This window comes from Pacificimonas aurantium, assembly GCF_020092905.1.
Taxonomy (GTDB): domain Bacteria; phylum Pseudomonadota; class Alphaproteobacteria; order Sphingomonadales; family Sphingomonadaceae; genus Pacificimonas; species Pacificimonas aurantium.
This window is the reverse complement of record NZ_JAGSGB010000001.1, coordinates 1,021,749-1,077,103: the sequence shown is the minus strand read 5'-3', so window position 1 is coordinate 1,077,103 and position 55,355 is coordinate 1,021,749. Positions and strand designations below refer to the sequence as shown.

The 55,355-nt window shown below is 66.4% G+C and carries 55 protein-coding genes and 1 tRNA gene (1 of these 56 only partly in view); 35 read left to right on the top strand and 21 right to left on the bottom strand.

All coding sequences use genetic code 11. From position 1 onward, the window contains the following. From KCN53_RS05225 to ruvA, 6 genes are all read left to right on the top strand, one after another. Positions 1-422, top strand: partial view of a M15 family metallopeptidase gene (locus KCN53_RS05225; protein ID WP_172406142.1) — the 3' portion only. Its footprint begins 325 nt before the window's first position; the window shows 422 of its 747 coding nt (coding positions 326-747); its start codon lies off the left edge, out of view; its stop codon occupies positions 420-422. A 69-nt stretch (positions 423-491) separates the two neighbouring features. After that, entirely contained in the window at positions 492-860 is a 369-nt protein-coding gene (locus tag KCN53_RS05220) for a heavy metal-binding domain-containing protein (RefSeq protein WP_088711126.1), read from the top strand. A 14-nt stretch (positions 861-874) separates the two neighbouring features. Continuing rightward, positions 875-1,609: a hypothetical protein gene (locus tag KCN53_RS05215; RefSeq protein WP_088711127.1), complete on the top strand. Its 735-nt coding sequence runs from the start codon at positions 875-877 to the stop codon at positions 1,607-1,609. 45 nt (positions 1,610-1,654) lie between these two features. Further along, the gene (locus KCN53_RS05210; RefSeq protein WP_088711128.1) at positions 1,655-2,401 is read left to right on the top strand and encodes a YebC/PmpR family DNA-binding transcriptional regulator; all 747 of its coding nucleotides are present in this window, start codon (positions 1,655-1,657) and stop codon (positions 2,399-2,401) included. Continuing rightward, positions 2,398-2,889, top strand: a complete 492-nt coding sequence (gene ruvC, locus KCN53_RS05205; RefSeq protein WP_088711129.1) for a crossover junction endodeoxyribonuclease RuvC — start codon at positions 2,398-2,400, stop codon at positions 2,887-2,889. Before KCN53_RS05210 ends, ruvC begins: the two co-directional genes overlap by 4 nt. Next, positions 2,886-3,488 carry a Holliday junction branch migration protein RuvA gene (gene ruvA, locus KCN53_RS05200; protein ID WP_088711130.1) on the top strand — a complete coding sequence of 201 codons (603 nt, stop codon included), beginning with the start codon at positions 2,886-2,888 and terminating at the stop codon, positions 3,486-3,488. The genes ruvC and ruvA overlap by 4 nt, the downstream gene beginning before the upstream one ends. Here ruvA and KCN53_RS05195 read toward each other — a convergent pair. Next, entirely contained in the window at positions 3,485-4,615 is a 1,131-nt protein-coding gene (locus tag KCN53_RS05195; RefSeq protein WP_088711131.1) for a dipeptidase, read from the bottom strand. The two genes, ruvA and KCN53_RS05195, sit on opposite strands and share 4 nt — an antisense overlap. Positions 4,616-4,659: 44 nt before the next feature. Next, positions 4,660-4,839: a hypothetical protein gene (locus KCN53_RS05190; RefSeq protein ID WP_088711132.1), complete on the bottom strand. Its 180-nt coding sequence runs from the start codon at positions 4,837-4,839 to the stop codon at positions 4,660-4,662. A 174-nt stretch (positions 4,840-5,013) separates the two neighbouring features. Between KCN53_RS05190 and glpX the strand changes: the two genes are divergently transcribed. Further along, a complete protein-coding gene (gene glpX / locus KCN53_RS05185) occupies positions 5,014-6,030 on the top strand; it encodes a class II fructose-bisphosphatase (RefSeq protein ID WP_088711133.1) in 1,017 nt (338 codons plus the stop codon). Positions 6,031-6,078: 48 nt separating this feature from the next. Here glpX and KCN53_RS05180 read toward each other — a convergent pair whose 3' ends face one another. Next, the gene (locus tag KCN53_RS05180) at positions 6,079-6,903 is read right to left on the bottom strand and encodes an enoyl-CoA hydratase/isomerase family protein (protein WP_088711134.1); all 825 of its coding nucleotides are present in this window, start codon (positions 6,901-6,903) and stop codon (positions 6,079-6,081) included. A gap of 161 nt (positions 6,904-7,064) precedes the next feature. On the opposite strand from KCN53_RS05180, the gene recJ reads away from it, so the two are divergent. The 3 genes from recJ to KCN53_RS05165 all read left to right on the top strand — a co-directional run bounded on the left by recJ (position 7,065) and on the right by KCN53_RS05165 (position 10,183). Beyond that, complete coding sequence (gene recJ / locus KCN53_RS05175) at positions 7,065-8,837, top strand: single-stranded-DNA-specific exonuclease RecJ (RefSeq protein WP_088711135.1); 1,773 nt, start codon at positions 7,065-7,067, stop codon at positions 8,835-8,837. A gap of 144 nt (positions 8,838-8,981) precedes the next feature. Next, positions 8,982-9,057: transfer RNA gene (locus KCN53_RS05170), tRNA-Glu, on the top strand. A gap of 151 nt (positions 9,058-9,208) precedes the next feature. Continuing rightward, on the top strand, positions 9,209-10,183 hold the full coding sequence (locus tag KCN53_RS05165; RefSeq protein ID WP_088711136.1) for an NAD(P)H-dependent flavin oxidoreductase: 975 nt from the start codon (positions 9,209-9,211) through the stop codon (positions 10,181-10,183). Between the two features lie 114 nt (positions 10,184-10,297). Here the strand turns inward: KCN53_RS05165 and KCN53_RS05160 are convergent, their stop codons facing one another. Continuing rightward, positions 10,298-11,188, bottom strand: a complete 891-nt coding sequence (locus KCN53_RS05160) for a hypothetical protein (RefSeq protein ID WP_088711137.1) — start codon at positions 11,186-11,188, stop codon at positions 10,298-10,300. Between the two features lie 162 nt (positions 11,189-11,350). Here KCN53_RS05160 and KCN53_RS05155 point away from each other — a divergent pair, with 162 nt between their 5' ends. Continuing rightward, positions 11,351-12,706: a caspase family protein gene (locus KCN53_RS05155; RefSeq protein ID WP_088711138.1), complete on the top strand. Its 1,356-nt coding sequence runs from the start codon at positions 11,351-11,353 to the stop codon at positions 12,704-12,706. Positions 12,707-12,718: 12 nt separating this feature from the next. Here the strand turns inward: KCN53_RS05155 and KCN53_RS05150 are convergent, their stop codons facing one another. After that, on the bottom strand, positions 12,719-13,420 hold the full coding sequence (locus KCN53_RS05150; RefSeq protein WP_088711139.1) for a hypothetical protein: 702 nt from the start codon (positions 13,418-13,420) through the stop codon (positions 12,719-12,721). 113 nt (positions 13,421-13,533) lie between these two features. Here KCN53_RS05150 and KCN53_RS05145 point away from each other — a divergent pair, with 113 nt between their 5' ends. The 5 genes from KCN53_RS05145 to KCN53_RS05125 all read left to right on the top strand — a co-directional run bounded on the left by KCN53_RS05145 (position 13,534) and on the right by KCN53_RS05125 (position 25,313). Beyond that, positions 13,534-14,313 carry a response regulator transcription factor gene (locus tag KCN53_RS05145; protein ID WP_088711140.1) on the top strand — a complete coding sequence of 260 codons (780 nt, stop codon included), beginning with the start codon at positions 13,534-13,536 and terminating at the stop codon, positions 14,311-14,313. Between the two features lie 50 nt (positions 14,314-14,363). Next, on the top strand, positions 14,364-15,653 hold the full coding sequence (locus KCN53_RS16130; protein ID WP_143712159.1) for a HAMP domain-containing sensor histidine kinase: 1,290 nt from the start codon (positions 14,364-14,366) through the stop codon (positions 15,651-15,653). 58 nt (positions 15,654-15,711) lie between these two features. Continuing rightward, positions 15,712-17,028, top strand: a complete 1,317-nt coding sequence (locus KCN53_RS05135; RefSeq protein ID WP_088711142.1) for a surface lipoprotein assembly modifier — start codon at positions 15,712-15,714, stop codon at positions 17,026-17,028. Positions 17,029-17,043: 15 nt separating this feature from the next. Continuing rightward, positions 17,044-22,323, top strand: a complete 5,280-nt coding sequence (locus KCN53_RS05130) for a hypothetical protein (protein WP_088711143.1) — start codon at positions 17,044-17,046, stop codon at positions 22,321-22,323. A gap of 131 nt (positions 22,324-22,454) precedes the next feature. Then, positions 22,455-25,313 (top strand): CHAT domain-containing tetratricopeptide repeat protein, encoded by a 2,859-nt coding sequence (locus KCN53_RS05125; protein WP_172406143.1) that lies wholly within the window; start codon positions 22,455-22,457, stop codon positions 25,311-25,313. Between the two features lie 45 nt (positions 25,314-25,358). On the opposite strand, the gene KCN53_RS05120 is transcribed toward KCN53_RS05125, so the two are convergent. Genes KCN53_RS05120 through KCN53_RS05100 form a run of 5 tightly spaced genes read right to left on the bottom strand, consistent with a single transcriptional unit; the run spans position 25,359 to position 29,202 of the window. Next, the gene (locus tag KCN53_RS05120; protein ID WP_088711145.1) at positions 25,359-26,534 is read right to left on the bottom strand and encodes a sensor histidine kinase; all 1,176 of its coding nucleotides are present in this window, start codon (positions 26,532-26,534) and stop codon (positions 25,359-25,361) included. A 4-nt stretch (positions 26,535-26,538) separates the two neighbouring features. Next, the gene (locus tag KCN53_RS05115) at positions 26,539-27,543 is read right to left on the bottom strand and encodes a SpoIIE family protein phosphatase (protein ID WP_143712160.1); all 1,005 of its coding nucleotides are present in this window, start codon (positions 27,541-27,543) and stop codon (positions 26,539-26,541) included. Further along, complete coding sequence (locus KCN53_RS05110) at positions 27,540-27,956, bottom strand: ATP-binding protein (protein WP_088711147.1); 417 nt, start codon at positions 27,954-27,956, stop codon at positions 27,540-27,542. The genes KCN53_RS05115 and KCN53_RS05110 overlap by 4 nt, the downstream gene beginning before the upstream one ends. After that, positions 27,953-28,312 (bottom strand): STAS domain-containing protein, encoded by a 360-nt coding sequence (locus KCN53_RS05105; protein ID WP_088711148.1) that lies wholly within the window; start codon positions 28,310-28,312, stop codon positions 27,953-27,955. Before KCN53_RS05105 ends, KCN53_RS05110 begins: the two co-directional genes overlap by 4 nt. Beyond that, complete coding sequence (locus KCN53_RS05100) at positions 28,312-29,202, bottom strand: STAS domain-containing protein (RefSeq protein WP_088711149.1); 891 nt, start codon at positions 29,200-29,202, stop codon at positions 28,312-28,314. The genes KCN53_RS05105 and KCN53_RS05100 overlap by 1 nt, the downstream gene beginning before the upstream one ends. A gap of 104 nt (positions 29,203-29,306) precedes the next feature. On the opposite strand from KCN53_RS05100, the gene KCN53_RS05095 reads away from it, so the two are divergent. From KCN53_RS05095 to KCN53_RS05080, 4 genes are all read left to right on the top strand, one after another. Continuing rightward, positions 29,307-29,729 (top strand): TIGR01244 family sulfur transferase, encoded by a 423-nt coding sequence (locus KCN53_RS05095; RefSeq protein ID WP_088711150.1) that lies wholly within the window; start codon positions 29,307-29,309, stop codon positions 29,727-29,729. A 12-nt stretch (positions 29,730-29,741) separates the two neighbouring features. Beyond that, on the top strand, positions 29,742-30,134 hold the full coding sequence (locus KCN53_RS05090) for a hypothetical protein (protein ID WP_088711151.1): 393 nt from the start codon (positions 29,742-29,744) through the stop codon (positions 30,132-30,134). Continuing rightward, on the top strand, positions 30,121-31,071 hold the full coding sequence (locus KCN53_RS05085) for a sterol desaturase family protein (protein ID WP_088711152.1): 951 nt from the start codon (positions 30,121-30,123) through the stop codon (positions 31,069-31,071). The genes KCN53_RS05090 and KCN53_RS05085 overlap by 14 nt, the downstream gene beginning before the upstream one ends. Before the next feature lie 81 nt (positions 31,072-31,152). Further along, a complete protein-coding gene (locus KCN53_RS05080) occupies positions 31,153-31,965 on the top strand; it encodes an SDR family NAD(P)-dependent oxidoreductase (RefSeq protein WP_088711153.1) in 813 nt (270 codons plus the stop codon). Between the two features lie 157 nt (positions 31,966-32,122). Here the strand turns inward: KCN53_RS05080 and KCN53_RS05075 are convergent, their stop codons facing one another. From KCN53_RS05075 to KCN53_RS05065, 3 genes are all read right to left on the bottom strand, one after another. Next, positions 32,123-33,445, bottom strand: coding sequence for an ammonium transporter family protein (locus KCN53_RS05075; protein WP_224199376.1), 1,323 nt, complete (start codon positions 33,443-33,445; stop codon positions 32,123-32,125). 14 nt (positions 33,446-33,459) lie between these two features. Next, entirely contained in the window at positions 33,460-33,798 is a 339-nt protein-coding gene (locus KCN53_RS05070) for a P-II family nitrogen regulator (protein ID WP_088711154.1), read from the bottom strand. Positions 33,799-33,957: 159 nt separating this feature from the next. Then, the gene (locus KCN53_RS05065; RefSeq protein WP_088711155.1) at positions 33,958-34,149 is read right to left on the bottom strand and encodes a putative signal transducing protein; all 192 of its coding nucleotides are present in this window, start codon (positions 34,147-34,149) and stop codon (positions 33,958-33,960) included. Between the two features lie 149 nt (positions 34,150-34,298). On the opposite strand from KCN53_RS05065, the gene KCN53_RS05060 reads away from it, so the two are divergent. Next, entirely contained in the window at positions 34,299-34,997 is a 699-nt protein-coding gene (locus KCN53_RS05060) for a hypothetical protein (RefSeq protein ID WP_088711156.1), read from the top strand. On the opposite strand, the gene KCN53_RS05055 is transcribed toward KCN53_RS05060, so the two are convergent. From KCN53_RS05055 to tldD, 3 genes are all read right to left on the bottom strand, one after another. Beyond that, complete coding sequence (locus KCN53_RS05055) at positions 34,994-35,575, bottom strand: pyridoxamine 5'-phosphate oxidase family protein (RefSeq protein ID WP_088711157.1); 582 nt, start codon at positions 35,573-35,575, stop codon at positions 34,994-34,996. The genes KCN53_RS05060 and KCN53_RS05055 overlap by 4 nt on opposite strands. A 10-nt stretch (positions 35,576-35,585) precedes the next feature. Then, complete coding sequence (locus tag KCN53_RS05050; RefSeq protein WP_088711158.1) at positions 35,586-36,275, bottom strand: CatB-related O-acetyltransferase; 690 nt, start codon at positions 36,273-36,275, stop codon at positions 35,586-35,588. 119 nt (positions 36,276-36,394) lie between these two features. After that, positions 36,395-37,840: a metalloprotease TldD gene (gene tldD / locus KCN53_RS05045; protein ID WP_088711159.1), complete on the bottom strand. Its 1,446-nt coding sequence runs from the start codon at positions 37,838-37,840 to the stop codon at positions 36,395-36,397. A gap of 88 nt (positions 37,841-37,928) precedes the next feature. Here tldD and KCN53_RS05040 point away from each other — a divergent pair, with 88 nt between their 5' ends. Then, on the top strand, positions 37,929-38,951 hold the full coding sequence (locus KCN53_RS05040; protein ID WP_088711160.1) for a glutathione S-transferase family protein: 1,023 nt from the start codon (positions 37,929-37,931) through the stop codon (positions 38,949-38,951). A gap of 24 nt (positions 38,952-38,975) precedes the next feature. Next, positions 38,976-40,061: a hypothetical protein gene (locus tag KCN53_RS05035; RefSeq protein WP_088711161.1), complete on the top strand. Its 1,086-nt coding sequence runs from the start codon at positions 38,976-38,978 to the stop codon at positions 40,059-40,061. Between the two features lie 174 nt (positions 40,062-40,235). Here the strand turns inward: KCN53_RS05035 and KCN53_RS05030 are convergent, their stop codons facing one another. Continuing rightward, a complete protein-coding gene (locus KCN53_RS05030) occupies positions 40,236-40,457 on the bottom strand; it encodes a hypothetical protein (RefSeq protein ID WP_088711162.1) in 222 nt (73 codons plus the stop codon). A gap of 90 nt (positions 40,458-40,547) precedes the next feature. Here KCN53_RS05030 and KCN53_RS05025 point away from each other — a divergent pair, with 90 nt between their 5' ends. Continuing rightward, the gene (locus KCN53_RS05025) at positions 40,548-41,075 is read left to right on the top strand and encodes a GNAT family N-acetyltransferase (protein ID WP_088711163.1); all 528 of its coding nucleotides are present in this window, start codon (positions 40,548-40,550) and stop codon (positions 41,073-41,075) included. A 61-nt stretch (positions 41,076-41,136) separates the two neighbouring features. Here the strand turns inward: KCN53_RS05025 and msrA are convergent, their stop codons facing one another. Then, positions 41,137-41,715 carry a peptide-methionine (S)-S-oxide reductase MsrA gene (msrA, locus tag KCN53_RS05020; protein WP_088711164.1) on the bottom strand — a complete coding sequence of 193 codons (579 nt, stop codon included), beginning with the start codon at positions 41,713-41,715 and terminating at the stop codon, positions 41,137-41,139. Positions 41,716-41,794: 79 nt separating this feature from the next. Between msrA and KCN53_RS05015 the strand changes: the two genes are divergently transcribed. The 7 genes from KCN53_RS05015 (at position 41,795) to KCN53_RS04985 (ending at position 50,006) form a co-directional block, all read left to right on the top strand. Next, complete coding sequence (locus tag KCN53_RS05015) at positions 41,795-42,826, top strand: glycerophosphodiester phosphodiesterase (RefSeq protein ID WP_172406144.1); 1,032 nt, start codon at positions 41,795-41,797, stop codon at positions 42,824-42,826. 74 nt (positions 42,827-42,900) lie between these two features. Further along, positions 42,901-44,493: a fatty acid--CoA ligase gene (locus KCN53_RS05010; RefSeq protein WP_088711165.1), complete on the top strand. Its 1,593-nt coding sequence runs from the start codon at positions 42,901-42,903 to the stop codon at positions 44,491-44,493. Positions 44,494-44,530: 37 nt separating this feature from the next. Further along, a complete protein-coding gene (locus KCN53_RS05005) occupies positions 44,531-45,712 on the top strand; it encodes an acyl-CoA dehydrogenase family protein (protein WP_088711166.1) in 1,182 nt (393 codons plus the stop codon). Between the two features lie 75 nt (positions 45,713-45,787). After that, positions 45,788-47,200, top strand: a complete 1,413-nt coding sequence (gene leuC / locus KCN53_RS05000) for a 3-isopropylmalate dehydratase large subunit (RefSeq protein ID WP_088713289.1) — start codon at positions 45,788-45,790, stop codon at positions 47,198-47,200. A gap of 154 nt (positions 47,201-47,354) precedes the next feature. Next, positions 47,355-47,945 (top strand): 3-isopropylmalate dehydratase small subunit, encoded by a 591-nt coding sequence (leuD, locus tag KCN53_RS04995; RefSeq protein ID WP_088711167.1) that lies wholly within the window; start codon positions 47,355-47,357, stop codon positions 47,943-47,945. Between the two features lie 217 nt (positions 47,946-48,162). Continuing rightward, a complete protein-coding gene (gene leuB / locus KCN53_RS04990) occupies positions 48,163-49,218 on the top strand; it encodes a 3-isopropylmalate dehydrogenase (protein WP_088711168.1) in 1,056 nt (351 codons plus the stop codon). After that, positions 49,218-50,006, top strand: coding sequence for a DUF502 domain-containing protein (locus tag KCN53_RS04985; RefSeq protein WP_088711169.1), 789 nt, complete (start codon positions 49,218-49,220; stop codon positions 50,004-50,006). Before leuB ends, KCN53_RS04985 begins: the two co-directional genes overlap by 1 nt. Before the next feature lie 41 nt (positions 50,007-50,047). Here KCN53_RS04985 and KCN53_RS04980 read toward each other — a convergent pair whose 3' ends face one another. After that, positions 50,048-50,632 (bottom strand): DUF4136 domain-containing protein, encoded by a 585-nt coding sequence (locus KCN53_RS04980; RefSeq protein ID WP_172406145.1) that lies wholly within the window; start codon positions 50,630-50,632, stop codon positions 50,048-50,050. Between the two features lie 108 nt (positions 50,633-50,740). On the opposite strand from KCN53_RS04980, the gene galE reads away from it, so the two are divergent. Further along, positions 50,741-51,754, top strand: a complete 1,014-nt coding sequence (gene galE / locus KCN53_RS04975) for a UDP-glucose 4-epimerase GalE (RefSeq protein ID WP_088711170.1) — start codon at positions 50,741-50,743, stop codon at positions 51,752-51,754. On the opposite strand, the gene KCN53_RS04970 is transcribed toward galE, so the two are convergent. Then, positions 51,751-52,506 (bottom strand): metallophosphoesterase family protein, encoded by a 756-nt coding sequence (locus tag KCN53_RS04970; RefSeq protein WP_088711171.1) that lies wholly within the window; start codon positions 52,504-52,506, stop codon positions 51,751-51,753. The two genes, galE and KCN53_RS04970, sit on opposite strands and share 4 nt — an antisense overlap. 159 nt (positions 52,507-52,665) lie before the next feature. Here KCN53_RS04970 and ykgO point away from each other — a divergent pair, with 159 nt between their 5' ends. Continuing rightward, on the top strand, positions 52,666-52,791 hold the full coding sequence (gene ykgO, locus KCN53_RS04965) for a type B 50S ribosomal protein L36 (RefSeq protein WP_011415100.1): 126 nt from the start codon (positions 52,666-52,668) through the stop codon (positions 52,789-52,791). 17 nt (positions 52,792-52,808) lie between these two features. Further along, positions 52,809-53,426: an HAD family hydrolase gene (locus tag KCN53_RS04960; protein WP_088711172.1), complete on the top strand. Its 618-nt coding sequence runs from the start codon at positions 52,809-52,811 to the stop codon at positions 53,424-53,426. A gap of 45 nt (positions 53,427-53,471) precedes the next feature. Here the strand turns inward: KCN53_RS04960 and pyk are convergent, their stop codons facing one another. Continuing rightward, entirely contained in the window at positions 53,472-54,923 is a 1,452-nt protein-coding gene (gene pyk, locus KCN53_RS04955) for a pyruvate kinase (protein WP_088711173.1), read from the bottom strand. A gap of 75 nt (positions 54,924-54,998) precedes the next feature. Between pyk and KCN53_RS04950 the strand changes: the two genes are divergently transcribed. Then, on the top strand, positions 54,999-55,310 hold the full coding sequence (locus KCN53_RS04950; protein WP_088711174.1) for a DUF1244 domain-containing protein: 312 nt from the start codon (positions 54,999-55,001) through the stop codon (positions 55,308-55,310). The last annotated feature ends 45 nt before the right edge of the window (positions 55,311-55,355 follow it).

Below are 55,355 nucleotides of genomic sequence, written 5' to 3'. Positions count from 1 at the left end.
GGTTGAAGGTCTTCGACTGCTACCGGCCCCAGCGCGCGGTCGACGCTTTCGCAGCTTGGGCGAAGGATCCCGCAGACACCCTGCGCAAGGCGGACTATTACCCGGACGTGCCAAAGTCGGAGTTGTTCGAGCGCGGCTATATCGCCCGGCGTTCCGGTCATTCGCGCGCCAGCACGGTCGACCTCACCCTGGTGGACCTCGAATCCGGAAAGGAGCTCGACATGGGGTCCGGCTACGACCTGTTCGACACGCTGTCCTGGCCTGCGGACCCCCGGCCGGACGCGCAGCAACGCGCGAACCGCCTGCTGCTGAGGCAGGCCATGCTCGGCGTCGGCTTTCGCCCCCTGAAGCAGGAATGGTGGCACTTCACCCTGGCGGACGAACCCTATCCGGACAGCTATTTCGACGTGCCGGTGCGCTAGGGCCTACACGCGTCCTGCCGGACGTCATAAGCGGGAAAAAGCTCGACCTGTCTGGAAGGAAACCTGCCGATGATCGTCACCACAACCCCCAGTGTCGAAGGACGTACCATCACCGAATATCACGGTGTCGTGGCAGGGGAGGCCATTATGGGTGCAAACATTTTCCGCGACCTGTTCGCGGGCATCACCGACATATTGGGCGGTCGTTCGGGCTCGTACGAAAAGGTCCTGCAGCAGGGGCGCAGCGAAGCCATCGAGGACATGAAATATGTCGCCGCCCAATATGGCGCCGATGCCATCGTCGGCGTCGACATCGACTATGAGGTGTTGGGCAAGGAAGGCTCCATGCTGATGGTCTCGGCGTCGGGTACCGCCGTGTCGCTGAGCGGTGGAGGCAGGAGCGGAAGGTCGGGAGAGCGCAGCGGCCCCTGGAGCTGAGGGGGCGCGCCCGCTTGTCGCTGCCCCCGTTCGACACCGCGCACGATCCGCGCTCTCCTCTCTCCTGGCTGGCAGCCGCAGCCCGGCTGATCGGACGTCTCGGCCCACGATACTGGCTGCTTTTGGTCCTCGTTCTCAGCGGCCGGGCCATGCTGCCTTTCGCGCCGCCGGGACTCGTCGGCGAACCCGCGGAGCTCCTGTTCCAGTTCCTCGTCCGCTTCTGGATGCCCTATCTGTTCATCCGCGCCATGGCGCGCGAAGCCCGTCCGGCGCTCCCCAATCTGGGCTTCGTTTTCTTCGCGGGGCTCGTTCTCCTATTCGGACTGATCGAGGGGGCACTGATCGCCGCCGCGCACGCGCTGGTGCTTCGGGGTGGCGCCAGTCCCGAGGACATGTACCGGCTGGTCTTCGCCGCCGAGATCGCCGCGACGGCGCTGACGCTGCGCCTGCTTCCTCTTTACGCCGGCACCGCCACGGGCCGCCTCAGTCCGCTTGAGCGCAACTGGTGGGCGGGGCTCAGGGGAGCGGCGTCGCTCGCCCTCTTCGCCGCCATAGTCATCGTTTCGGGCGGCGCATCGCTTCTCGAGCGGCTGCTGACGGCGCCGGTTTCGGCGTTCGAACTACAGGCGATCGCGCTCCTTCATTTGCAGCAGCTGGTCGTGGCCGCGGCCTTCCTGTTTTCCGGGGCTCTTGCCCTTGCGGCCTGCAACCGGTGCGCGAACTTGCCGCCGCCGGAGGCTTCGCGGTAAGGGACGCGGATATCTTTCCCAAATCACGAGCCGACGAAGCGACCCATGGCAGGCCATTCCAAATTCAAGAACATCATGCACCGCAAGGATGCGCAGGATAAGAAGCGCAGCGCCCTCTTCTCCAAGCTCAGCCGCGAAATCACCGTCGCGGCGAAAATGGGCATGCCCGACCCTGAGATGAACCCGCGCCTGCGCGCCGCGGTGCAGGCCGCCAAGGCGCAGTCGATGCCGAAGGACAACATCCAGCGCGCCATCGACAAGGCGACGGGCGGCGACGACGAGAATTACGAGGAAATCCGTTATGAGGGGTTCGGCCCCGGCGGCACCGCTCTCATCGTCGAAACGCTGACCGATAATCGCAACCGCACCAACACAAATGTGCGCACCATCTTCTCGAAGAATGGCGGCAATGTCGGTGGTCCCGGAACGGTCACCCATGGCTTCGAGCATGTCGGGCTCATCACCTACAAGGCCGACGCGCATGAGGCCGACAAGGTGTTCGAAGCGGCGCTCGAAGCCGGCGCGAACGATGTCGACTCCTCCGGTGAGGAGCATGAGATCTACACCGATGCCGACGCGCTGCACGAAGTCGCCAAGGGGCTCGAGGCCCAGCTCGGCGAGCCCGAGGGCGCGAAGCTGCACTGGAAGCCGATGGATATGGTGACGCTGGAGGAGGCGCAGGCACAGACTCTCTTCAAGCTGATCGACGCCCTCGACGACGATGACGACGTCCAGACCGTCTACGGCAATTACGACATCCCCGACAACGTAATGGAGAAGCTGGGCGCGTGATCATCGCCGGCCTCGACCCGTCGCTGACGGCGACGGGCTGGGGCGTCATTCGCGCCGAGGGTAGCCGCCTGTCATTCGTGGCGGCCGGTACGATCAAGCCGCCCTCCGCCCTTCCCATGCCCGCACGACTTGCGATCCTGTTCCGCCAGGCAAGCGAGATGCTCGCGGCCTACATGCCGCAAACCGGCGCGATGGAGGAAGTGTTCGCCAACCAGAACCCGCAGTCGACGCTGAAGCTGGGGCAGGCACGCGGCGCCGTCCTCGCTGCTATGGGCGCGGCGAATCTGCCATGCGCCGAATATGCCCCCCGCTTCGTCAAGAAGGCGCTGGTGGGAACGGGCGGTGCCGACAAGAGGCAGGTACGCGCGATGGTCGAGCGGCTGCTGCCGGGCGCGCAGATCGACAGCTATGATGCATCGGATGCGCTGGCCGTCGCCATTACCCATGCGGGCCTCGCCGGACAGGAAAAGCGGGTGATGCACGCATGATCGCCCGCCTGACCGGCCTCGTGGCACAGCTTGGATCGGACACCGCCATCATCGACGTGGGCGGTGTCGGCTATCTGGTCGGCTGCTCGACGCGAACGCTCGGCCAGCTTTCCGAGGGCGCGGACGTGCGCCTGCACATCGATACCGTAGTGCGCGAGGATGCCTTCCTCCTCTACGGCTTCGCCACCGAAGAAGAGCAGGCCTGGTTTCGTCTGCTGCAAGGCGTTCAGGGCGTGGGCGCGCGCGTCGCCCTCGCCATTCTCTCGACGCTCTCCGCCGCCGAACTGCAGTCGGCGATCGCCAATGGCGACAAAGCGATGGTCGCGCGCACGCCGGGGGTGGGGCCGAAGCTTGCCCAGCGTATCGTCACGGAGCTTGCGGATAAGACCGGACCCGCCCTTGGCAGCGGCGACACATCGGCGGCAGGCGCGCCGCCCCCCGCCGGCACCCTTGCCGCAGACGCGGCATCGGCGCTCGCCAATCTGGGCTTCAAGCCCGCGCAGGCGGCGAAGGTGATCAAGGCGGCAATGGATGAACTGGGCGAAAACGCCTCGGTGGAGGACATCGTCCGCTCGGCCCTCAAAAGGTCTGCGCGCTAGGCGCCCCAAGCGTCACCATAAACGCGCAGGAAATTCTGCCCGAGCAGCTTATCCAGCTGACGCTCGCTCCAGCCCCGCTTTGCCAGGTCCGATGCGAAGCGCTCATAGCGATCTACCGCGTAATACTCTTCCACCAGCGGATAGACGCCGACCTTTTCCCCCGGTGCGGCGATGCCCCGGTCGAGACGCTCCTGCTGGGACCGGTCCATGGCCGCCTTGGCCTCGGCATCGAACGGCGCCGACACCGGGCCATTGTCGGTGCCGACCCCGATATGGTCCTCACCCGCAATCCGTAGCAGGTGGTCCGCATGGGCCACGACGGTCTCGGAAGTGGCCTGCATGTCTGCTGCCAGATAGGGCATGAAATAGAGCCCTACGACGCCGCCCTTGTCGGCGACCGCGCGAATGGTCTCGTCGCTTGCGTTTCGCGGATGGTCGGCAAGCGCCCGCGCACCGGTATGGCTGATCACCAGCGGCCGGGTTGCCGCCTCCACTGCCTCGGTCATTGTGCGCGCGCCGCCATGGCTCAGGTCCAGCAGCAGCTTTTCCGATTCGATCCGCTCGATCGTCGCGCGGCCCAGCTTGGACAAGCCGGCATTGTCCGGCTCGATCGAACCGTCGCCCGCAAGGTTGCGATTATTGTAGGTCAGCTGGATCGTCATGACGCCGTCGGCCTTCATCGCCGCCAGCCGGTCGAGGTCCGGGCCGATCATGGAGCTATCCTGCGTTCCCAGGATAACGCCCACCTTGCCCGCCTTTCGGGCTGCGGCGATCCCTGCGGCATCGCGAATCTTCACCAGTCGGTCGGGATTGGCGGCGAACCAGCTGTCGAACTGGGCGATGCTTTCCTGATAGCGTGCCCAGCCGTCAGCGCGGTTGCCGACGGGATAGACCGTGATGCGCACGGCATCGACGCCTGTCTGCTGCAGTTCGGACCAGAAGCGGTCGCTTGTGCGGGTCACGCCCTCCTCGCGATAGGGGTCCCAGATGCCGCCCAGTCCGTCGATGACAAGCGTCCGCTCGAACCAGTCGTCGCCGACGCCGGCGGCGCGCAGCGCAAATGCCGGACCGGCGGTCATCGCGGCTGCTGCGGCCGCCCCTTTCAGAATATCCCGGCGCCCGATCATGTCCCGCCCTTCATCTGGTGTCGCCGCCAGCGCGCTGGTGCCGCTCAGCTGTCGGCCATCTTGCGCGACCGCTTCGCCGTTCGCTCGCTTTTCTTCTTCTCGTCGGGATCGCAGTCCGACTCCGCCAACTCGTCGAGCTGATCGGCGGTCTTGGACAGCTGCTTTTTCAGAATATGATTCTGCGCCTCGAGATTCTTCGCGTCATGCCGGTCCTGATCGGTCATCTTGCCCTTCCCTTCGCCGCTATAGAGTCGGCGCCCGCACCCCTGCCGTCAAGTCGGCGCGAGGACGGGGGCGGCTTGCTCCCCTGCAAGGGGCACAGTAGGGCAGCGTCAACTCATCTTCGGCCTTGGTACGAACCTGTGGCCGCATCAGCATTTCGCCCTTGGGGACAGGTCATGGCAGACGATTCGAAAAGCATTAAGAAGAAGGACAAGAATCCGCTCGACCGGGTACTTGTTCTGGAAATGGTTCGTGTGACCGAGTGCGCCGCCATGGCGGCCAGCCACCTGATCGGCCGCGGCGATGAAAAGGCTGCCGATGCGGCCGCCGTCGAGGGCATGCGCGACGCGCTGAACGGGCTGAAGATGAACGGCACCGTCGTCATCGGAGAGGGCGAGCGCGACGAAGCGCCCATGCTGTATATCGGCGAAAAGGTCGGCCGCCAGAAGAAGAAGGATCCGGCCATCGACATCGCGCTCGACCCGCTGGAAGGCACGACAATCACGGCAAAGGCCGGTCCGAATGCCCTGGCCGTCCTCGCCATCGCCGAAGAGGGCGGCCTTCTGAACGCGCCCGACACCTATATGGACAAGATCGCCATCGGCGGCGGCTACCCCGAGGGCATCGTCAGTCTGGAAAACAGCGTTACCGAGAATATCGAGGCGCTGGCCAAGGCGAAGGGCGTCAAGCCGAACGAGATCATCGCCTGCGTCCTCGACCGCCCGCGTCACGAGGCGATTATCGCGGAATTGCGCAGCCTGGGCTGCGGCATCAAGCTGATCCCCGACGGCGACGTGGCGGGCGTCATCGCCACCACCGATCCCGACACGACCATCGATATCTACATGGGTCAGGGCGGCGCCCCCGAGGGTGTCCTCGCGGCGGCCGCGCTGCGCTGCGTCGGCGGCCAGATGCAGGGCCGCCTGGTCTTCCGCAACGACGATGAGAAGCGCCGGGCCGCCAAATGGGGCATCGAGGATCTCGGGCGCGTCTACACCCTTACCGAAATGGCGAAGGGCGACGTGATCTTCGCCGCGACCGGCGTCACCGACGGCTCGCTTCTGGAAGGCGTCAAATTCCGCAAGGGCGGCCTCATCACCACCGAAAGCGTGGTCATGCGCGCCAGCTCGGGCACGGTCCGCTATGTGAAGTCAACGCATCGGCGCGAGCCCGGGCCGACCTGCAACAACTGACCGCCCAAGCAAGGCAGGGGCTGCGTGCCCCCACCCGGCCTTTGCCGCCTACTTGCCCGTGAAGACCGGCTGCCGCTTTTCCAGAAAGGCGGTCATGCCTTCGCGCGCGTCCTCGGACCGCATTAGCGGCAGCAGTTGCAGGAAGACATGGTGCACATGCTCGGTGAACGGCTCCGACATGCCCATGCGCATCATCCGCTTGGAGCCCTGGACCGCCATCGGCGCGTTCGCGCAGATCTCGTCGGCTAGCGCGCGCGCGGCGGTCATCAGCTCCTCATGCGGGACAACCTCACTGACGAGCCCATAGTCCAGGCATTCTTCTGCCGAGAGCGTGCGGCCGGTGAAGATCAGCTTTGCGGCCTTCTCCCAGCCCAGCATGCGCGGCAGGAACCAGGTTCCGCCCGACTCGGGCAGGACGCCGCGCTTGCAGAAGGCAGCCGCCATCTTCGCCCTGTCGGACATGATGCGCATATCGCAGCCGAGCGCGGTGTCCATGCCATAGCCGGCCGCCCCGCCGTTGATCGCGCAAATGACCGGCGTGTCCATGTTGAACAGCACCGTCGGCGGCGTATTGCGCAGGTCGAGATTGGAGGCGCTGATCGCGCCCGACGACATGCTGCCCTCTCCGCCCGTTGCCGCCTGCAGGTTGAGCCCCGCGCAGAAGGCGCGCCCCGCCCCGGTCAGGATCACGCAGCGCACCTCCGGGTCCGCATCCGCCCGCACCAGAAGCTCGCTCAGCCCGTCGAGCATCGGGCCGGAAATCGTGTTCATCCGGTCGGGCGCGTTGAGGGTGATCGTCGCGACATGGCCGTCCACCTCGTAGATCAGCTCTTCATGTACCGACTCGGTGTTTGCGGGCGCGCGTGCAGCCATGGCGTCTCTCCTCTTCCTTCGATGCATCTCTTCCTTCGACACATCGTCAGTTCGCACCGGCGACCATCCCGGACAATTCGTCAAAGTCTGAGCCCCTCGCGCGCGCCTTTGCCGTCCGGGCAGGCATTCCATCTCGGGGGCTTCCTCACTAGGTTGGCTGCATGTCGCAGAATGTGTTTCAGGTTTCCCGGTCGGTCAGCGGCAGGGCCTGGGTCTGGCGCGGCGGTGCCGCGGACGAAGGTCTCGGCCCCGACGCCATGATCCGGCGCCTGTTCCTCAGCCGGGGTGCGCGCGCCGAAGAGATCGACATGCTGCGCGCGCCCACCATTCGCGACATGCTGCCGGACCCCTCGATCTTCCGCGACATGGATGCGGCAGCCGCGCGCATTGCGGACGCGGTCGAGCGCGGAGAGCGCATCGTGCTGTTCGGCGACTATGACGTCGACGGCGCCACGAGCGCCAGCGTCCTCATCCGCGCGTTGGCGATGTTCGGCGCTAGGGCGGGCCATTATATTCCCGACCGCCTGCTGGAAGGGTACGGCCCCTCCGCCGACGCTTTGGTGAACCTGAAACAGGCCGGTGCCGATCTCGTCGTCTGCGTCGATTGCGGCACACAGGGGTTCGAGGCGCTGGAGGCGGCGCGCGCTGCGGGCCTCGACGTGATCGTGGTCGATCATCACAAGGCCTCGACAGAGCTTCCTCCCGCCGCGGCGATCGTCAATCCGAATCGCATTGACGAGGGCGTAGAGGCTCAGGGCTACGGGCATCTCGCGGCCGCCGGGATGAGTTTCCTCGTTACCGTTGCCGTCAGGCGAGAGCTGGCGCGCCGCGGCCGGTTGGGCGATCGGCCGCCCAATCTGATGCCGCTTCTCGACCTCGTCGCGCTTGGCACGGTCGCCGATGTCGTTCCGCTGACCGGGCTCAACCGCGCCTTCGTTGCTCAGGGACTGAAGATCATGGCGCGGCGTGGCAATCGCGGTCTGTCGGCGCTCGCCGACGCGGCCAGGTTGGAGCGCGCGCCGCTCGCCTCCGATCTCGGCTTTGCGCTCGGCCCCCGCATCAATGCGGGCGGGCGCGTGGGCCGCGCGGACCTCGGCGTCCGGCTCCTCTGCGGCGCGCATGATGAGGATTGTCAGGCGCTCGCCGAAGAACTCAGTCGCCTCAACGAAGAGCGGCGCGCCATCGAAGCCGACGTGACCGACGCGGCATTGGCGGCGGCCGAACGCGCGGGCAACATGCCGGTCGCCGTGGTTTCAGGGGAGGGCTGGCATCCGGGCGTGATCGGCATCGCCGCCAGCCGTCTCAAGGACAGGCTTGGCGCGCCCGCAATCGTCATCGGTACCGATGCAGGCATTGGAAAGGGATCAGGGCGCTCCATCTCCGGCGTCGATCTCGGCGCGGCCGTCCTCGCGGCAAAGGATGCCGGTCTGCTGTCCGCGGGCGGCGGTCACGCGATGGCGGCCGGCCTTACCGTCGTCGCCGACCGCATCGGCGAGCTGACCGACTTTCTCTGCGAGCGGCTGGAAGGGCAGGTCACCCGCGCCCAGTCGGAGCGCAGCCTGGCCTTCGACCTGGCGGTGGCACCGGGCGGCATTACGCCCGACCTCGCCGAGTCGCTCGATCTGGCGGCGCCCTACGGCGCTGGCTGGCCTACTCCGCGCGTCGCGGCGGGACCTGTCAGCATCGTCGAGGCCTCTGTGGTGGGAAACGGCCATGTGCGCACCCTCCTCGCCGGGGCCGACGGGAAGCGCGCGAAGGGCATCGCCTTTCGCGCCGAAGACACGCCGCTTGGCGCGGCGCTTCTGGGTGCGAACGGGCGGCGGCTGTTCGTGGCCGGCCGGGTGAAGCGCGACGACTGGCAGCAGGTGCCGCGAGCTGAGATTCACATTGAGGATGCCGCATGGGCGGACGGGGCTGCGGCGCGTGCCGCCTGACGTGCGCCGCCAGCAGAGGCCAGCCACGAAGACGGCGCTATGTCACACCTTGCCATATCGGACGTTGACCGGGACGGGCCGGGTCGCTACGTGAGCGCTTCTTCGCGCGGGACGGCGCGTAACCGCCCGCCGCGACAGCAGCGTGGCCCCTTCGTCTAGTGGTCTAGGACGCCGCCCTTTCACGGCGGAAACACGGGTTCGAGTCCCGTAGGGGTCACCATTTTCTTGCACGGCCAGCCTCGCGCGATCCCCGGAGCGGGGATCTCTTTCCTCGCGCAAAACTAACATCCCTGTCAGTTTCCCCGCAGGCGGTCGGCACCCAGTGTCTGCCGCACACGAAGACTGCGGCCCGTGCCGCCAGGGAGGGTTTCATGATCAAGACGCGCTTTACCGAGATGTTCGGCATCCAGCACCCGGTCGTCCAGGGCGGCATGCAATGGGTCGGCTATGCCGAGATGGCGGCGCCGGTTTCCAATGCGGGCGGACTGGGAATGCTGACCGCGCTGACGCAGCCGACGCCAGAAGACCTGGCAAAGGAAATCGCCCGCACGAAGGAGATGACGGACAAGCCCTTCGGCGTGAACCTCACCATCCTTCCGGCCATCAAGCCTCCCCCTTATGCCGAATACCGGCAGGCGATCATCGAGGGCGGGATCAAGATCGTCGAAACTGCCGGCTACAAGCCGCAGGAGCATGTCGATCACTTCAAGGAACACGGGATCAAGGTGATCCACAAATGCACCGCGGTGCGGCACGCGCTGTCGGCGGAACGTATGGGGGTCGACGCGATTTCGATCGACGGCTTCGAATGCGCCGGTCACCCGGGCGAGGACGACATTCCCGGGCTGATCCTTATTCCCGCCGCCGCCGACAAGGTGAAAATTCCGATGCTTGCCTCGGGCGGCTTCGGCGATGGCCGCGGTTTGGCCGCGGCGCTTGCGCTCGGCGCGGACGGCATCAACATGGGCACCCGCTTCTGCGTGACGAAGGAGGCGCCGATCCACGAGGCGTTCAAGAAGCAGATGGTCGAGAATGACGAACGCGACACGAAGCTGATCTTCCGCACGCTCCACAACACGGCGCGGGTCATGAAGAACGCCGTCAGTCAGGAAGTCGTCGAGATCGAGGGCAAGGGGGGCGCCAAGTTCGAGGACATCCAGCATCTGGTGGCCGGCGTGCGCGGGCAGAAGGCAATGGCCGAGGGCGATCCCGATGGCGGCATCTGGTCGGCCGGCATGATCCAGGGCCTGATCCATGACATTCCGACGGTGAAGGAACTGATCGATCGGATCGTCGCGGATGCCGAGGAAATCATGCGCGACCGCTTCGCCAAGATGGTGGTCTGAGCGGGCCGCCCCGCCGCACACGGCTCATGACAGCGGGTCGTGAAAGCGGCGCATAAAAAAGGCCGCGGGCGCCGGCAGGCGCACCGCGGCCAGTAGGCGTCCGACCTGCCGGGTCTATTGCAGGTCTTCGACCGAAACCCATCCCGTCGTGCCGTAATTGTCGGCCACTTCGACGAAGAGGCCCTGGCGGTTGCCCGTCGGCACCAGCTCCGTCCCGGCACGCAGGCTGCGAACCGGACTTGCCGCGGCGCTCGCCGCAGCGAGCAGGCTGCTGTCGATGGCGACCACATAGATTTCTTCTGCCGCCTGGGCTGCGCCCGCCTCCGGGGCGGCCGCCGTCTGGACCGGCGGCAATGCCGCCGCTTGGGCGACCAGGCTGTTATAGGCGGTCACGAATGCGCTCGAGACCATGCGCCCGTCCTTCGACGTCGTATAGCCGCCGGTCTCGTCTCCCAGCGCTTTCCACTCCGAGCCCTTCATGACTTTCATGACGCTCTTCGATTGCTCTCCGGTCGCGGCGGCGACGGTCAGGCCGTTCTGCGGGCTGATGAGCCGAAGCGCGGCGGAAATCGTCTTCTTCTTACCGCCGAAACCGCCGAGAAGGCCCGCAACGGCGCCCACACCGGGGACGCGCGACAGCGCGCCGGAGCGGATCAGCGCAGAGGTCGCGGCGCTCGAGGCAGCGCTGGCGGCCGCGTTCATGGCCTGGTCGATCTCTTCCTTGCTGCCGGCTTCCGCCGCCATCAGATAGTCCGCGGCTTCCCCCGTTGCCGGGTTCACCAGCGTGAAGCAGCCCGACTGGGCGATCAGTTGCTGAATCAATGGACGGGGACTGGACAGCTTATACTCGGTCCAGCCCTGCGTGGAGCCGTCGGTGATCGCGACGGCGCCATAGGAAGTTTCGCAGCGCACGAGCTGCGCCTCATCGTCTGCGGCGAGAGCCGGTGTCACCGATCCGGCGGCAAGCGCCGCAGCCGCTGCATATCCCAAAAGTGCCTGTTTCATGTCCCCAGTCCCTCATCTCTTACGGTAGGCCTGAAAGGTATCCGCGCGTCGCGCGGCGAGAAACTTACGAACCCTGAATTCACAGCGCCTGCGCCTTCCCTGCCCCTGCCGTGCGGGCTAGGCCGCTCGAACACGTTACGACGACTGGCCGCACCCGCTTCCATGACCCGCATCCGTTTCCCGCTTGCCTCTATCGCTGCCGCTCTGGTCGCGTTTCTGGCGATCGCCGGCAGCCCCGTCCGGGCGGCGGACCGTGCGCTGATCGTAGCCGCCGGCAGCTTCTCGCACCCTGCCCTCAAACCCTATGAGCTGATCGGGGCGGACGCCGACGTAGCGCTGATGCGCAGCGCATGGACGCGTATGACTGCGGACCGCCCCGCAGACGCCAGGGCGGCAACGCCCGAGCTCGTCATCCTGAGCGGCGCGGACGCGGCGACGGCAAGGGTGAACCGCGCCTTTGCCGAACTTGTCGGACAGGCCGAGCGCGGCGACCGCATTCTCCTCTACCTCTCCGCGCACGGCGCGCGCATTCCGGACAATGGCCGCCTCGACGAGGCGGACGGCCTCGACGAGGTGCTGCTGCTGGCCGACGCGGCGCCTTGGCAGCCGGACGCCCGGCGTCTTCCCGGCAGCCTCTCCGACGACGAGATCGGCGATGTCGTGGACCGCCTGCGCAGCCGAGGCGCCGATGTGTTCCTCGTCATCGACAGCTGTGCGTCCGGCGGCGCCGTTCGCAGCGGGGCCGCCCTGCAGCCGCGGACATTGCCGCCCGCCCTGCTCGGATTGCCGCAGACCGTTCGCCGCGGGGCGCGCGGGCTCGCCGACCCATGGGTGGAGGCGGACCGCCGCGCGGGTGCGGGGCGGCTGGTGACCTTTGCTGCCAGTCCGAGTGACCGCCCGGCCTTTGGCGGCCCGTCGGGGGGACTTTTCACACGCTCGCTTGCCGCTGCCATCGACGGGGACCCCGCGACCTTTGCCATGCTCGCGCGCAAGCAACTCGCCGCCGCACGCGGTACGCCAGCCTCCGCAGGCTCAACTGTGCTCGGCGGCCAGATCGGTGCGGCCTTCTTCTTTGCGGGGACCGTTCCCGGCCCGCTCGAGTTCGCCGCCCGGCTCGACCCGGCACGGCTCTCCCTTTCCGCCCACCGGGCCGCACAGGACCGCTGTCCCGACGGCAAGGCCGGGCCGCCCGCCGAAATCGACCTTTCCGCCGCGCCGCTCGCGCTATCCCACTGCGACCTTGTCCTCCTCTCGGTCGACGATGACGAGCTCGGGCGGGTCGACGCCTGGTATGTCGACAGTGCGGGCCATCAGACGCTGGTCTCCCCGATCGAAGGCTATCCGGTCGGACTAGGCCGGCCGGCGCGGCTGTCCTTCACCTTCGTCGACCGCGACCCCGAGACGGAGAGGCCCCTCCCGCCGGGAATGGACCGCCTGGTTCTCCTCCGCCGCCCGCTCGGCAGCGACGAACCGGTGTCCGCGCAGGTGCTTCGCTTCCGGGTCGGCGATCCGCCCTGAGCGCGCGGCGGCTCAGTTCGACAGCAGCATCACTTCGCTGGCGAGCGGACCTTCGTTCGTCAGGCGGACAACATGGTCGGTCTGCCGTGCGCGCCAGGCGCACATGGCGTGGGTGGTCCGCCTCTCGCCGGTGCAGATCGTCTGCCGTCCCGCGCGGACGGCAAGGGCCAGCCGCGCATCGCCGTCGCCGATCGCCGCGACACTGGAATCGGTTCCGGGCTCGGCCACGAGCGACAGGGTGAGTGCTTCGCCGAGATCGAGGCGCTGGACGAGGCGCAAGGGGCCCGCGCCAAGGCCGCTTTCGAGAATACCGCGCGGGCGCGCCTGCATCAGCGCTTCCGCCCTCTCCGTCACGCCGCGATCCGCGTCGGCCAGCAGGATCGCCTCCCGCGCCCAGGCGGCGACGACCGCATCTCGACCGGGCTCCGCGGTCAGCACTCCGGCCTCAAGCCGCGCGGGACGCGTCCCGCTACGCAGCATCAGCCGCGCTGCCGTCAGCATCGCGTCCGCATCGCCGTCTTCGCGCGCTTGAGCCGCGAGGCGAAAGGCCAGTTCCGCCCGGTCCTGCGCTTCAGTCGGTGCTCCCTCGCCGCCGACATGCCGGTCCGCGGCCTCACTCGAATAGGTTGACGTCTCATGCGTCGGCGCTGTGCAGGCGCCGAGAAAAGCCGCCGCGGCTGCGATACGGATCGTAAGGGCGAATGTGCCGACCATGGCCCACCATAAGGCTCCAAGGGGGCGCTGCGCCAGATGCCCCCGCCTTAAGTAAGCTGAACAATCCGCCGCTCGTTCTTTTCTTTCGCATGCGGGGGCGGCAATGTTCGTTCATGGCCGAGGACCCCACAGATCTCGACGACCGCCTGCGCGGCATGTTTCTCGGCCGAACGGCCCTTGTGCTCGAGGACGAACCCGAACTTGCCGGGCATCTCGCGTCGGTGCTCAGCCGACATGGCTTTGCCGATGTGGACGTGGTGGCGGACGGGGAGGAGGCTGTCGCCCGTGCCGGGGCGCAACCCTTCGACATTCTTGTGCTCGACCGGCAGGTGCCTGGGCTGAACGGCCTGGCCGCGCTCGAACGCATCCGCGCGTCGGGTGCCTCCTCGGGCTCGCCCGCCCTGTTCCTCACGGCTCTCGGCACGGAACGCCAGCGAGTCGAGGGAATTGCGTCGGGGGGCGACGACTATGTCGTCAAACCGGTCGGCGATCTCGAATTGCTGGCACGCCTTGCCGCGCTTCTCAGGCGCCAGGTGCAGGAGCCGGAACGCGGGACACGAACCGTTCAGAACGGCCCGCTCATGGTCGATCCCGCCACGTTGACCGCGCGGCTGGGCGAGGAGGCATTGGACCTGACCCCGCGCGAACATGGCATTCTTCTCGTACTGGCGGAAAATAGCGGCCTTCCGGTCACCCGCTCGATGCTGTGGAGCCGCTGCTGGTCGGACTATAATTTCATGCCCGCCAATGCGACCAACACCATCGACGTCCACGTCTCGCGCCTGCGCAAGAAGCTGGACGCCGCCAGCGAGCCCATCCCCGAATCGCTGAAGCCGCTCATCGTCGCGGTCAGGGGCCGGGGTCTGATGCTGCGCGACCTCGGCGCGATATGAGGCGCGACGGGCGGCCCGGTCTCGCCATTCCGGCTAAGGGGGCGGTCCTGGTGGCCCTCATCGCCTGCGCCGCCGTGGCGATCGCCATTGTCGGCATGCTGCTGATCGACAGGGAGGCGCGCCAGCTCAGCGCCGCCGAGGGTGCAGCGCGCGACCTCGCCAGCCTCGAGACGAAGCTTCCCGGCGTCCTCACCGACCCCGAACTCGCCGTCATGGGACGCAGCGCCTTGCAGGAGATCGGCCGCATCGCGGAGGAGGAAGGGCAGCTGCGCATCGTCCACCTGCGCACGCCCGGACAGCGCCCGGCGGACTGGCCGGCGACGCGGCCGCTGGGCGGTGGCTATGTCCTGTTCGAGGGGGCGGACGGCGCGCGTGCGGCGGGCATAAGGCGGCAGCTTGCGGACGGCAGCGAGGTTCTCGTGGGCCGCACCGTTCAGGGCACCGGGCCCCTGCGCGAGACCCTTCTTGGCTGGGGCGCAGCGATTGCCCTCCTCATCATCGCCATGGCCGCCCTCGCCGCATGGATCGTCGGGCGCAGTATCAGCCGCCGCATCGCCGAACTGAACCAGCTGTGCGAGGATGTTGAGGGCGGCGACGTGCACGCCCGCCATACCGTTTCCGGGGGCGACGAAATCGCCCTTCTGGCACGCCACATGAACCGCATGCTGGACGAACTGGAACGGCGGCTGGAGGCGCTGCGCGATACCACCGACGGCCTGGCTCACGATCTCAGGACCCCGCTCGCGAGAGTGCAGGGTCGACTGTCACGGATCGAGGATCTGGCCGGGAACGACCGCTGCGGAGCCGAAATCCGCCTCGCGGCAACCGAACTCGACCGCCTGATGGAGTCGTTCAACGCGCTCCTCGACCTTCGCGAGATCGAGACCGAGGCGCCCGTCACGACCACCCCTTTCGACGTCGTCCAGGCGGTGGAGGATGCCATCGATCTCTACGAGGCCGTGGCGGAAGACGAATATGGCATCACCATCCGCCGCGACTTCACCCGCTGCACCGCCGCCGGCAATGCCTCGCTTATCGTGCGCGCGGCCGCCAACCTGATCGACAACGCCATCAAGGCAAGTGCGCAGGGCAGCGACATCGTCGTGGCCGTCGACTGCACGGAGGACTGCGTGGCCATCTCCGTCCGCGACAGCGGGATCGGCCTGACCGCAAAGCCGCGCGGCCAGGCGTCGACACTCGGCGGTCATGGCATCGGCCTCAGGATCGTGCGGGCCGTTGCGCGCAGACATGGCGGCGAGTTCAGCCTCACCGACCTCTCTCCCGGAGCCCGCGCGACCCTTACGCTGCCGCGCCTCGCCGGGATGCGTCAGGTTTCGTAAGAAGACATTGAAAACGATCCCTTCCAAGACAGGGACGAACAAAGTGCGGGGGATTCGAATGCGGATCATTGCTGTTCTTCTGGCCGCCGGGGGGTGCGCGATCTCGCTTGCCGCCCCGGTGGATGCGGCGGTCGATCAGACCGTCCAGACGGCGCTTCGGCTGCAGGCCGCAGGTGAAGCCGACAAGGCTTACGAACTTTTGTCGGCGCGTGTGGAAAACCGGGCGGGCGACCCCGACTTCGACTATGCGCTCGGCATCGCCGCTGCGGATGCGGGTCGGCCGGCGGAGGCGATCATCGCGCTACAGCGCGTTCTTGCCGTCCAGCCCGACAATTCGCAGGCCCGCGCCGAACTGGCCCGCGCCTATGCCCTTGGCGGCGACATCGATACCGCGCGGGCGGAATTCGATACCGCGCTGCAGGATCCCAGCCTGCCAGACCCGGTCCGCCAGCGCTTCGACCGCATCGTGCGGACCTATGACCGGCAGATTGCGGGCGGAGGCTCCAGCGTGTCCGGCTTCCTCGACGCCTCGCTTGGCTACGACACCAATGTGAACGCAGCGACCGACGAGGATTCGATCGTCATTCCCCTCTTTGCGGGGTTCGGACCGGGTGTGCTCGGGCCGGGGGCGACGGCGGACGAGGATGTCTTCTCAGAGGTTGTTGGCGGCGTATCCGGGGTCGTCGCGACCTCGCGCCAGGCCAGGTTCTTCGCATCCGGGCTCGCCAACTGGCGCAACAATATGGACAGCGAGGGCTTCGACCAGATTGCCCTTACCGGCACGGTCGGGGCGGCGCACACCTTCGCGTCCCGCGATGTCCTTTCGCTATCCGCACAGGCGCAGCAATTCTGGCTTGGCGGCGACAGCTACCGCCAGGCCGTGGGCGGCATCCTCCAGTTCACGAATCGGCTTGAGGGCGGCAAAGCCCTGTCTTTCTCCGGCGAATACTTCCGGCAGAATTTCGATGGGGACCCCCTGCGCGATTCCGACCGCTACGGGATCGGTGTCGCCTATGCTGCGCGCACACTCGTCGTGCAGGCATCAGGCGGTCACGAGGAAACGCGCCGCGCCGCCGGCGACCATCTTTCCTTCGATTATCTGCGCGCCAATGCCGGCGTTGAGCAGGCTGTGGCTGACGGCGTGGCCGTCATCCTGGGCGTCGGCGGACAGATCCGTCGCTACGACGCCGACGATCCGTTGTTCCTGGCCTCGCGCAGCGACGAGCAAATCGATGGCTCGGCCGGGCTGAAATTTCGGATCGCCGACAACGCGTACGTCCGGCCCCGGGTCACCTACACCCGCAACTGGTCCAACATTCCGCTCTACGACTACGACCGCCTGACCGGCAGCGTCGGCGTCCGCTTCGAGTTTTAAGGGAAGGATTAGAACATGATCCGCACTCGCACGCTTCTGCTTCTTGGCGCCGCCGCGGCGGCCTCGGCTGCCTCCGCATCGCCCGTTCAGGCTGCCCGCTACATCTTCGGCGGCGAAGGGACGCTGGAAGAGGGGCGCCGCTACGAGGTGACGGCCGCCGCCACCCAGTTCATTCTCGACAATGGCGCTCTGGTCAGCCTGGTCGACGCGGCCGGCTTCCTCGTCGAGGGCAACGAGGTTCGCATCGACCGCGGCGGCATTACGATTGCGGCGAGCGACCGGGCCTCGGTACGCATCGTGACCCCCTCTGGCACCGCACTGGTGGCGGGTGCGGCCTCGCTCACGGTCTCGCCCCAGCAACTCACCGGAAATGTTCTTGGCGGCTCGATGACCGTCGAGGCGAACGGAGAACGCGAACGCTATGCGCGCGGCGAAACCTGGCGCGCCATGCGCGGCGAGGGGCCGCGCCGCGTCATGGCCAATGCCGCCCAGCGCACGCCCTCGGCCCGCGTGGCCTCGTTGCAGGAGGGGGGTATCTCGGCCGCGGCGGAGAACGGCTTGCCGGTCGCCCTTGGGGAGGCGCTTGAGGCGCTTGGGGCACAGGGTGACGTGGTGTCCGCAGCACGGGCGCTCGACCGCGCTTCGGCCGATGCGACCGTCGGGCAGCTGCCCTCGGGCGATGTGGAGACGCTGCTGGACTTTTCCGACAGCCTTGCCTCTGCCCTCGGCGGCACCGCCTTTTCAGGCGCCACGCCGCAATTGATCGATGCCTATCTGCAATTCCTCGCCGCCGGCGGGCAGATCGGCAATTTTCAGTCGGCTTACACCGCGCTGATCAACCAGTATCTGGCCGCGCTCGCCGGGGGCGGTGCGGCCGCCGACTTGCCGGGCATCGGTTATTCGGCCCTCAGCGCCTATCTTGCCTATCTCGAAGAGACCGGCACGCTGTCACGCATCGCCGCCGAGCAGCAAGGGCTGCTTGCCGCCTATCTCGACTTCATCTCGACGGGCGGGACGCCGCAGGACTTCGTCACACCGGGCGCACTTCTCGATGAGGAGGTTCTCTCCGCTTATGTGGCGGCCATCGAGAATTACGTCGCGCTGCTATCGGCCGGCGGCGACCCTGACAGCTTCTCCGTCGCGCCCGAGACCATCCTTGCCTATCTCGAAAGCCTTGAGGCGTCCGGCCTCATCGATCAGCTTCTCGATGCCCAGGCGAGCGCTCTGCAAGACTATCTCGACTTCGTTCGCGGCGGCGGCGAGCCCGAACAGTTCGACGGCTTCGTCGACCTCAGCGGCAGCCTTTCCGACGCGGTGGCCCAGCAATATGCGTCCGCAGTCGAAGCCTATGTCCAGTTTCTGCGCGACGGCGGTCTCCCCTCCGAATTCGGCACCAGCGCCAGCCTCATCGCGACCTATCTGCAGGCTCTTCGCAATGCGGACCTGCTGAACCCGCTGCTCGGTCAATATGCGGATCAGCTCACCGCCTATCTCGACTTCGTATCGGGGGGAGGCGACCCGGCCGACTTCGGCGGCTTCGGCATTTCCGACGCGCTCGCCCAGCAATATGCAGCCACGGTCCAGAACTACATCGCTTTCCTGCAGGGGGGCGGCGACCCGGCCGATTTCGGCACCGGCGTCGATACCATCACCGCCTATCTGGAGGCCCTTGAGGACAACGGCCTTCTTGCGCAGCTGCTCGGCGCGCAGGCTCAGGCGGTTCAGGACTATCTCGCCTTCATCGAAGCGGGGGGTGACCCGGCGGACTTCGGCGGTTTCGGCCTCTCACAGGCTCTGATCGACCAATATGTGCAGGCGGTGGAGGCGTATATCGCCTTCGTTCAGGGCGGCGGGGACCCGGCCGACTTCGCAGGCGGCGCAGATGTCGTAACGGCCTATCTCCAGGCCCTGTCGCAGGCGGGCATTCTCGACACCATTTTCGGTACCCAGTCGGCTGTTCTTCAGGCCTATCTCGATTTCCTGGCGCAGGGCGGCAATCCCGGCGAGTTTGGCGGCTTCGGTCTCGATGACGGACTGGTGCAGCAATATGTGGGCACGCTGAACGCCTTTCTGGCCTTCATCGCGGATGGCGGCGTGCCGAGCGAGTTCGCGGGCCTGACAGCCGAGGTATTCCAGGCCTATCTCGAGGCCCTGAAGACCGCCGGACTCCTTGGCCAGCTGCTCCCGCAGCAGGCGGACTTCCTGAACGACTATCTGGCATTCCTGCAGGGTGGCGGCGCATTCGACGAGTTCGGTCAACTGCCGCAGCCGTTCGAGTTCCCGGTTCCGCAGGGGACGCTCGCTTCGAACAACTTCATCGCGTTCAGGGGAACGCAGCAGGAATTCGGCGCGCCCTTCAACGGCCAGATCGACCGCAGCCGCTCGGACGTCATTTATGACGAGAGCACGGGCGCCCCGCTGTATTTCAAGCTCAACTCGCTGCAAATTTCGATCGGGGAGGCGGATCTGGTCGACACCGGGCAGGCGTCGGCAGGAGGCGTCAGCTGGGGTCGCTGGGTGAGCGGCACGGCCTACGCCTCACCCGAACGCCCGTTCGAACTCCAGTCCAGCGGCCTTCACGTCATCGCAGGCCCGCCGGTCTTCGACATGCCAACCGAAGGCCTTATCGAATATGACCTTTCGGGCGGTACGACCCCGACTCTGGGCACGAATAGCACGGGCGAACTGACGAAGGCGCTTGCCGCGATTTCCTTCGGCTCGGAAACGAAGGTCGGCCTGGAAATCCAGACCACGTTCGCGGACCGTGTCTACGACCTTCAGACGGTCGGCGGGATCATGGCCACTGCCGAAAACGGCATAGCGCTGCGCGAAGACCTCGCGCCCGGCTTCTTCTTCGGGCAGACCACGCAGACCGACGGCGGCCTGATTATCGCGACCCGCAACGGGATCGACCTGGTCGGCGAAATGCGGGGCTACATCTCGGGGGGCGAGGCGGCAGAGCTCGCCGTCTCCTATTTCGCCCGTGAGAATGACGGCCTCGAGATGATCGGCACCGCAGCGTTCACGAAGGGCGACCCGCTTCAAACCGGCGGGACGGGAGGTCCGGGCGGCAGCCGCGACGTCACCCCGTCGGGCACGGTCAGCGACTACCGCGTGGCCTATATCGGCCGGAACACCAACAATGCCGGCGCCGCGCCGGAGGTGACCTTCGCGGAAGACGGCTCGATTGCCGCCTACACCTACCGTCCGTCTGGCGGGAACGTCCTGTCGTTCGCACGAGGCGACGCCGAAGAGGCTGAAGAGTTCGGCTTCATCGGCGACATCGTCCAGTGGACGCGCTGGGGCTCCGCGCTGCAGAACACGTTCCGCGACGGGGCATTCCACATCGTGACGGGGATTTCTCCCCTCGCCCTGCCGACCGAAGGCACGGTCAGCTACGGCCTGGTTGGGGGAACGGCGCCGACCGGTACCCGCTTCCTCGCATCGGAGGAGGCCGGCGCCTTCACCGGCAGCCTGTCGGTCGCGTTCGCGGCCGCCCCGACGGTTACGCTCGACTCCCAAGTGTTTCTCGGCGACCGGGCGTATGCCTTCTCCGGCACCAACAACATCTTCGAGAACGACTTCAATTTCCTTGGCCTCCAAGGCAGCGTCTCGGGTCTGAACGACGCCAGCTGCACCAGCAGCTGCTCGGGTCAGTTCGTCGGCAGCTTCTTCGGAGAGGATGGCAGCTTTGCCGGCCTCTATTATTCCATCGGCGACGGCATCGGCAGCAGCGCCGGCGGGCTGGTCGGCACCGCGGTGTTCGAAGCGGGCGTCGAGGGCATCGAGATGGTCGGCACGCTGCCCGGATCGGGCGGCGGCGAAACGGCCACGCTTGCCGATTTCGATCCGTCCGCGGTTCGCGTTACCGGCGCCTACACCGCCGAACGCGGTTTCGCCTTCACCTTCGGCGATGGCGGCGCAGCGGTACTCGAGGACGGCACCTTCGCCCCCGTCTCCATGGAGTCCTTCGGCCGGACCCTGTTTGCGAACGAGGGCGCGGCGGCCGACAGCATCGCGGGGAATGACGACGTCCTCATCGCCCGCTATCTCGGCGAGGGTTTCGAGGTCGAGGGCACCGAGCGCACGTCTCTCGGTCCGGCCTTCGTCTCGCTGATCGACAGCCGCATGGTCACCGACCTGCCCACCGCCGGCACCATCACCTACAGCATCTTCGCCGCGACACCGTTCACGCCGCTGACCGGGGGCGGCGAGGAAGGGTCGATCTCGGGCGATCTGCTCGTCGCGTTCGGCGCCAGCCCGACCATCGCCGCCGACATCGACGTCCTCCTCGACCGGACCTATAATTTCCAGACTTCGGACGCGCAGGGCGGCACCGCGATCCCGCTGGGCGGCGTCGGCTTCGACTTCCTTGCCTATACCGAGGACAGCGGCACCATCTGCGCGCCGGGCGACTGCACCCTGTTCTTCCAGGGCGCCTTCTCAGAAGATTTCGGCGACATTGCCGGACTGGCGACCTTCGACGCGCCGGAGGCGAGCTATGCGGCGGCGGTGGCGTTCTCTGCCGACGATCTCGGCGGGCTCGTTCTCGGCGGAACTGGGGGCGGCGCCGAGGTCCCCCCACTCTCCGGCGATATCGACAATGCGATTTCCGTCTATGTCACCGGCACGAACAATTCGCTTCGGGGCGGCGATACGGTGACCTTCGACGAGGCCGGCGTCCCGACCGCCGTCGCCGGCGGCCAGTTCGGCATCGGTACCGCCAACCGGAATGAAAGTGGTACGGTCGCCGGTCTGATCGGCTGGTCGCGCTGGGCCGGCGGCGAAGTTACCGAACCCTTCGGCCGCACGACGACGATCCGCGAGAATGAGGGCGTCCACGTCATTGCCGGGACACCCGCTACCGACCTCCCGGCCAGCGGCACGGTGCAGTATCAGCTCGCCGGTGCCACCGCGCCGACGCGCCGGGGTGAAAATCCCGCCGCTCCGGGTACCTTCTCGGGTGATCTGGCGGTCGCATTCGGGGGTCAGGCGCTCGTCGGCATGAATCTGGCGGTCGGGTATGACGGAGAGAATTTCGCGCTCTCCACACCCGGCGGCGCGGCCGACCCCGCCAATGGCGGCCTCGCGGTCGACGGAGAAATGAAATTCTCGGGCGGGCTTGCGGTAACCTCCGACGGCGCGTCATGCACCACCCAGTGCGGCGCAACGCTGAACGGGTTCCTGTCAGGGGCCGGCGCCTCGGCGGTCGGCATCGGTTACACGATCGACTCATCGGACGGCAGCATCCCGGGAATCACCGGCGCCGCGGCCTTTACGGCGCCCGGAAGCTAGGCGGGACCATGTGATGATTGGTGAAGGGGGTCCGCGGTTCGTCCGCCGCCCCCCTTCTTCTGGGATATGGACATTGCCCGCCTCCCGCGACACGGTTCGCCTTCATGAATCGTTTCGGGGGAGCAGCGGTCATGCGTTTCATCTTTCTGGTACTTGCAGCCGGACTTTCGCTGGCCGCGCCCGCCGCCGCCGAGCCGACTGAAGCCGAACGCGCTCGCCTCGAAGAGCTGCGAAAGGCCGCCGACGAAATCGATGTCGCCGCGGCCACCGAAGAGAACCGCGCCGGATGGCAGCGCGCGATCGACTATGCGAAAACGCTTTACCCCGCCGACCATCCCGTCGTCGCCTCGCTGGAGAGCGAACTCAGCCTTGCCGACTATTTCGACGGTGACGTGGCCGGCGCGATCGCACGGCTCGAGCGGCTTCTCCCGCTGATAGCCGCCGGCGGCGCCGCCTATGAAGGCGACGTCGTCGACAGCCAGAACGCGCTGGTCGTCATGTACATGAAGACCGGGCGCAACGAGGCGGCGCGCGACATGGCATATCGCGTGCTCGACCAGCGCCGCCGCCAATATGCGGACAGCCCGGACGAGCGGATCGTCATCAAGGAAATGGCCGCCGCGCTCAACAATGTGGCCAATGCCGAGAACGAGACCGGCAATTACGACCGTGCGGTAGACCTGATCCTCGAAAGCGCGCAGGTCGCCGACCGGCTGGAGGGAACCGTACCCAACGCCGCCGTGTGGTACGCAAACGTCCCCGTCTACCTGTCCCGCGCGGGCCGTATGGAGGAGGCGTTCGCGCAGGCGCGGCTGAACCTCGAGAAAGTGTCCGCCATCCTCCCCGAGGGGCATGGCTATGTGGGAGCCATCTACAACACGTTCGCGCAGATGGCGGCGGAGAGAGGCCAGCTCGGCGAAGCTGAAATGGCAGGGCGGCGCGCGGTGGAGATCGCCTCGGCAGCCTTTGGACCCGATCATTTCCAGACCGCAGGCTACAAGGCCGCGCTGGCGAGAATCCTGACGGCGAAGGGGAAGCCCGAAGAAGCGCTCGGCCTGTCGACCGGCACTTACGGCATCATCGCCGAAACCCTCGGACCGGAGGCGGACATTTCGCTCCTCGCTCGCCGCGCGCGGGCAGAGGCCCTTTTTGCCGCCGGCGACCTCCCGGCAGCGCTGACGGAGGCCGAGGCGGTGTACACGGCGCATCGGTCGGTAAACGAGCCGGGTCACCGCGACCGGCTGGGAAGCGGCGAACTGGTGGCGGCGATCCTGGCACGCCAGGGCCGCGCAGCAGAGGCCTACCGCACCTATTTCGACGTGCAGGCCGCGCGCCGCGGCGTCTTCCCCGCCGACAGCCTCGCCCGCCTTGCCGGTGAAGTCAGGCTGGGTCTGCTGGCTGCCCGGGCGGGCGTTGCCGACGAGGCCTATGCCCTGGCGAGCGCCGTCCGCCTGGAAGAGGCCGCGGCGATTCAGGCGCTGGGCGGCGCGCTTGCGGCGACCGACCTCCGCGAATTGAGGCAGGCGCGCGGATGGGCCTATGAAGCGGCGCTCGACTCCGGGAGCGAAGAAGCGGTCTTCCTCGCCGCGCAGCATCTCCTCGATGGCGGCGCGGACCGGGCGGTACGAAGCGCCCGGCTTCGTCAGGCGGACGACGTGGACGGCACCCGGCTGCGCGCTGCGCAGGACCGGATCCAGGCCCGCCAGCGTCTGACCCGAAAATATCTCCGCGCCGTTGGAGACGGCGCCCCCCCGGAGCGGCTCGAGGATATTTCCGCCCAGCTTGCGGCGCTCTCCGGCAGTCCCGCCGAAACTCTTGCGACCGAGACCTGGACCGTCACGCTGGATCGAATCCGCTCGCGCCTTTCGGACGACGAGGCGGTCCTTCTCGCCGTTCCCGGGCCCGAAACGCTCGGGGTCATGGCGCTGACGTCCGGCGGAAGCGCGCTTCACCGCGCATCGCTTCCCGAACGGGAGGTGGCCATGCTCACCGACCAGCTTCGCGGCGCGCTCGGCTCCACCGGACGGCTGCGCGGCCTCCTCGTTTCGCAGGATGATCCCGGCACATTCGACTTCGCCCCGGGATCCGCTCTTCACCAGGCCCTGTTCCCCGCAAAGATCCGCGAGGCCATCGGCGAGCGGACGCAACTTCTCGTCATGGCGGGCGGCCCGCTCAGCCGCCTGCCCTTCGCAGTTCTCGCCGCGGCGCCGACAACCCAGCGGCTGGAAGAGGCCGACTGGCTGGTTCGACGCCACGCGCTGGCCACGCTTCCGTCGCTCAGCCTCCTGCTGGAGGGCGCGCCGCCCGGTTCGCGACAGGCGCGGCGGGTGATCGCCATAGGTGCCCCTGAACTCGGCCAGAACAGCGCCCTTCTCAGGTCGGCGTTCGAGGCGGGTGACGGACTTTCGGGTCTTCCCGCCCTGCCGGAGGCGCAGGCGGAACTCGATGCCATAGCCCAGGCGATCGACGCGAAGGATCGCGTCCTGCTCGTCGGTCAGGATGCGCGGGAGGAAGATGTGGCAGCGGCGCTGGCCGTTCCGGCCGACATCGTTGCCTTCGCCACCCACGGCCTGCTCGACGGCGAGCTTGCCGGTCTTACCGAACCCGCCCTCGCCCTGACGCCCGGCGAACAGTCCGACGGCCTCCTGCTGGCCAGCGAAATTGCCGGCATGCGGCTCGACGCCGACTGGGTCATTCTGTCCGCCTGCAACACCGCCGGGCCGGAATATGCCGGCGCATCGGGTCTTTCGGGTCTGGCCAGCGCATTCCTCTATGCGGGAGCGCGCAATCTTCTCGTCTCGCACTGGGAAGTCGCAGACGATGTGGCCGCCCGGCTTACCGTTCCGGCCGTTCGTGCCCGCTACGAGCGCGGCGCCGACCCCGCCTCTGGCCTGCGCGAGGCGCAGCTTTCCCTGATGGATGGCGACGATGCGCGTTACCGGCACCCTGCATTCTGGGCACCTTTCGTCTATGTGGGGGCGGGCCGCTAGGAACGCGGTGAGGCGGAGACCGGACCTGCGCCAGCGGTGCGACGGCTAGTCGCTTTCCAGCACCAGCTCGGGCGGGAACTCGATAACGGTCTGAAACCCCGTTTCGCTGCTCGTCGCGATGGTCCCGCCGTGCCGCCGTGCCATCGACCGGATCATGCGCCAGCCGAGCGATTCGGGACGTTCTGGACGCTTTTCCTCCTTGGCCAGCCCCTTCCCATCGTCGCCGATGTGCAGGCTGAAGGCTCCCGGCCCGTCGACGGTGTCGTCATGTTCGAAGCGCACATCGATGCGGCCTTCGCTACGGCCCGTGAAGGCATGCTTGAATGAATTGGTAATCAGCTCGCCGGCGATCAGTCCCAGGTCGATCGCGACGCTGCTGCGCACGAGCGCCGAGGCGCCGCCAACATGCACGTTTACCTGACAATCGTCCGAGGAAAATGCCTCCGCCGCGTGGTTCGACACGCTTTTCAGGAAGGGCAGCAGGTCGACTTGGTCGGACTGCTGGGCGCGCTGCAATTCCTGGTGGACTTTAGCCACCGAATGCACGCGCATTTCCAGCTCCAGCAGGATCTGCCGCGTTTCGTCGCTGTTCGTGCTGCGGCGGCTCAGCTGGATGAAGCCCAGGATCAGCGCCAGGTTGTTGCCGGTGCGGTGGTGAACCTCACTGATCAGCAGTTCGCGTTCGGCCAGCGCTTCGGCAAGCTGGCGATTCTGGCGCGACAATTCGGCGACCGGATCGGTCTTCTCCATGGTCAGCAACTCGTCCGCCGCCTGCTTCACCCGGTCGGGCAGTGTTGCCGGATTGACCGGGATCTCGAAGGATATCTCGATGTGCGTCCCTTCCGACCCGGTCTTCAGATCGAACCGGTCGGCAATTCTCCGCACGCCGCGCAGGCCGAGGCCTAGGCCGCCCGCACCAAGCCCTTCGTCCTTTCCGAAGGTGGAGCGGCCGCGCATGATATCCTTCTCATTGTCGATGCCCGGCCCCTGGTCGGATACGGCGATGGCAAGAAGGCTCTGGTCGCCGTCGCGATAGGCGCGGAAGGTGACGCGCCCGCCGCCGGCATATTGCAGCGCATTGCGTGCCAGTTCCAAGCAGGCGGTGACGGCGCGGGTACGGCCGAAGCGCGGTAGGCCCAGACTTTCCGAGACCCGGTCGCCGACCTGGCGTACCCGGGCGATGTCGGGCTCGGCGGCGATGCGGACGGTCGTGATCTGCATGGCGTCAGAGGGCTTTCGCCTGGCTCATCCGAACGGCGATGATGCTCGCATCGTCCCGCCCGCGAAACAGGTCGTCCAGCAGCCGGGCGGCAAGGACCGGCGCAGTGCGGTGCAGCAGGGACTTGTAGGGGTCCAGGCTGCGAAGCATCGACAGGCCGTCGGAGTGCATCAGGAAAATTGCGTCCTCCGGCACCTCGAAGCTTTCGACATGGGGCTTGCGCGATCCGGCGCCGAGCAGTCCGTCGCGGACCGGCAGGCGTTTCAGCTTCCGCTCGTGCACCATCAGGGTCGTGATGTTGCCGACGGCGGCATAGGACAGGCTGCGGCTCTCGACATCGACGGACAGGATGGCGGCCACCGCACCGCGCGAACCCGAAAGCGCATCGTTCATCTGGTCGAGGATCGATTCCGGGTCCGACCCTTCGGAGGCGCGGAACGCGGTCTCGGCCTCTTGGGCGACCTCCGCTGCTTTCGGCCCATGCCCCAGCGCGTCGGACAGCATGTAGATCAGGCGCGAACCGGCGCGGCGAACCGCCACGCAGTCGCCGCTCCGCCGCTCGCCCGGATAGGCCAGCCGAAAACCAGCATGGTCGGCGGCATAGCCGGCCGGGGCGGGCTGCGTGTTGAACTCCGCGGCGACGCAGGTGCCCTTGCCCGGCTCCGTATCGATGTCCAGCCGGTCGGAGAGGCGCAGCATCGCGCCAAAGCCCGTTCCGCTGGAATTCTTCGTCGACTCGCCGTCCTTCAGCATGCGGTCCAGCCGCTCGATGCCGCTCCCTTCGTCCAGGCCGACGATGGTCAGCACTTCCAGGCCGGGGGGGCCGAAGGCTTCCACCATGATCTGTCCGCCACCGCCATGGCGCAGCACATTCTGCGCGATTTCGGTGGCCACGATGGCGACATGTTCGACGCGCGTGGACGACATCGACAGGCCCGACGCATAGCGCCGTGCGCGGCGGCGTGCCTCGGCGACGCCGCTCGGTTCCATAAGTCGAATCCAGCGGTTCACCGGCCGCCTCGCAGCCTGCTTGTCATCCTGATGGTGGTTCCTTCGTTGGGCATGGTCTCTATGATGAACAGTTCGGACAGCCTCTTCGCTCCGCCCAGACCGCGTCCCATACTGTTTATGGTTGAAAAGCCGTCCGTCAGCGCGGCTTCCACGTCGGCGATCCCCGGACCCTCGTCACGGCATTCCACGCCGATGCGCCCTCCCGGCAGCAGGTAGACCTCCATCGTGCCGCCGCCGCCATGGCGGACCGCATTGCGCGCAATCTCGCTGACGGCGGTGACGAACCGGGTCTGCATCAGAACTTTCGCGTCCTGTTCCTTCATGATTCGGCCCACAACCGTGCGGGCCCGTGCGACGTCGCGATCGGTGGCAAGATCGAGGGAAGCGGCGCGCTTCGCCTTATCGAACTTCATTCAGAGGCCGTGTCCCGCATCTTCGACAGGGCATGGGTCAGGTTCAGCGCCGTGCGGTTTTCGGGCAGGTACATGCCCAGCTCGACCAGCGTCATCGCCACGGCGGGCCGCATGCCGACGACGAACGTCTCCGCATCGAGCAGCCTTGCGATCGCGGTCAGCTGCGCCAGCACCCGCCCGACGAACGTGTCGACGATGTCGAGCGCGGAAATGTCGATGACCACGCCTTCGGCATCCATCTCGCTGATCTTCGTGGAGAGTTCGTCCTGCAGGTCGAGAATATCGGTGTCCGTGATGTCGTCCTGGATCGACACCAGGAGGACGCCCTCGACCGGATAGATCGCCGCCGACTTCATTATTTGTCCGTCCGCTCTACTTTCTCGACAGGAAGGATGGCGACGCCAACGCGCGTCAGGGCGTCGGTCAGCGCGCTGCGAATGGAGGAGCGCGTGCTAACCTCGCCGACATCGACGCCCAGCTGTACCATGGTCTGCGCGATCTTCGGACTGATGCCGCTGATGATACAGTGCGCGCCCATCAGGCGCACGGCGGCTGCGGTCCGCAGCAGGTGCTGCGCCACCTGCGTATCGACCGTACGCACGCCGGTAATGTCGATGATGCAGACTTCGGCCTGATACTGGACGATGGCTTCCAGCAGGCTTTCCATCACTTCCTGCGCGCGCAGCGAATCGAGCGTCCCGATCAGCGGCAGGGTCAGCACCTTGTCCCACAGCTCGACGACCGGGGTCGACAGCTCCATCATCTCTTCGCGCTGGCGTTCGATCACGGCCTCGCGCTCGGCGATGAAGACTTCGCTGGTATAAACCGCGAACCGGTCGATGGCTTGCGACAGCAAGAGGATTTCCTGCACCAGCTGGTCGGGATTATCGGCGAGCCGTTCCTTGATCCGCTCTATGATGGGGCTCTTCAGAGCAAGGATCAGGGCGGCCATTTCCTCGGGGCGGACGCCCCGTTCGACGCGCTCATGCGTGATCTCGGACAGCACACCGCGCAGGTCCGACCAGTGATCGTCGGCCAGGTCGAAGTCGCCATCCTTCAGGCCGTCCTTCACGCCCTTGCGAAAGGCGTTCAGCAGGCTCTTGGCCTGATCGCGTTCCTCGCGCTCGGAAAACAGGTCGCTGCGCTTCGCCCCGTCTTCCCCGGCCTGTTCGATCCAGTCTGTCAGGATCTCGTTGCTCTCCGCCTTCAGCACGTCGAGGACGTTCGCCAGCGTCGTTTCAGCCATATGTACGCTTCCCTTTATTCTACGCCCCAACGCGAAAACGCCCGAAACGTTCTCCCGATTTCCAGCAATGACTCGCTGAATTGGCTTCTCTATTGGCATGCCGGATGGAGATACGAAAGCTAGACCTCAACGCCTCCGCCGCGCCGCAGATCTTCCCGGAGGAGATGGAGGCCGTGCGAGCCGCGGGATTCCGCACGGTCGTGAACAACCGCCCCGATGGCGAGGAGCCGGGTCAGCCGGCCGGCGAGGAGATCGAGCGGGCCGCGCGCGACGCGGGCCTCGCCTATCATTTCGTGCCCGTCGGGCGCGATCCGCTCACCGCCGCGCAGCTCGACGAGATGGCTGACGCGCTGGCGGGCAACGGGCCCGCGCTTCTCTTCTGCCGGTCCGGCACACGCTCGACGACGCTCTGGGCCTTCGCCGAGGCGCGCCGCGGCCGCGACATCTCGGAGCTGGTCTCTCTCGCCGCGCAGGCCGGCTACGACCTCGCCCCGCTCGAACCGGCGCTGCGGCAGGTGGCGGGCTAGCTCCCTCCCCCCATGCTCCTGCAGCTGGTCTCGGTCGGCGGCATCGCCCTTATCGTCGCGCTGGTCTGGCTGGTCTTCCGCGAAGGCAGCCCACCCCTCGACCGGCGCGAGGCGATCGCACGGGCGGACCACGACCTGCCCGGCTTTTCCGGCGAGGAGGCTCTGTGCGGAATGTCCGGCGGCGCGCTTGTCGCCGACGCCGGGGGCCGCATCGCGCTTCTGAAACCGCATGGCGACCATCTCAGCGTGCGGCTCGCCGGGCCCGGCGCCGCGGTCGTACGGGACGGCTCCGTCTTGATCGTCCGCACCCCCGAGCGCATGTTCGGGACGCTGCGGCTCGATGCGGGCGACCGCGCCGGGGACTGGGAAGCGAAACTGAGGAAGGCCATCGATGGAGCTGCCTGATCCCGTAGAGATCGCCGTCCCCTTCTTCATCGGCGCGATGGTCCTGGAATTGCTCTGGGTACGGCTGAAGGGGCGCTCGGCCGGCCATTACGAGTGGCGCGACACCGCCACCAGCCTGCTCATGGGGTTCGGCAGCACGGTCGCCGGCCTCCTCACCGGCGGCATGTTCGTGGCGGCGGCGATCGTCATTTCCGACTACCGGATCGCCGAAGCGGGCTGGGCCTGGTGGGCATGGCTGCTGTGCTTCCTTGCCGACGATCTCAGCTATTATGCCTTCCACCGTACCGCGCACCGTGTGCGCTGGTTCTGGGCGAGCCATGTCATTCACCACAGCTCGCAGCACTACAACCTGTCCACCGCGCTCAGGCAGACCTGGACCGGCACGGTTTCGCTCAGCTTCGTCTTTTCGCTGCCGCTCTTTCTCGTCTTCGAGCCGGCAATGGTCTTCTTCTGCTCGGGCGTGAATCTCGTCTACCAGTTCTGGATCCACACGGAGAGCGCGAAGAAAATGCCGGCATGGTTCGAGGCGGTGTTCAACACCCCGTCGCACCACCGCGTCCACCATGCCACGAACCCGCGCTGCCTAGACCGCAACTATGCCGGCATGCTCATCATCTGGGACCGCCTGTTCGGCACGTTCGAGCCGGAGCCCGATCCGGCCGAGGAGCCGCTGCGCTACGGCATCGTCAGGAATCTCGGCAGCTTCAATCCGCTCTGGGTGGCGGTGCATGAATGGGTCGGCATTGCAAAGGACCTGTGGGCGGCGCCGACCTGGCGGGCCCGCTGGAACTATGTCGCGCGTGAGCCGGGCTGGAGCCATGACGGCAGCCGCCTCACGTCCGAAGCAATCCGCCGTCAGGCCGGGCTCGGCGACCCTCCCGCCGCAACCGGCCGGGCACCGGGCGCACCTGCCGGGCCCCACCGCCCCGCAGCCTGAGGGGGGCAGCAGTTTCGCCAGCTTGATCGCCGCGCGGCCGCGCCGTCAAAGCCTCCCCGAAACAGGTCGGGGAGAGTGATCATGACGAACGGCAGCAATTTGGCAGACGGACGCGGACTGGCCGGCAAATCGGTGCTCGTCACCGGCGCCGCGCAAGGTCTGGGCCTGGCGATCTCACGGCGCTTTGCCGCCGAAGGCGCCACCCTCCTGATGACCGATATCGACGAAGAGGCCGTCTCCGCTGCGGCTGCCGAGATCGGCAACGGCGCGCTGGCAATGCGCCAAGACGTGACGGAAGAACGCGACTGGAACACCGCCGCCGTCCGCCTGATCGAGGAGACCGGACGCTTCGACATCCTCATCAACAATGCGGGCATCGAAACCGCGGGCTTCGTCGAGGCGCTCGACATGGCCGAAGTGAAGCGGCTGTTCGACATCAACGTCTTCGGCGTCATGCTCGGCTGCCGCACGGCGTTCCGCGCCATGAAGCCGGGCGCCACCCCGGGCCAGGGCGGCACGATCCTCAACCTGGCATCGGTCGCCGGGCTGAAGCCGACCACCGCGATGACGACCTATTGCGCCAGCAAGGCGGCGGTGGCGCACATCACCAAATGCGCCGCGCTGGAGGCCGGCCAGCTGCAACTCGGTATCCGCGTCGTCTGCCTCTACCCCGGCATGACCCAGACGAAGATGGCTGACCGTCTGGAGGAAAGCTTCGTCTCGCTGGGGTTGGCCGAAACCCCCGAACAGATGCGCCAGGCAACCCCCATCCCCATGGGGCGCTACGGCGATCCGGAAGATGTGGCGGCGGCGGCGGCCTATCTCTGCTCGGACGAAGGCAAATATGTGACCGGGTCTGGCATCGTTCTCGACGGCGGCCTCACGCTCGTCTGAGAGGGTCCGCCCGCCGGGCCCTGTCCTCTCGCATTCAGGCATCCCGCATTTGGCACCCGGCGAAGGCTGGGATCCCACTTCGGCCCTGCCCCCAAAAGGAAAGGGCCGGCCGCTTCCCCCCGAAGCGACCGGCCCCACCTCCTCCGCGGAGTGTCCGCTAGGTGCGGACGAACTCGGGGTAGGATTCGATGCCGGTCTCGGACACGTCCAGTCCGGCAAGTTCGGCCTCTTCCGTCGGGCGTACGCCCACGGTCGCCTTCAGCACGAACCAGACGATGCCGGACGTGATGCAGACGAAGACACCGGTGGCAACGATACCGATGATCTGGGCCACCAGGACTTCCGGGAAGCTGATGGCGACGGCGAGCGTGCCCCAGATACCGGCGATCAGGTGGACCGGGATGGCGCCGACGACGTCATCGATCTTCAGCTTGTCGAGGATCGGTACGAAGATGACCGGCAGGATACCGCCGATACCGCCGATGATGATCGACATGCCGACGCTGGGGGCCAGCGGCTCCGCGGTGATGGCGACGAGGCCGGCCAGAGCGCCGTTCAGCGCCATGGTGACATCCGCCTTGCCGTAGCGAAGCTGCGTGGCGATGATCGCGACCACGACGCCGGCGGCGGCCGCCATGTTCGTGTTCACGAAGATCTTCGACACGTCGCTGACGTCGCCCACCGTACCCATGGCAAGCTGGGAGGCGCCGTTGAAGCCGAACCAGCCCAGCCACAGGATGAAGGTGCCGAGCGTCGCCAGCGGGATGTTCGCGCCGGCGAAGACCGTCACGCGGCCATCGACATAGCGACCGATGCGCGGTCCGATGATGATGGCGCCCATCAGCGCGGCCCAGCCGCCCGTCGAGTGCACCAGCGTCGAACCGGCAAAGTCGGAGAAGCCCATGGCGTCGAGCCAGCCGGCGCCCCACTCCCAGCTGACGATCACCGGATAGATGATGCCTGTAAGGACGGTCACGAAGATGAAGAAGGGTACGATCTTCACACGTTCGGCCACGGTGCCCGAAACGATAGAGGCCGTGGTGGCGCAGAACACCATCTGGAAGAACCAGTCCGACGCGACCGAATAGCCCGTCGCGACGTCCGCTTCACCCACGCCCTGCATGAAGTAGGGGAAGCTGGCGATGCCGAAGAACCCGCCTTCGAAGCCCGGATAGGCGATCGAATAGCCGATGACCCAGAACATCAGGCCGGCGATGGAATAAAGGCCGATATTCTTCAGGCACTGCACCGAGGTGTTCTTGGCGCGCACCAGGCCGGCTTCAAGCATGGCGAAGCCGGCGGCCATCCACATGACTAGGAAGCCGCCGATCAGGAACAGCAGCGTGTTGAAGATATAGGCGGTGCCCCCGGACACCGCGACCGCTTCTGCGGCTTCCTCGGATCCCTGCTGCGCAAGGGCCGGTTCCGCCAGGCACAGGGCGGTCAGGCCCAGTGCCGAGATTGTCTTGAGTTTGCTCAATGTCCCCTCCTTGATCACAGCGCCGTCTCGGCGGTTTCCCCGGTGCGAATGCGCACGACGTCGTCCACCGACAGGGTGAAGATCTTGCCGTCGCCGATGGCGTCGGTGTTGGCCGTCTCGCGGATCGTCTCGACGACGCGGGGCGCAAGCTCCAGCGTCGTGACGATTTCCAGCTTCAGCTTCGGAACGAAGGTCACTTCGTACTCCGCGCCGCGATAGACTTCGGTATGGCCGCGCTGGCGCCCATACCCCTTCACCTCGCTGACGGTCATGCCGGCGATGCCCAATCCCTCCAGGGCCTGTCGGACCTCGTCGAGCTTGAACGGTTTGATGATAGCGATGATCAGCTTCATCGTTCGCGTCGCCCCCCTTTCTCTCATGGCGTAGTTAACCCGCTGCCAGGTGACGCAGCAGGAACCGTGCCAAGTCCCGTTTCGCTGCGGGCGCGAATAGATTGATGCAGGATTAACGGGCGAGAGCCGCCTATTTCTGCAGCAGAATGTCACCTCTGCTCAAATTTCGAGCAGGCGGCGAGCCTCCGCTTCGTCCTCCGCCAGCACCATCAGGCGCGAGGGCATCAGCGCGCCGCCGAACAGGCCGCCCGTATTGTGATTGAGGAGCAGCGCCTCGATCCCCGCGGCGTCCAACCGCGCGCGGGCAAGGTCGGCTTCGACGGGATTATGGAACACGGCCAGTTCGATCATGGCAAAGCGGCATAACTCAGTCGGTGTCGGCTGTCTTTACGACATGTGGGCGGCCGCGCAGGACCCATCATTTCAAGGCCTTAGGATAGCGCGACTTTCTGATGTCGGCACGACCTTTGCTCGGCACCCCGCGCGTGGAGGCCTCAAAGATGAAATCTGGCAAGTTCCTGACCGTTGCCCTGTTGCTGCCGCTTCCGGCGGGCGCGGTGCAGATCGTTCCCGATTACTATGACACGCCGAACGGTGACGCCGGGACCTATACCTATTTCGACGACAGCTACGATGGTCTGGGCGACAAGACGAACCGCTACGGATATCTCTCTGGCGGCTCCGGCGACCTGACGGACGGCGTGATCGCCACGCAGCCCTGGCCGGTCGAAGAGGGGCCGGGCGGCGGCAAGGCCTATGTGGGATGGATCGACGCCGATCCGGTGCCGGTCTTCCATTTTGCCGATCCGGCGGTCATCGACTCTATCGTCATCCATCAGGATGACGCGGACGGTGTTGGCGGCGTTGACCATATCCCGCGCGTAGGCATGTCGGCCTGGCGCGACGGCACGGTCGTTTTCGATCAGGAATATTTCTTCTCCGATCCGGCGGGGACGGGACCGACCGCGATTACACTCGATACCTCTGCCATGCCCGATGTCGACAGGATCGCGCTTCGCATGAACCGCCTTCGGGACGGCCGCGACCATTGGGTGTTCGTCAGCGAAATCCAGTTTTTCCAGGCCGACGCAATACCGTCCCCGGCCTCGTTCGGTCTTCTCGGACTAGGCGCACTGACGGCGGCGGGCCTGCGGCGACGCGGGCCTCGTTCCCGTTCCCGGCCCCGTTCCCGCGTCTAAAGGCTTTTCGCGCCCTTGCCGCCTTCCGGGCCGAAATAACGGTCGGTGGGCCTGACCGGCAGGCCGTCGATCGAGGAGGTGCGGGTCTGCACTTCGTCGACCCATGCCTCTCCGTCGGCATTGGCATGCGCCTTGGTCAGCGTATCGCGCGCCCGGTCCACATGCATCAGCGGAACGCCCCAGCCGCAGCTCGTCTGTACAGTCTCGATGGCGATGCGGAAGATCTGCCGCGTACCCGGCAGCAGCTCGAAATGGCGCGCCAGCGCGTCCCAGCCCTCGTCCTGCGGAAGCACGGGAGTGCCCCGGCCATAGATACGCAGGATGTTCGCGGGCTGCTCGAAGCCGCAGAACATGATGGTGATGCGCCCGTCCGCCATCAGGTGGGCGTGCGTCTCGTTACCCGATCCGCCAAGGTCCAGATATGCAACTTCCCGGTCCGACAGGACCCGGAAGGTATCGAGCCCCTTGGGACTGAGGTTGATCCGCGCGCCCTCCGCCGCCGTCGCGGTGAAGAACACCGGCTGCGCCCCGATGAAGGCGATGTGCTTGTCGGTAAGGGTCTCGGTAAAGTCGGCCATCTCCACCTCCCTAGGTCTTTTCGCCGCCACTGACGAGCGGTCTCGATCCGGCGGCGCGCACTAGGGCGGCCAGGTCGCCGCCGCAGATCGCCGCCTCATGGGAAAGGATCGTATCGATCGGCCAGTCCCACCAGGCAAGGTCGAGCAGCCGGCGAGTTGCCGCTTGGCTGAAGCGGCGGCGTATCTCCCGCGCCGGGTTGCCCGCCACGACGCTGTAGGGATTCGTCGTCCCGCCCACAACCGCGCCCGCGCCGACGATGGTGCCGCTTGCCAGCTTGGCGCCCGGCAGGATTTTCGCGCCCTGGCCGATCCAGACGTCATGGCCGACGACCGTATCGGGAAAGGGGCCGTCGGGCAGCGAGGGCCGCGCCGGGTCCATGCCGTCGAAGATCGCGAAGGGATAGCTGGAAAAGCCGTCATAGCGGTGGTTCGCGGATGCAGTGACGAACATGACGCCATCCGCGATCTGACAGAATTTGCCGATCCGCAGCATCTCTTCGCTATCCGGATAGAGATAGGGCGCCAGATGCATCGCCCAGTCGTCCGGCGGCCGGTGGCAGGACGCATAGCTGTAGTCGCCGACATCCCAGCGCGGATGGTCGATGGCGGCGTTCAGAAAGACGGTGCCGGCGTGCGGCCGTCCGTCCGGCATGAGGAGCGGGGCGCGCGTCGAGGGCGCGGGGAAATTATGGGCAGGCATGACGAAGACTCCGGGTCCGGGGCCGAAAAGGGCTTGGGGCTCAGAGCGCTTTGTTCATGAAATCCTCCTCTTGAACGCCGGTCACGCTAACCGGCGCCGATCACCCCGGCAAGCGCTCGCTAGGCCGCCGTGCCGCCCACCGTCAGCCCTTCGGCGAACATGGTCGGCTGGCCGACGCCCGCGGGCACGCTCTGGCCGCCCTTGCCGCACACGCCGATGCCCTCGTCGAGCGCGAAGTCGGTACCGATGGCCTTCACCCGCTGCATGACTTCCGGGCCCGAGCCGATCAGCGTCGCGCCCTTGATCGGCGCGCCCAGCTTGCCGTCCTCGATCAGATAGGCCTCGGTGCAGCTGAACACGAACTTGCCGCTGGTGATGTCGACCTGCCCGCCGCCGAAGCTCTTCGTGTAGATGCCGGTGCCCGCGCGCTGGATGATCTCTTCGGGATCGTCGCCGCCTGCGCGCATGAAGGTGTTGGTCATGCGCGGCATCGGGCTGTGGCCATAGCTTTCGCGGCGACCGTTGCCCGTCGGCGCGGCGCCCATCAGGCGCGCGTTCAGCCGGTCCTGCATATAGCCCTTCAGGACGCCGTCCTCGATCAGCACGGTTTCCGAGGTGGGCGTGCCCTCGTCGTCGATGCTGAGAGAGCCGCGCCGTTCGGGCAGGTTGCCCTGGTCGACGACGGTTACGCCCTTCGCCGCCACCTGCTCGCCGATGCGGCCCGAGAAGGTCGACTGGCCCTTGCGGTTGAAGTCGCCTTCCAGCCCGTGCCCCACCGCCTCGTGCAGGAGGACGCCGCACCAGCCGGAGCCGAGGACGACGTTCATCTGGCCGGCGGGCGCATCGACCGATTCCTGGTTCACCAGGCTCTGGCGCAGCGCCTCGTCGATGGCGCGGTTCCACGCCTCCTCGTCCATCAGCCGCTCGAGGTCGTAGCGCCCGCCATGGCCGAAATAGCCGCGCTCGCGCCGGCCGTTCACTTCGGTGACGACCTCGACATTCATGCGCACGAGCGGGCGGACGTCGGCGGCGCGAAAGCCGTCTGCGCGCACGATCTCGACCGCCGAATGGCTCGAGACCATCGAGATGCTGACCTGCCGCACGCGCGGGTCGCGCGCCCGGGCGGCGGCGTCGATGCGTTCCAGCAGTTCGACCTTCTGGCGGAAGGGCGTCGCCTCCAGCGGGTTGTCGAGGCCGTAGAGATGCCGGTTGGTGCGCGCGGGCGGCGGCGCGGCGACCGCGTCATGCCCCTTGGCGGCGAGGCCCACCGTCTCACCCGCGCGGCGGATGGCCGCCTCGCTCATGACGTTCGAATGGGCAAAGCCGGTCTTCTCTCCGGCCAGACCGCGCAGTCCGAAGCCGCGCATATGATCGTAGTTGGCGGATTTCAGCCGTCCGTCGTCGAAGGCGAAGCTTTCCGTCACGGCGTTCTGCACGAACAGCTCGCCGTCGTCTGTGCCGGACAGAAGGTCGCCGATCAGCGCGGGCAGCCGCGCGGGGTCGATGTCGGTGCCGCCATAAAGCTGCTCGTGGGGGCCGGCGGGAGAGGATGCGGTATCGGTCATAGGCTGGTTATATGAGAGCCGAAGGCGCCCCGCGCCACCCAAAGCGTCAGGATGACCCCGGCGCCCCCGCCCCATAGGGAGCACGATCATGGAACCGGCCTACCAGCTCTACGGCCTCCGCCCGTCCTTTTATACGAGGAAGGTGGCCGCCATGCTTGCGGCGATGCGCCTGCCGCACGAGGACCTTCTGAAGACCGCAGAGATCGCGCCGGAGGTCGAGGCCGCGGTGGGCGGCTACCGCAAGTTTCCGGTCCTCCGGACGCCTGAGGACGACTGGGTCACCGACTCCACCGACATCGGCCTCTATCTCGGCCGGCAGCATCCGGACGCCGCCATCCTGCCCGCCGATCCGGCGATGCGCGCGGCGGCGCTGATACTCGACGACTGGGCCGACGAGTGGCTGCTGCGTCCCACGCTGCACTGGCGCGTCACCGACGCGGAGAACCGGCGCTGGGTCGCGCGCCATGCCGTCGCTGGCATGAACGGCGACGACGACCCGGGCGAGGATCCCGGCGAGGCGCACGATCACCCGGGCGTCGGCTATGCTTCGCAGTTTTTCGCCGGTGCCGGCGCGGTGAACCGGGTGGGCGAGGACTATGCGCAGGAGGTGCTGGGCATCCTCCACGGTGCCGCGGACGCCTTGGCTGCTCATTTCGAGACCCGCCCGTTCCTTCTTGGCACGCGCGTCTCCCTCCCCGACTTCGCGATGTTCGGCTTTCTGGAGGCAGGACTGCTCTGGGAACCGGCGGCGCGCGCCTATGTCGAACCGCGCTGGCCTGCTCTCGCGGCCTTCGCGGAACGGGTCAGGCTGGCGGTCGCGGGCGACGGCGACTTCGACAACGCGGACAGCGCCCCTGAAACGCTGCGCGCCTTCTTCGCCGGGATGGACGATTTCGCAGCCTTTCTCGGCGCGAATGCCGCCGCGGTCGCAGCCGGCGAGAAAGAGGCGCGCTGGAGCAGCGACGGCGAGCCGCGCGTCATGCGCGCCCGTGGATTTACCGAGAAATGCCGCAAGGCGACCGGCGCAGTCATTGCCGATCTCGGCGCGGAGAACCGGGCGGCGCTCGCCGCGCTTGCGGGCACGCCGCTGATCGACGCCTATACAAGATAACCAGGACTATTGGGGAGACTTAGCATGCTGACGAAGGGCGACGAATATCCGATCCACCAGCGGCCCGAGCCGGTCGCGACGGCGGGCACAGACCGGAATTTCTACGACCGCTATTTCCTCAACGGCTATGCTCCCGACGGCAGCCTGTTCTTCGGCGGCGCGCTCGGCGTCTACCCGCATCTCGCCGTGATGGACGCGGCCTTTTCGGTGAACGACCAGACCGACCAGCAGAGCGTCTTCGCTAGCCGCAAGATCGTCGGCGGCGAGCGTATGGACATGACCGTCGAGCCCATTTCCATCGAGGTGATCGAACCCCTGGTCAGTATCCGCTTTCGCGTTGCGGGCGGCGCCGGCGAGCCGGCCGCCGACCTTACCATGACTGCCCGCGCCGAGCCGATCGAGGAACCTCGCTTCACCTACGCGATCGGCACCCGCACGCTGATGGATGTGACGCGCCTCACTCAGTCGGTGAAATGGGATGGCTGGATCGAGAAGGACGGCAAGCGCATCGAAGTCGATGGCTGGTGGGGCACGCGCGACCGGTCTTGGGGCGTACGCCCGGTCGGCGCCAGCGATCCGCAAGGCCCGACCGATCCCTCGGCCTTCCAGTTCTACTGGCTCTGGTCGCCGCTAAATTTCCCCGATCACGCCTTCTTCTGGCACACGAACGACGACGCCGCGGGTCATGCCTGGAACCGCGACGGCAAGCTCGTCGATCTGAAATCGGGCAAGATCACGAAGCTCGTCATGTCGCCGGAACTGGAATTCAAACCCTGCACGCGGAATGCAAAAACCGCACGGCTGGTCGGTCAGGATGGCACCACGGTCAACTTCGAATTGGGCCGGAATTTCCACATGCACGGTATCGGCTATGGTCATCCGACGCGCGGACACGGGACGGCGCACGGCGATCACAGCGTACACCGCGAAACACACAGGCTGGCAGAGGTCGATCTGGCCAATCCCGGCAACGTCCATGTGCAGGCGATGGCGCAGGCGGTTCTCACCCTGCCGGACGGGAAACAGCACCGCGGACGCGGCGTTCTCGAGCAGCTTTATGTCGGACCGCACGCCCCGTCGGGCTTCAAGGACATGTTCGACCTCGCCTGACGGGTAGCCGGACCGCTTGCTTGGCTGGCGCGGCCGGATCTGGAACAACCCGGGCCGTCGCGGCAGCTAGGTGCCAGCTTTTGAATTGAGCGTTCCAGCGTAGCCTGGGGTCAAGGCTTTTCGGGGCGGCCCGGGATACGAACGACCCCGGGCTGGCGCCCTCCTGCTCACGCCTCAGGCGCCGCCCTTGCGCCCGGTATATTGCAGCTCGTCTTCTTTCGTGACGCCCTCATGCGCGTCGGGATCGTCGACCCGCTCGCGCGTTGCCTGCGTGGCGACGTCGGTCTGTAGATCGCCGCCGGCACGGCCCTGCTCCTCCGGGGTCTCTGGACCGCCCGAGAGGTGCGAATCGTCATGCCGGCGGGCGGTTTCGGTGCGGCGGTTTTCATCAGCCATATCAATCTCCTTTATCGTGGCTGACCAACGAGCCGCCGGGGACCTCCGTTCCTTGCGCGCCGGCCGCGCGTGCGGCTACAGGCGGGCGCGATGAACGAGATCGACGCTACCTTGCGGCCGGCGCAGTCCGGCGATGCCGCGCGCCTGTCCCTCATTGGCCAGGCCACCTTCCTGGAAAGTTTCGCAGACGTCCTGCCGGGCAGCGACGTGATCAAGCACTGTCTGGAGCAGCACAGCCGGGCGGATTACGAGGCGCGGCTGTCCGGCGAGGGCCACGCCCTGTGGCTTGCGGAACTGCCGAAGGGTGCGCCGATCGGCTATGCGGCGCTCTCGCCGCCCGACCTGCCGACCGTCGAAGCGCAGGCGGGCGACGTCGAACTGAAACGCATCTACGTGCTGTCGCGCTTCCACGGTACGGGCGTCGCCCGCTCGCTAATGGCGGCAAGCCTGCGGCAGGCGCGGGAGTGGGGCTGCGGGCGGCTGCTCCTCGGCGTCTACGGTCGCAACGGCCGCGCCATCCGTTTCTACCAGAAGAACGACTTCGCCATCATCGGCGCGCGCAAGTTCCAGGTCGGCGAAAATGTCTATGACGACGTCATCATGGGCCGCGACCTCTAGGAAGGTGGTCCCGCGCCGCTGCGCGCAGCCGCCGCTCACGCCGGAAGGTTGGGCTGCCGCGTCAGGCTGCGACGCCCGGTTTCAGCTTGTCGCGATATTCCTCGCGGAACTTCCGCACCTTCGGCCCGACCACGAAATTGCAGTAGGGCGTGGAATCGCCCGTGCGCGCATAATAGTCCTGATGCTCGCGCTCGCCCGGCCACCATGTGCCCTCCTCGATCGTCGTGACGACGGGATCGGACCACAGCCGCCCGGCTCGCTCGATCGCGGCTTCGGCTTCGGCGCGCTGGCCGTCCGACAGCGGAAAGATCGCGCTGCGATATTGCGGCCCGACATCGTTGCCCTGCCGGTCCTTCGTCGTGGGGTCGTGAATGTGAAAGAAGATGTCGAGCATCTCCTCGTAACTCAGCTCGGCGGGATCGAACTCCACCTTCACCGCCTCCGCATGGCCCGTGTCGCCGCCGCAGACCTGGCGGTAGCTGGGATTGTCCACATGGCCGCCGATATAGCCCGATTCGACATGCCGGACGCCCTTCAGGTCGTCATAGACCGCTTCCAGGCACCAGAAGCATCCTCCCGCCAGGATCGCGATTTCGGTTGCGGGTGCTGAGCTGCCTTGATCGGCGCCTTTGTCGGCCATGACATAATCCCTTCACATGCATGCGGTTGTAACGCCTCAGATCGTGCGCGGCTGCCGCGCCTTCAACCGGGACCCCTCCATGCGCCATCTTGTCATCCTCCTCGCTCTCGGTCTTGCCGCCTGCATGACCTCGCCCGAAACCGGCATGTCTCAACCCCCGGCCGACCAGGTGCTCGTCATCGCGCATCGCGGCGCGAGCGGCGAACGGCCCGAGCACACGCTTGCGGCCTATGAGCTGGCGATCCGGCAGGGCGCGGATTTTATCGAGCCCGATCTGGTCAGTACGAAGGACGGCGTCCTCGTCGCGCGGCACGAAAACGAGATATCCGGCACGACCGATGTCGCCGAGCATCCCGAATTCGCGGATCGCCGTACCGAGAAGACCATCGACGGAGAGATGGTGCAGGGCTGGTTCACCGAGGACTTCACGCTTGCCGAACTGAAGACGCTGCGCGCGAAGGAACGGCTGCCGCAGCTGCGCAGCACCGCCTTCGATGGCAGGTTCGAGGTCCCCACCCTTGCCGAAGTGATCTCTCTCGCAAAGGAACACGGCGTCGGCATCTATCCCGAGACCAAGCACCCCAGCTATTTCCGCTCCGTGGGCCTGCCGCTCGAAGAGCCCCTCATCGCCGCGCTTGAGCAGGCCGGGTGGTCGCATGCAGACGCCCCCGTCTTCATCCAGTCCTTCGAAGTTGAGAATCTGCGCCGCCTGCGCGCAATGACCGGCGCGCGCCTCGTCCAGCTGGTCGGCGACCCGCGCAGCAGCCGGCCCGTCGATGCCAGCGGCATCACCTATGGCGACATGCTGACGCAGGAAGGTCTGCTGGCCGTCGCGGAATATGCGGCCGGCCTCGGCCCGAACAAGGAACTGGTGATCCGCGAGGGGGCTCCCACCGGCCTGATCGACGCTGCCCACGCCGCCGGACTCGCCGTTCACCCCTGGACGTACCGCCGCGAGAATGTCTTCCTGCCGCCGGAATATCGCCGTGAGCGCGACGGACGCGAGATCGGCGACCTGGCCGGCGAGATCTGCGCCGCCATCGCGGCGGGTGTGGACGGCGTCTTTTCCGACAATCCGAAGGAAGCCGTCGCCGCCCGCGAAAGCTGCTAGGCTTTCACCGCCCCCCTGTTGACGGCAGGCTTCCCGCAATGAATTAACACCGCTGTTAGTTCTTGGGGAGCAAAATGGCCGACATTCCAGAGCCACATGAAGAAATCCGCACGATCGCGGACGTCACCCGTTTCCATGCGAAATATCGGCCCGGTCATCTGGCCGCGCGGTTCGAGGGGCGCGAGACGACCTATGGCGAGCTCGACCAGCGCGCCAGCCGCATCGCGCAGGCCCTCGCCGCCGCGGGGCTCACAAAGGGCGACCGGGTCGCCTATCTCGGCAAGAATTCGGATGAATATTTCGAACTCTTCTTCGGCTGCGCGAAGGCCGGGGTGGTCATCATCCCGGTCGGCTGGCGCCTGGCTCCGCCGGAGGTGCAATATATCGTCGGCGATTGCGGCGCCCAGCTGCTCTTCGTCGGCCCCGAATGCACCGAATGCGCCGCAAAGATCGTCGATGCACTGCCGCAGCTGAAGCGGGTCGTGGCGATGGAGGCGCCGTCGGGTGACTGGCCGGCCTTTGCCGACTGGTACGGGTCGCATCCCGCCGACGATCCGCAGGTCGAACTGTCCGACCTCGATCCCGCGCTGCAGCTCTACACCTCGGGAACGACGGGCAACCCCAAGGGCGCGCAGCTGACGCATCTCAACCTCGCAGGCGCGCGCGTCGAGATGCAGAAGGACCCCGAGGACTGGAACGAGTGGACGCCCGACGACGTCTCGCTGGTCGCCATGCCGGTCGCCCATATCGGCGGCACGGGCTGGGGCTATCAAGGCTACTATGCCGGTGCGCTCAACGTCATCGCGCGCGAGTTCGACCCTACGCAGGTGCTCGACTATTTCGTGAAGGACGGCATTTCGAAGCTGTTCATGGTGCCCGCCGCGATCCAGATCGTGCTGCGCCAGCCCAACGTCCGCGAGGTCGACTTCTCGCGCCTGAAATACATCCTCTACGGTGCCAGCCCCATCCCCCTCGACCTGCTGCGAGAGGCGATGGACGTCTTCCAGTGCGGCTTCTGCCAGCAATATGGCATGACCGAAACGACCGGCACCATCGTCTACCTGCCGCCAGAGGATCACGATCCTGCCGGCAACCAGCGCATGCGCGGCGCCGGCAAGCCCTTTCCCCATGTCGAGCTGCGTGTCCGCCGGTCGGACGGCACGCTCGCCGATCCCGGCGAGATCGGCGAGGTCGAGACCCGCTCCAATCACAACATGCTCGGCTACTGGAATCTGCCGGAGGCCTCGAAGGAGGCCCATACCGACGATGGCTGGCTGAAAACGGGCGATGCCGGCTACCTCGACGAGGACGGCTATCTCTACATCCAGGACCGGGTGAAGGACATGATCGTCTCGGGCGCCGAGAATGTCTATCCGGCCGAAGTCGAAAGCGCGATCTACGGCCATCCCGACGTGGCCGAGGTGGCCGTGATCGGCGTTCCCGACGACCGCTGGGGCGAAGCCGTGAAGGCGATGGTCGTGCCGAAGCCCGGCACCTCGCCCGATCCGTCGGACATCATCGAGTTCGCCAAGACGCGCATCGCCCATTTCAAGGCGCCGAAAAGCGTCGACTTCATCGAGGAGCTGCCGCGCAATCCGTCCGGCAAGATCCTCCGCCGCGAACTGCGCGAACCCTATTGGGCCGGGCGCGATCGCCAGGTGAACTGACAGGCCCCTTTCCCCGGAAGCGGGGCGGAGACAGACCATGGATTTCGAATTATCCCCCGAACACCGCGACTTTCGCGAGGAGGTGCGCGCCTGGCTGGCGGACAATCTGACCGACGACCTGAAGGAAGTCGGCCAGCGTCAGACCAGCGTCTACACGCATAAGGATCACAACCTCCGCTGGCAGGCGATCCTCAACGAAAAGGGATGGGTCGCCCCCGGCTGGCCAAAGCAATATGGCGGCACCGGCTGGGACCTGACGCAGCGCTATATCTGGGCTGCGGAGACTGCCCGCGCGGGCGCGCCGAACCTTGCGCCGATGGGCCTCGGCATGGTCGCACACGTCATCCAGAAGTTCGGCACCGACCAGCAGAAGGACTTCTACCTGCCGCGCATCCTGTCGGGCGAGGACTATTGGTGCCAGGGCTATTCGGAGCCCGGGTCCGGCTCCGACCTCGCCTCGCTCGCCATGCGCGCGAAGGACGACGGCGACCATTACATCCTCAACGGGTCGAAGATCTGGACCACGCACGCGCATCTCGCGAACCGCATGTTCGCGCTCGTCCGCACCGACACGTCGGGCAAGAAGCAGGAGGGGATCACCTTCCTCCTCCTCGACATGGACACGCCGGGCGTCGAGGTTCGCCCGATCGAGTTCATTTCCGGCGACCATGAGGTGAACGAGGTCTTCTTCACCGACGCGCGCGTCCCGAAGACGGGCATTCTCGGCGAGGAGAATGACGGCTGGACGGTTGCCAAATATCTGCTCGAATTCGAACGATCCTCCAGCTACGCGCCCGGCCTCAAGGTGAAGCTCGGCCTGCTGGCCGACGACGCGCGGGAGGCGGGCATTTTCGACGACCCGTCCATCCGCCGCCGCTTCGCCGAACTTGCCGCCGACCTTTCCGCCATAGAGACGACCGAGCAGCGTCTTCTTGCCGAGGCGGCGAAGGGCGGCTCTCCCGGCCCCATGGCCTCGATGCTGAAAGTGCTCGGCACCGAGATGGGCCAGACCATGCAGAAGCTTGCCGTCGACATCGCCGGCCCCTGGGCGGCGATCTACCAGCCGCAGGTCGACCGTCCGGGCGACAACCGCGGCATCGTCGGCCCGGACCGCGCCGCGCTCGCCGCGCCCAGCTATTTCAACGGCCGCGCCGAATCGATCTATGCGGGCTCGAACGAGATCCAGCGCAACATCCTTGCGAAGGTCATGGGCCTCTGATCTGAAAATCCGGCTTGGGCGTTCCCCACGCGCAGTTTCTTGACCGTGGGGGCGCCGCCGCTCTACCGAGCGCGCATGGCCACGAAACCGCGCACGCTCTACGAGAAGATCTGGGATGCCCACACCGTCAGCCGGCGGGATGACGGCACCTGCCTCATCTACATCGACCGCCACCTCATTCACGAGGTAACGACCCCGCAGGCGTTCGAGGGTCTGCGTCTGGCCGGCCGGCCGGTGCGCCGCCCCGACCTCACGCTCGCCGTCCCCGACCATAATGTCCCGACCGAGGGGCGCGGCGACCCCATCGAGGACCCCGCCTCCGCAAAGCAGGTCGCGCTCCTCAAAGAGAACTGCACCGCCTTCGGCATCGAACATATCGAGATGACGAGCCGCGATCAGGGCATCGTCCACATCATCGGCCCGGAGCAGGGCTTTACCCTCCCCGGCCTCACCATCGTCTGCGGCGACTCGCACACCGCGACTCACGGCGCGTTCGGCTCGCTCGCCTTCGGCATCGGCACCAGTGAAGTCGAACATGTGCTGGCGACCCAGACCCTCCTTCTCAAACCCTCGAGGACCATGGCCGTCACCGTCGAGGGCGAACTGGGCTTCGGCGTCAGCGCGAAGGACATCACGCTCGCGATCATCGGCAAGACCGGCGCGGGCGGCGGCACCGGCCATGTTATCGAATATCGCGGGTCGGCCATTCGCGCGCTCTCGATGGAGGGGCGCATGACCCTCTGCAACATGGCCATCGAGGGCGGTGCACGCGCCGGGCTGGTGGCGCCCGACGAGACGACCTTCACCTATGTGAAGGGCCGCGACCGTGCACCGAAGGGTGAGGAGTTCGACCGGGCGGTCGCCTATTGGCGCACCCTCCCGACCGACGAGGGAGCTGCCTTCGACCGCGAGGTCTTTCTCGACGCGGCCGACATCGCGCCGCAGGTCAGCTGGGGCACGAGCCCCGAGGATGTGCTGCCGATTACGGGCAGCGTTCCGGACCCCTCCTCCTTCGCCGAGGAATCGAAACGCGCCGCCGCGGCAAAGAGCCTCGACTATATGGGCCTGACGCCCGGCACGCCGCTCAGCGAAATCCCCGTGGAAAATGTCTTCATCGGCTCCTGCACCAATGCGCGTATCGAGGACCTGCGCGCCGCCGCCGCCGTCGCGAAGGGCCGCCGCGCGCCGCAGGGCGTGCGGGTCATGGTCGTTCCAGGCTCGGGCCGTGTGAAGGCAGAGGCCGAATCCGAAGGTCTCGACCGCATCTTTACCGATGCCGGCTTCGAGTGGCGCGATCCGGGCTGCTCGGCCTGCCTAGCCATGAACCCGGACAAGGTCCCGCCGGGGGAGCGCTGCGCTTCCACATCCAACCGCAATTTCGTCGGCCGGCAGGGCCCTGGGGCCCGCACGCATCTCATGTCCCCGGCCATGGCGGCCGCCGCCGCGGTCACCGGCCGCATCACCGATGTCCGCGAGCTGATGCGGTGATTGGCAGACAGGCGGAACCCCCTCAACTCCCCGCGAAGGAAGGAGCGGGGAAAGCCCGAACCTCTCCCCTCCCTCTCAGGGAGGGGCCGGGGGAGGGTGAAAGACCCCGCCGACCGCCGGCGCTGCCCGGCACCCCTTTGAAGGTACGGATATCATGACCCCCTTTGACACCCTCACCGGCATCGCCGTCCCGTTCGGCCAGGAGAATGTCGACACCGACATCATCATTCCGGCGAAATATCTGAAATCGGTGACGCGTACCGGGCTCGGCATGGGCGCCTTCGATTCGATCCGCCAGGACCCGGACAACATCTTCGACACGCAGCGCAATGCCGGGGCGCCCATCCTGATCGCGGGCGACAATTTCGGCTGCGGCTCGAGCCGCGAGCACGCCCCTTGGGCACTTGCCGATATGGGCTTCCGCTGCGTCATCGCGCCCAGCTTCGCCGATATCTTCTCCGGCAACGCCTTCAAGAACGGCATGCTGCTCGTCGAGCTGCCACAGGAGCAGGTCGACCGGCTGATGGAGGTCGCCAAGACCGACGAAATCACCATCGACCTCGAAAATCAGGTGGTGACCACGCCGTTTCAGGACCGGTTCGAATTCGACATCGACCCCTTTCGCAAGCACTGCCTGATGAACGGCCTCGACGAGATCGGCCTGACCGAGCAGCTTGCCGGCGACATCGACGCGTTCGAGCAGCGCCGGTCCGCCGACATGCCCTTTCTGGACCCGGTAACCTGACCCGCCGGATGTGCAACCGGCGGCCTTCCCTTGCGTCTCGGCGCAGCGCCTGATGCGTGGATGATCGGGCTTGTGCCTTCCGAAATAGGATCGGACAGCGCATAGAGGCCGGAAACTGCCCTTGCGGGATTGGATTTACCCTTTCACGCGCACCTGCCCGCGCGCCCACGCGCGCTGAGGTGTGACCTACTGTGACCTACAGCCTGGAAACTGTCCCATGACGAAACAACTGCTCCTCCTCCCCGGCGACGGCATCGGCCCGGAAGTGACCGGGCAGGTGCGCCGGGTCCTGGACGCGCTCGACCTCGACATCGAGACCGGCGAAGCCCTGTTCGGCGGCGCTGCGATCGATGCGGAGGGTGTACCCGTGTCGGACGAGACGGTCGCCCGGGCGCTCGCTGCGGACGCCGTCCTGATGGGCGCGGTCGGCGGACCGAAATGGGCAAACCAGCCCTATGACAAACGCCCCGAGGCCGGACTTCTGCGCCTGCGCGAGGCCATGAACGTCTATGCGAACCTGCGTCCCGCGCGCTGCTTCTCGGCGCTTGCCGACGCCTCCAGCCTGAAGCGCGAGCTGGTCGAGGGACTCGACATCATGTTCGTGCGCGAACTGGTCGGCGGCGTCTATTTCGGAAAGCCCCGCGGGATCGAGGAGTTGCCCGACGGAGAGCGCCGCGGTCTCAATACCCATCAATATACCACGTCCGAGATTCGGCGCGTTGCCCGCGCCGCCTTCGACCTGGCCAAGGGCCGGTCGGGACGGGTGTGCTCGGTCGAGAAGTCGAACGTGATGGAGGCGGGCCTGCTCTGGCGCGAGGAGGTACAGCGCCTGCGCGATCAGGAGTATCCCGACATCGAGCTTTCGCACATGCTCGCCGACAATTGCGCGATGCAGCTGGTGAAGAACCCCAAGCAGTTCGACACCATCCTGACCGACAACCTGTTCGGCGACATGCTCTCGGACGAGGCGGCGATGCTGACCGGGTCTCTTGGCCTCCTGCCCTCCGCCGCGCTCGGCGAGCCCGGCAAACCGGGCCTGTACGAACCCATTCATGGCTCCGCACCCGATATTGCCGGACAGGGACTTGCCAATCCGGCCGCCGCCATTCTCAGCCTCGCCATGGCGGTACGCCACTCTTTCGGCGACGAACGCGCGGCCGGGCGGATCGAACGCGCGGTCGAGGCAGCCATCGAAGGTGGCACCCGCACACGCGACATCGGCGGCGAGGCGACGACGGAGCAGATGGGGTCTGCAATCGTTCAGTCCCTCTGATGAACAAGTTCCGCGACCCCCTGAAGCCGCCCCGCCGGGCGCCGTGGCGAAACTCGCTCGACCGCCATGTCGGAACCTTCCTGACCGGCCTGCTCTTCCTCCTGCCCATAATCATCACCCTGATGGTGCTCGACTGGGTGGTGCGTCAGGTGGCGGGCCTGTTCGGCGAGGACACCATCCTCGGGTCGGCCATTTTCGGATCGTCGTCGCTGCTGTTCGGCGACAATGTCCTTGGTGTGTGGATCATGCTGGCGCTGGTCGTCGCCGGGATCTGGTTCGTCGGCCGGATCTTCCAGAGGGAGGCGCAGCGCTCGGTTCAGGATCGGATCGAATCATGGGTCAGCCGCATCCCCATTATCGGCAGCATCTACCGGCCGATCTCGCAGCTTACCCGCATGTTCGGCATGCGCGAGGAAAGCGAACTAGCCTCGATGCGCCCGATTTCCTGCCGCTTCGGCGGCAAGGACGGGGTCGACGTGCTCGCCCTTCTTGCGTCGAACACCCCTGTCGAAGTCGCGGGAGAGCCGCGCATGCTCGTCTACATGCCCTCGGCGCCGCTTCCGATGACGGGTGCGCTTATTCTGGTCCCGCCGGAAAGCGTCGTGCGCATCGACGGCATCGGCGTCGACGACCTCCTGTCCTACTATATTTCCCTCGGTACGGTCGTGCCCGAGGGGCTGTCGTCGATGCAGCTCGCGCCGCCGGAAAAGGCAGAGGATATCGTCCGGCGCAGTCAGGCCGAACCGGGTACCGGCTCGGGCCCCAACACCCAGGCGGGCCCGTCATAAGCGGCGCCGCGCGCTTCCGCGCCGCGCAGTCGGGTACGACGCTACTCGTCGTAGGTGACGGTTTCGCCGGACATGCCCGGATAGTCGCGCAGCAGGGCGTCTGCCAGGGCAGGCAGCGCCGCCACGGCACTGGCGCGGTCGGCGCCGCTTTCGGCTTCGGTGGTCGCCCGGCCTTCCCAGATAACGCTTTCGTCGCTCATGCGCGTCAGCCGCAGGGCCAGCAGCGTTTCGACGATCTCGCCGGACTTGCCGCCGCCCAGGCCGAACGTCGTGCCGACGCCTACGCCGACATTGCCCCCGCCGGTTCCGCCGCCAACGCCGATGCTGACGGGCGAACGCTGCGCCAGCGCCTCCCGGCTCGCCTGCGCCACGTCGACGACGCCCAGCAGCTCTGCATCGTCCCTGTCGTCGACGATGGTGAAGCCCGTCTCGCGCAGTTCTGCCGCGACGATGTCAGCATAGGTGCGGAATTCCAACGTGCCCGCCTGGTCCGGCATGGCCGGCTCCAGGAAAACCGCGCCGCGCGCCACCGGCTGCTCCAGATGGAACCGCGTCACGTCGATGCCGGGATCGTAGGTCGAACAGGCTGCGAGGGCAGCGCAGAGAATAAGGGGCAGCGAACGCATGGTATCTCTCCCGAAAGGGCCTCCAGTCCCGCTTTTCGGCGGCTCGCGGAAGCGATAGGCCGCCCTGTGCAGCCATGAAACAAACTGGTTCGAAGGGGAAGCCGTTCCATGTCCGCCACCGGTGAGCAAAAGCCCAGGGTCCTCGTTACCGGCGGGGCGGGCTATATCGGCAGCCATGCCGTCCACGCCCTGCTCGACCGGGGCTATCCGGTGTCCGTTGTCGACAATCTTGTCACGGGCTTCCGCTGGGCGGTGCCGGATCGCGCGCGCTTCCACGAGGTCGATGTCGCAGATCAGGCCCGGATGGAAGCCATTCTGCGAGAGGACGAGATTGGCGGCATCATGCACTTCGCCGGGTCGGTGGTGGTTCCCGAATCGGTCGAGAATCCGCTCAAATATTATCGCAACAATACTGCCGCATCACGCAACCTTCTCGAGGCAGCCGTCGCGGCGGACATCCCGCACTTCATCTTCTCGTCGACCGCTGCAACCTACGGGCTGGCGGAGGTCGTGCCGGTCACCGAGGACGCGCCGCAGCGGCCCATTAATCCCTATGGCGCCTCGAAGCTGATGACGGAAACCATGCTGCGCGACGCGGCCGCCGCGCAGCCGTTCAACTTCTGCGCGCTCCGTTATTTCAACGTCGCCGGCGCCGATCCCGAGGGCCGCACGGGTCAATCGACGGCCGGCGCCACTCACCTCATCAAGGTGGCCTGCGAAGCCGCGCTCGGAAAGCGCTCGCACGTCGCCGTATTCGGCACCGATTACGACACGCCCGACGGCACCGGCGTGCGCGACTATATCCACGTTTCCGATCTGGTGGAGGCGCATGTGCTGGCGCTCGAATGGCTGCGGGCGCACGCCTCGCAGTCGCTATTCATGAACGCCGGGTACAAGCGCGGCTTTTCGGTTCTCGAGGTGCTCGACTCGGTCGAAAGGGTGTCGGGTCGGCCGATCGAACGGCGGCTGGAATCGCGCCGCGCCGGAGATCCGGGAGAGCTGGTCAGCGACAATGCCCGCATCGTCCGGACGCTGGGCTGGTCACCGCGCTACGCAGATCTCGACATGATCGTGCGCCATGCGCTGTCCTGGGAGGAGGCCCTGGAGGCGCGCCGGTCTTAATCCGTCGCGATATAGCGGCGTTCGGCGCCTTCGAGGACCAGAGCGGTCAGGGTCCCCGTCATATAGGCCCCTGTGTCGATGCCGGTCCGGTTCTTCTGCTCATCGACATCCTTCGAAATGGTATGGCCATGGACGACATGTACACCGAACCCCTTGCGATGCCTCAGGAAATCGCCGCGAATCCACATCAGGTCGCGTTCGTCCTGCTCTTCCAGCGGCACCCCCGGCCGGATGCCGGCATGGACGAACAGATAGTCCCCGACGCGGTAGTCGAGCTTGAGGGCGCGGAAGAACTTCCGGTGCGCCTTCGGCAGCGCCAGCCGGAAGGCATCGACAATCTCTTCGGACTTTCCCGACACGAGCAGGCGGGTGGAGACGCCCCAGCTTTTCAGGGCTTCGTCGCCGCCATTCGAAATCCAGGCCTTCAGATGGTCCTTCTTCCAGTCGTCGTCTTCCAGAAGGAAGGTGGCGAAATGATCGTGATTGCCCTTCAGATAGACCCAGCTGTCGGCGGGTTCCGGCCCCTCGATCAACCGGTCGATGACCCCCGCGCTGTCGGGCCCACGGTCGATATAGTCGCCCAGGAAGACGATCTCGCTATGCCCCTCGAACCCCTTCAGGTCGGCGGCGATCCGCTCCAGAAGCGCGTCGAGCAGATCGCGCCGACCATGTATGTCGCCCACGGCATAGATACGCGTTCCCGAGGGAATAGAAGGCAGCGCCTTCTTGTTTTTCTTGAACAGAAATTTCATCGCTGGCGAAGGTAAAGCGGGGCCGCCCTCATTCCTAGACCTCAATCCCGAACACCCTCAATCCCGGACCCGGTGACTGCGCCAATTCCTTGACTTGTGCGCCCGCGGACCCTATCTGCGCGCTTCATTTTTCCGCACGAGATTATAGCAGGCCGCGCCATGAAAGTTCGCAATTCTCTGAAGTCGCTCAAGAATCGGCATCGCGATTGCCGCGTCATTCGTCGCCGTGGCCGCACCTACGTCATCAACAAGACAAATCGCCGGTTCAAGGCGCGCCAGGGCTGATTTCGCCCGGGACGGCTATGCCTTCCCCGCAGCTCGAGACCGTCATCTTCGATGTCGGCCATGTCCTTTACGACTGGGACATCCGCTATCTCTACGCCAAGCTGATCCCGGACCCGGATCGGCTTGAATGGTTTCTGACCAACGTCGTCACCCGGCAGTGGCATTTTCAGCACGACGCCCGGCGCCCCTTCGTCGAGACGAAGGCCGAACTGATCGCGCAATATCCTGCCGAGGCTGAGCTTATCTCGCTGTACGGCCCGCGCTGGCTCGAAACGATCGGCGAGCCCGTTCCGGGAATGACGGAGCTGGTCGAGACACTTGCCAAGGCAGGATACCGGATATTCGGCATCACCAATTTTTCGGCTGAGTTCTGGGCGATGTTCCGGCCCACCGCTCCGGTCTTCGACCTGTTCGAGGACATTATCGTCTCCGGGGAGGAGAAGATGATGAAGCCGGACCCGGCCATTTATGCGCTCGCGGAAAGCCGGTTCGGGATCGACCCCTCGCAGGCGCTGTTCATCGACGACCAGCCGAAGAACGTCGCCGCTGCACGGGATGCCGGCTTCAACGCAGTGGAATTCACCGGGCGTCCCGCCGTCGAAGAGGAACTCGCCAAGCTAGGCGTTCAGGTCTAGCCGCGAAGTCTCGCCAGCCGCACCCCATATCGCCGCAGCGATGGTCTAACGCTCATACCCCTTCAGCTCGTCACCGCTGATCCTTGCGATGTGAAGGACGTTGGTACTGCCCGGCGTACCGAAGGGGACGCCCGCCATGACGACGATGCGGTCGCCCGTTTCCCCCAGCCGCGTCCTTACCGCCATGCGGCGCGCCTTGCCGACCATTTCCTCGAAATCGCTGACGTCTCGCGTCGTCACGGCGTGAATACCCCACAGCAGCCCCAGCCGCCGCGCTGTTTCCCGAGAGGGTGTCAGCACCAGAAGGGGCACCGGCAGGCGCTCGCGACTGGCACGCCGCGCTGTCGAGCCCGAGGTCGTGAAGCAGGCGGCGAGCGCGCAATCCACCGTACGCACCACCGATCCGGCGGCCGAGGAAATCGCGTCGGCCGTGGTGGGCTGCGGCGATGTTTCGGTGAAGCTGATATGCTTCTGATACATGGGATCCGCTTCAGCCTCGAGCGCGATGGCGTTCATCATGCGCACCGCCTCCACCGGATAGCTTCCGGCAGCCGTTTCCGCCGACAGCATGATGGTGTCCACGCCCTCGTAGATGGTGTTCGCCACGTCGCTGACCTCGGCGCGCGTCGGGGCCGGGTTGGACACCATGGAATCGAGCATCTGCGTCGCAACCACGACGGGCTTGCCGGCCATGCGCGCCAGTTCCACGATCTCTTTCTGTACCCGCGGCACCTTCTGCGGCGGCAATTCGACGCCAAGGTCGCCGCGCGCCACCATCAGCCCGTCGCAAAGATCGAGAATTTCGTCCAAGCGGTCGAGCGCACGGGGTTTTTCGATCTTCGCCATCAGGGCCGCCCTCCCGGCGATCAACCGGCGAGCTTCGGCCACATCGTCCGGGCGCTGCACGAAGCTGAGGGCAATCCAGTCCACGCCCTGATCGAGCGCGAAGTCGAGATCGCGCCGGTCCTTGTCGGTCAGCGCAGGCAGCGGAATGACGGCGTCCGGGACGTTCACGCCCTTCCGGTCGTTCAGTTCACCCGAATTCTGCGCAACCGTCTCGATCCGGTCGTCGCTGACCGATTCGATCTTCAGAACCAGTTTGCCGTCGTTGAGGAGAAGTCTCTGGCCCGCCTCGACGGCCACGAAGACCTCTGGGTGCGGAAGGCAGACCCGTTCCGCCGAGCCGGGACTGTCGTCCCGGTCTAGAACGAAGCGGTCGCCTTCTTTCAGATGGATCGGCCCATCCTCGAAAGTGCCAACGCGAATTTTCGGACCCTGCAGATCGGCCAGAATGGTCATCGGGCGGCCAAGCTGCTTCTCCATCGCACGAAGCTGCGCGATCCTCTCCTTGTGATCGGCGTGGCTGCCATGGCTCATATTCACGCGAAAAGCGTCGGCGCCCGCGTGAAAAAGTCGGGACAGCATCTCGGGATCTGCAGAGGAGGGCCCGAGAGTGGCCAGTATCCGAACCTTGCGCCGGCGGGGTTCGATGCTCACGTCTGGACCTCCAGTCTCGCGGTTCGCCCCCGCGATGCGCGAGGCATTTCCGTTTGGCAAGCGAAGGATTTGTTCATGATCGACGACACGACCCGTACCGAACTGGAGGCAGCCGCCTTTCGCAGGCTCGTGTCACATCTTCGCCACAGGACCGACGTGCAGAATATCGACCTGATGGGTCATACGGGGTTCTGCCGCAATTGCCTGGGCGACTGGTACCGCGAAGCCGCGGCGGAAAAGGGCATCGACCTGTCGAAGGACGAGGCGCGGGAGGCGGTTTACGGCATGCCCCCCGCCGAGTGGAAGGAACGCTACCAGACAGAGGCGAGCGACGAACAGGTGCAGCGCATGAACGAGAGCGTTGCGAAGAATCAGGCCCCCGCCTAGCTACGGCCCCCCGCAGCCCCATTCAGAAGACCCTAGGAGTTACCC

Excerpts from the sequence above, each read along its gene's own strand:
- KCN53_RS05220 (WP_088711126.1), top strand. The coding sequence starts at position 492 with ATGATCGTCACCACAACCCCCAGTGTCGAAGGACGTACCATCACCGAA.
- KCN53_RS05210 (WP_088711128.1), top strand. The coding sequence starts at position 1,655 with ATGGCAGGCCATTCCAAATTCAAGAACATCATGCACCGCAAGGATGCG.
- ruvA (WP_088711130.1), top strand. The coding sequence starts at position 2,886 with ATGATCGCCCGCCTGACCGGCCTCGTGGCACAGCTTGGATCGGACACC.
- KCN53_RS05195 (WP_088711131.1), bottom strand. The coding sequence starts at position 4,615 with ATGATCGGGCGCCGGGATATTCTGAAAGGGGCGGCCGCAGCAGCCGCG.
- KCN53_RS05190 (WP_088711132.1), bottom strand. The coding sequence starts at position 4,839 with ATGACCGATCAGGACCGGCATGACGCGAAGAATCTCGAGGCGCAGAAT.
- glpX (WP_088711133.1), top strand. The coding sequence starts at position 5,014 with ATGGCAGACGATTCGAAAAGCATTAAGAAGAAGGACAAGAATCCGCTC.
- KCN53_RS05180 (WP_088711134.1), bottom strand. The coding sequence starts at position 6,903 with ATGGCTGCACGCGCGCCCGCAAACACCGAGTCGGTACATGAAGAGCTG.
- recJ (WP_088711135.1), top strand. The coding sequence starts at position 7,065 with ATGTCGCAGAATGTGTTTCAGGTTTCCCGGTCGGTCAGCGGCAGGGCC.
- KCN53_RS05165 (WP_088711136.1), top strand. The coding sequence starts at position 9,209 with ATGATCAAGACGCGCTTTACCGAGATGTTCGGCATCCAGCACCCGGTC.
- KCN53_RS05160 (WP_088711137.1), bottom strand. The coding sequence starts at position 11,188 with ATGAAACAGGCACTTTTGGGATATGCAGCGGCTGCGGCGCTTGCCGCC.
- KCN53_RS05155 (WP_088711138.1), top strand. The coding sequence starts at position 11,351 with ATGACCCGCATCCGTTTCCCGCTTGCCTCTATCGCTGCCGCTCTGGTC.
- KCN53_RS05150 (WP_088711139.1), bottom strand. The coding sequence starts at position 13,420 with ATGGTCGGCACATTCGCCCTTACGATCCGTATCGCAGCCGCGGCGGCT.
- KCN53_RS05145 (WP_088711140.1), top strand. The coding sequence starts at position 13,534 with ATGGCCGAGGACCCCACAGATCTCGACGACCGCCTGCGCGGCATGTTT.
- KCN53_RS05135 (WP_088711142.1), top strand. The coding sequence starts at position 15,712 with ATGCGGATCATTGCTGTTCTTCTGGCCGCCGGGGGGTGCGCGATCTCG.
- KCN53_RS05130 (WP_088711143.1), top strand. The coding sequence starts at position 17,044 with ATGATCCGCACTCGCACGCTTCTGCTTCTTGGCGCCGCCGCGGCGGCC.
- KCN53_RS05125 (WP_172406143.1), top strand. The coding sequence starts at position 22,455 with ATGCGTTTCATCTTTCTGGTACTTGCAGCCGGACTTTCGCTGGCCGCG.
- KCN53_RS05120 (WP_088711145.1), bottom strand. The coding sequence starts at position 26,534 with ATGCAGATCACGACCGTCCGCATCGCCGCCGAGCCCGACATCGCCCGG.
- KCN53_RS05110 (WP_088711147.1), bottom strand. The coding sequence starts at position 27,956 with ATGAAGTTCGATAAGGCGAAGCGCGCCGCTTCCCTCGATCTTGCCACC.
- KCN53_RS05105 (WP_088711148.1), bottom strand. The coding sequence starts at position 28,312 with ATGAAGTCGGCGGCGATCTATCCGGTCGAGGGCGTCCTCCTGGTGTCG.
- KCN53_RS05100 (WP_088711149.1), bottom strand. The coding sequence starts at position 29,202 with ATGGCTGAAACGACGCTGGCGAACGTCCTCGACGTGCTGAAGGCGGAG.
- KCN53_RS05095 (WP_088711150.1), top strand. The coding sequence starts at position 29,307 with ATGGAGATACGAAAGCTAGACCTCAACGCCTCCGCCGCGCCGCAGATC.
- KCN53_RS05090 (WP_088711151.1), top strand. The coding sequence starts at position 29,742 with ATGCTCCTGCAGCTGGTCTCGGTCGGCGGCATCGCCCTTATCGTCGCG.
- KCN53_RS05085 (WP_088711152.1), top strand. The coding sequence starts at position 30,121 with ATGGAGCTGCCTGATCCCGTAGAGATCGCCGTCCCCTTCTTCATCGGC.
- KCN53_RS05080 (WP_088711153.1), top strand. The coding sequence starts at position 31,153 with ATGACGAACGGCAGCAATTTGGCAGACGGACGCGGACTGGCCGGCAAA.
- KCN53_RS05070 (WP_088711154.1), bottom strand. The coding sequence starts at position 33,798 with ATGAAGCTGATCATCGCTATCATCAAACCGTTCAAGCTCGACGAGGTC.
- KCN53_RS05065 (WP_088711155.1), bottom strand. The coding sequence starts at position 34,149 with ATGATCGAACTGGCCGTGTTCCATAATCCCGTCGAAGCCGACCTTGCC.
- KCN53_RS05060 (WP_088711156.1), top strand. The coding sequence starts at position 34,299 with ATGAAATCTGGCAAGTTCCTGACCGTTGCCCTGTTGCTGCCGCTTCCG.
- KCN53_RS05055 (WP_088711157.1), bottom strand. The coding sequence starts at position 35,575 with ATGGCCGACTTTACCGAGACCCTTACCGACAAGCACATCGCCTTCATC.
- KCN53_RS05050 (WP_088711158.1), bottom strand. The coding sequence starts at position 36,275 with ATGCCTGCCCATAATTTCCCCGCGCCCTCGACGCGCGCCCCGCTCCTC.
- tldD (WP_088711159.1), bottom strand. The coding sequence starts at position 37,840 with ATGACCGATACCGCATCCTCTCCCGCCGGCCCCCACGAGCAGCTTTAT.
- KCN53_RS05040 (WP_088711160.1), top strand. The coding sequence starts at position 37,929 with ATGGAACCGGCCTACCAGCTCTACGGCCTCCGCCCGTCCTTTTATACG.
- KCN53_RS05035 (WP_088711161.1), top strand. The coding sequence starts at position 38,976 with ATGCTGACGAAGGGCGACGAATATCCGATCCACCAGCGGCCCGAGCCG.
- KCN53_RS05030 (WP_088711162.1), bottom strand. The coding sequence starts at position 40,457 with ATGGCTGATGAAAACCGCCGCACCGAAACCGCCCGCCGGCATGACGAT.
- KCN53_RS05025 (WP_088711163.1), top strand. The coding sequence starts at position 40,548 with ATGAACGAGATCGACGCTACCTTGCGGCCGGCGCAGTCCGGCGATGCC.
- msrA (WP_088711164.1), bottom strand. The coding sequence starts at position 41,715 with ATGGCCGACAAAGGCGCCGATCAAGGCAGCTCAGCACCCGCAACCGAA.
- KCN53_RS05015 (WP_172406144.1), top strand. The coding sequence starts at position 41,795 with ATGCGCCATCTTGTCATCCTCCTCGCTCTCGGTCTTGCCGCCTGCATG.
- KCN53_RS05010 (WP_088711165.1), top strand. The coding sequence starts at position 42,901 with ATGGCCGACATTCCAGAGCCACATGAAGAAATCCGCACGATCGCGGAC.
- KCN53_RS05005 (WP_088711166.1), top strand. The coding sequence starts at position 44,531 with ATGGATTTCGAATTATCCCCCGAACACCGCGACTTTCGCGAGGAGGTG.
- leuC (WP_088713289.1), top strand. The coding sequence starts at position 45,788 with ATGGCCACGAAACCGCGCACGCTCTACGAGAAGATCTGGGATGCCCAC.
- leuD (WP_088711167.1), top strand. The coding sequence starts at position 47,355 with ATGACCCCCTTTGACACCCTCACCGGCATCGCCGTCCCGTTCGGCCAG.
- leuB (WP_088711168.1), top strand. The coding sequence starts at position 48,163 with ATGACGAAACAACTGCTCCTCCTCCCCGGCGACGGCATCGGCCCGGAA.
- KCN53_RS04985 (WP_088711169.1), top strand. The coding sequence starts at position 49,218 with ATGAACAAGTTCCGCGACCCCCTGAAGCCGCCCCGCCGGGCGCCGTGG.
- KCN53_RS04980 (WP_172406145.1), bottom strand. The coding sequence starts at position 50,632 with ATGCGTTCGCTGCCCCTTATTCTCTGCGCTGCCCTCGCAGCCTGTTCG.
- galE (WP_088711170.1), top strand. The coding sequence starts at position 50,741 with ATGTCCGCCACCGGTGAGCAAAAGCCCAGGGTCCTCGTTACCGGCGGG.
- KCN53_RS04970 (WP_088711171.1), bottom strand. The coding sequence starts at position 52,506 with ATGAAATTTCTGTTCAAGAAAAACAAGAAGGCGCTGCCTTCTATTCCC.
- ykgO (WP_011415100.1), top strand. The coding sequence starts at position 52,666 with ATGAAAGTTCGCAATTCTCTGAAGTCGCTCAAGAATCGGCATCGCGAT.
- KCN53_RS04960 (WP_088711172.1), top strand. The coding sequence starts at position 52,809 with ATGCCTTCCCCGCAGCTCGAGACCGTCATCTTCGATGTCGGCCATGTC.
- KCN53_RS04950 (WP_088711174.1), top strand. The coding sequence starts at position 54,999 with ATGATCGACGACACGACCCGTACCGAACTGGAGGCAGCCGCCTTTCGC.